Source organism: Streptomyces sp. NPDC056128, assembly GCF_042263835.1.
Taxonomy (GTDB): domain Bacteria; phylum Actinomycetota; class Actinomycetes; order Streptomycetales; family Streptomycetaceae; genus Streptomyces.
The window spans coordinates 1-56,405 of the sequence record NZ_JBHJVQ010000034.1; the positions used below are offsets into that span (position 1 = coordinate 1).

Annotated in this window: 50 protein-coding genes, 3 pseudogenes and 1 riboswitch (1 of these 54 running past the window's edge); of the genes and pseudogenes, 31 read left to right on the top strand and 22 right to left on the bottom strand. The window is 72.7% G+C overall.

The window, feature by feature from the left end; all coding sequences use genetic code 11:
- The 3 genes from ACFC1X_RS35345 to ACFC1X_RS35355 all read left to right on the top strand — a co-directional run.
- A partial coding sequence (locus ACFC1X_RS35345) for an amino acid adenylation domain-containing protein (RefSeq protein ID WP_376362124.1) occupies positions 1–3,073 on the top strand: 3,073 nt, incomplete at its 5' end.
- Positions 3,070–4,338 (top strand): crotonyl-CoA carboxylase/reductase, encoded by a 1,269-nt coding sequence (gene ccrA / locus ACFC1X_RS35350; protein ID WP_376362127.1) that lies wholly within the window; start codon positions 3,070–3,072, stop codon positions 4,336–4,338. The genes ACFC1X_RS35345 and ccrA, both read left to right, overlap by 4 nt.
- 128 nt (positions 4,339–4,466) lie before the next feature.
- Positions 4,467–5,819 (top strand): DegT/DnrJ/EryC1/StrS family aminotransferase, encoded by a 1,353-nt coding sequence (locus ACFC1X_RS35355; protein WP_376362130.1) that lies wholly within the window; start codon positions 4,467–4,469, stop codon positions 5,817–5,819.
- A gap of 23 nt (positions 5,820–5,842) precedes the next feature.
- Here the strand turns inward: ACFC1X_RS35355 and ACFC1X_RS35360 are convergent, their stop codons facing one another.
- Entirely contained in the window at positions 5,843–6,784 is a 942-nt protein-coding gene (locus ACFC1X_RS35360; protein ID WP_376362133.1) for a LuxR C-terminal-related transcriptional regulator, read from the bottom strand.
- A gap of 473 nt (positions 6,785–7,257) precedes the next feature.
- Between ACFC1X_RS35360 and ACFC1X_RS35365 the strand changes: the two genes are divergently transcribed.
- The 3 genes from ACFC1X_RS35365 (at position 7,258) to ACFC1X_RS35375 (ending at position 11,514) form a co-directional block, all read left to right on the top strand.
- Positions 7,258–8,949, top strand: coding sequence for an ABC transporter ATP-binding protein (locus tag ACFC1X_RS35365; RefSeq protein ID WP_376362136.1), 1,692 nt, complete (start codon positions 7,258–7,260; stop codon positions 8,947–8,949).
- 104 nt (positions 8,950–9,053) lie between these two features.
- Positions 9,054–10,826: an ABC transporter ATP-binding protein gene (locus ACFC1X_RS35370; protein ID WP_376362139.1), complete on the top strand. Its 1,773-nt coding sequence runs from the start codon at positions 9,054–9,056 to the stop codon at positions 10,824–10,826.
- A gap of 67 nt (positions 10,827–10,893) precedes the next feature.
- Positions 10,894–11,514 carry a DNA-binding response regulator gene (locus ACFC1X_RS35375; RefSeq protein WP_376362142.1) on the top strand — a complete coding sequence of 207 codons (621 nt, stop codon included), beginning with the start codon at positions 10,894–10,896 and terminating at the stop codon, positions 11,512–11,514.
- Positions 11,515–11,782: 268 nt separating this feature from the next.
- Here the strand turns inward: ACFC1X_RS35375 and ACFC1X_RS35380 are convergent, their stop codons facing one another.
- From ACFC1X_RS35380 to ACFC1X_RS35390, 3 genes are all read right to left on the bottom strand, one after another.
- Complete coding sequence (locus tag ACFC1X_RS35380; protein WP_376362145.1) at positions 11,783–12,712, bottom strand: endo-beta-N-acetylglucosaminidase H; 930 nt, start codon at positions 12,710–12,712, stop codon at positions 11,783–11,785.
- Positions 12,713–12,868: 156 nt separating this feature from the next.
- Positions 12,869–13,657, bottom strand: a complete 789-nt coding sequence (locus ACFC1X_RS35385; RefSeq protein ID WP_376362147.1) for a TauD/TfdA family dioxygenase — start codon at positions 13,655–13,657, stop codon at positions 12,869–12,871.
- 18 nt (positions 13,658–13,675) lie between these two features.
- Positions 13,676–14,992 (bottom strand): MFS transporter, encoded by a 1,317-nt coding sequence (locus ACFC1X_RS35390; protein WP_376362150.1) that lies wholly within the window; start codon positions 14,990–14,992, stop codon positions 13,676–13,678.
- 186 nt (positions 14,993–15,178) lie between these two features.
- Here ACFC1X_RS35390 and ACFC1X_RS35395 point away from each other — a divergent pair, with 186 nt between their 5' ends.
- From ACFC1X_RS35395 to ACFC1X_RS35410, 4 genes are read left to right on the top strand one after another with little or no spacing between them, the layout of a single operon-like run.
- On the top strand, positions 15,179–15,931 hold the full coding sequence (locus ACFC1X_RS35395; protein WP_376362153.1) for a methyltransferase: 753 nt from the start codon (positions 15,179–15,181) through the stop codon (positions 15,929–15,931).
- Positions 15,928–16,737: a Rossmann-like domain-containing protein gene (locus tag ACFC1X_RS35400; RefSeq protein WP_376362156.1), complete on the top strand. Its 810-nt coding sequence runs from the start codon at positions 15,928–15,930 to the stop codon at positions 16,735–16,737. Before ACFC1X_RS35395 ends, ACFC1X_RS35400 begins: the two co-directional genes overlap by 4 nt.
- Entirely contained in the window at positions 16,734–17,852 is a 1,119-nt protein-coding gene (locus tag ACFC1X_RS35405; RefSeq protein ID WP_376362159.1) for a GHMP kinase, read from the top strand. Before ACFC1X_RS35400 ends, ACFC1X_RS35405 begins: the two co-directional genes overlap by 4 nt.
- Positions 17,773–18,846, top strand: coding sequence for a pyridoxal-phosphate dependent enzyme (locus ACFC1X_RS35410; protein WP_376362162.1), 1,074 nt, complete (start codon positions 17,773–17,775; stop codon positions 18,844–18,846). The genes ACFC1X_RS35405 and ACFC1X_RS35410 overlap by 80 nt, the downstream gene beginning before the upstream one ends.
- Here the strand turns inward: ACFC1X_RS35410 and ACFC1X_RS35415 are convergent.
- Complete coding sequence (locus ACFC1X_RS35415; RefSeq protein ID WP_376362164.1) at positions 18,803–19,159, bottom strand: VOC family protein; 357 nt, start codon at positions 19,157–19,159, stop codon at positions 18,803–18,805. The two genes, ACFC1X_RS35410 and ACFC1X_RS35415, sit on opposite strands and share 44 nt — an antisense overlap.
- A gap of 2 nt (positions 19,160–19,161) precedes the next feature.
- Positions 19,162–19,770 (bottom strand): DUF4097 family beta strand repeat-containing protein, encoded by a 609-nt coding sequence (locus tag ACFC1X_RS35420; protein ID WP_376362312.1) that lies wholly within the window; start codon positions 19,768–19,770, stop codon positions 19,162–19,164.
- 84 nt (positions 19,771–19,854) lie between these two features.
- Between ACFC1X_RS35420 and ACFC1X_RS35425 the strand changes: the two are divergent.
- From ACFC1X_RS35425 to ACFC1X_RS35435, 3 genes and pseudogenes are all read left to right on the top strand, one after another.
- Positions 19,855–19,950 (top strand): annotated as a pseudogene (locus tag ACFC1X_RS35425) (MarR family transcriptional regulator); the annotation flags it as partial.
- 39 nt (positions 19,951–19,989) lie between these two features.
- Complete coding sequence (locus ACFC1X_RS35430) at positions 19,990–20,691, top strand: MarR family transcriptional regulator (protein WP_376362315.1); 702 nt, start codon at positions 19,990–19,992, stop codon at positions 20,689–20,691.
- A 98-nt stretch (positions 20,692–20,789) separates the two neighbouring features.
- Complete coding sequence (locus ACFC1X_RS35435; protein ID WP_376362167.1) at positions 20,790–21,449, top strand: TetR/AcrR family transcriptional regulator; 660 nt, start codon at positions 20,790–20,792, stop codon at positions 21,447–21,449.
- Positions 21,450–21,634: 185 nt separating this feature from the next.
- Here the strand turns inward: ACFC1X_RS35435 and ACFC1X_RS35440 are convergent, their stop codons facing one another.
- Positions 21,635–22,270: a TetR family transcriptional regulator gene (locus ACFC1X_RS35440; RefSeq protein ID WP_376362169.1), complete on the bottom strand. Its 636-nt coding sequence runs from the start codon at positions 22,268–22,270 to the stop codon at positions 21,635–21,637.
- A gap of 140 nt (positions 22,271–22,410) precedes the next feature.
- Here ACFC1X_RS35440 and ACFC1X_RS35445 point away from each other — a divergent pair, with 140 nt between their 5' ends.
- A complete protein-coding gene (locus ACFC1X_RS35445) occupies positions 22,411–24,033 on the top strand; it encodes an MFS transporter (RefSeq protein WP_376362172.1) in 1,623 nt (540 codons plus the stop codon).
- 28 nt (positions 24,034–24,061) lie between these two features.
- Here the strand turns inward: ACFC1X_RS35445 and ACFC1X_RS35450 are convergent.
- From ACFC1X_RS35450 to ACFC1X_RS35480, 7 genes and pseudogenes are all read right to left on the bottom strand, one after another.
- Positions 24,062–24,187: pseudogene (locus ACFC1X_RS35450) on the bottom strand (ABC transporter ATP-binding protein); the annotation flags it as partial.
- 70 nt (positions 24,188–24,257) lie between these two features.
- On the bottom strand, positions 24,258–25,106 hold the full coding sequence (locus ACFC1X_RS35455; RefSeq protein WP_376362174.1) for an ATP-binding cassette domain-containing protein: 849 nt from the start codon (positions 25,104–25,106) through the stop codon (positions 24,258–24,260).
- Positions 25,103–25,852, bottom strand: coding sequence for a cobalt ECF transporter T component CbiQ (gene cbiQ, locus ACFC1X_RS35460; RefSeq protein WP_376362177.1), 750 nt, complete (start codon positions 25,850–25,852; stop codon positions 25,103–25,105). Before cbiQ ends, ACFC1X_RS35455 begins: the two co-directional genes overlap by 4 nt.
- The gene (locus ACFC1X_RS35465; protein WP_376362180.1) at positions 25,853–26,191 is read right to left on the bottom strand and encodes an energy-coupling factor ABC transporter substrate-binding protein; all 339 of its coding nucleotides are present in this window, start codon (positions 26,189–26,191) and stop codon (positions 25,853–25,855) included.
- Entirely contained in the window at positions 26,188–26,895 is a 708-nt protein-coding gene (locus ACFC1X_RS35470; RefSeq protein WP_376362183.1) for an energy-coupling factor ABC transporter permease, read from the bottom strand. Before ACFC1X_RS35470 ends, ACFC1X_RS35465 begins: the two co-directional genes overlap by 4 nt.
- 29 nt (positions 26,896–26,924) lie before the next feature.
- Positions 26,925–27,111: riboswitch (cobalamin riboswitch) on the bottom strand.
- A 76-nt stretch (positions 27,112–27,187) separates the two neighbouring features.
- On the bottom strand, positions 27,188–27,661 hold the full coding sequence (locus ACFC1X_RS35475) for a potassium channel family protein (RefSeq protein WP_376362318.1): 474 nt from the start codon (positions 27,659–27,661) through the stop codon (positions 27,188–27,190).
- Positions 27,662–27,751: 90 nt separating this feature from the next.
- Positions 27,752–29,023 (bottom strand): annotated as a pseudogene (locus tag ACFC1X_RS35480) (chloride channel protein); the annotation flags it as partial.
- Positions 29,024–29,300: 277 nt separating this feature from the next.
- Between ACFC1X_RS35480 and ACFC1X_RS35485 the strand changes: the two are divergent.
- From ACFC1X_RS35485 to ACFC1X_RS35520, 8 genes are all read left to right on the top strand, one after another.
- Entirely contained in the window at positions 29,301–29,765 is a 465-nt protein-coding gene (locus ACFC1X_RS35485) for a hypothetical protein (protein ID WP_376362186.1), read from the top strand.
- 97 nt (positions 29,766–29,862) lie between these two features.
- A complete protein-coding gene (locus ACFC1X_RS35490; RefSeq protein ID WP_376362188.1) occupies positions 29,863–30,255 on the top strand; it encodes a cell division protein SepF in 393 nt (130 codons plus the stop codon).
- Positions 30,256–30,350: 95 nt separating this feature from the next.
- Positions 30,351–31,505, top strand: coding sequence for an ATP-binding protein (locus ACFC1X_RS35495; protein WP_376362191.1), 1,155 nt, complete (start codon positions 30,351–30,353; stop codon positions 31,503–31,505).
- Positions 31,502–31,846 (top strand): nucleotide pyrophosphohydrolase, encoded by a 345-nt coding sequence (locus ACFC1X_RS35500; protein WP_376362193.1) that lies wholly within the window; start codon positions 31,502–31,504, stop codon positions 31,844–31,846. The genes ACFC1X_RS35495 and ACFC1X_RS35500 overlap by 4 nt, the downstream gene beginning before the upstream one ends.
- Positions 31,847–32,069: 223 nt before the next feature.
- Positions 32,070–32,540 carry a DUF6099 family protein gene (locus ACFC1X_RS35505; RefSeq protein ID WP_122618403.1) on the top strand — a complete coding sequence of 157 codons (471 nt, stop codon included), beginning with the start codon at positions 32,070–32,072 and terminating at the stop codon, positions 32,538–32,540.
- A gap of 227 nt (positions 32,541–32,767) precedes the next feature.
- A complete protein-coding gene (locus ACFC1X_RS35510) occupies positions 32,768–33,691 on the top strand; it encodes an LLM class F420-dependent oxidoreductase (protein WP_376362197.1) in 924 nt (307 codons plus the stop codon).
- A gap of 158 nt (positions 33,692–33,849) precedes the next feature.
- Positions 33,850–35,319, top strand: coding sequence for a 3' terminal RNA ribose 2'-O-methyltransferase Hen1 (locus ACFC1X_RS35515; protein ID WP_376362198.1), 1,470 nt, complete (start codon positions 33,850–33,852; stop codon positions 35,317–35,319).
- A complete protein-coding gene (locus ACFC1X_RS35520) occupies positions 35,316–37,883 on the top strand; it encodes a polynucleotide kinase-phosphatase (RefSeq protein ID WP_376362201.1) in 2,568 nt (855 codons plus the stop codon). Before ACFC1X_RS35515 ends, ACFC1X_RS35520 begins: the two co-directional genes overlap by 4 nt.
- Before the next feature lie 27 nt (positions 37,884–37,910).
- Here ACFC1X_RS35520 and ACFC1X_RS35525 read toward each other — a convergent pair whose 3' ends face one another.
- A complete protein-coding gene (locus ACFC1X_RS35525; RefSeq protein WP_376362204.1) occupies positions 37,911–39,197 on the bottom strand; it encodes a cation:proton antiporter in 1,287 nt (428 codons plus the stop codon).
- A 166-nt stretch (positions 39,198–39,363) separates the two neighbouring features.
- Between ACFC1X_RS35525 and ACFC1X_RS35530 the strand changes: the two genes are divergently transcribed.
- The 3 genes from ACFC1X_RS35530 (at position 39,364) to ACFC1X_RS35540 (ending at position 43,204) form a co-directional block, all read left to right on the top strand.
- Entirely contained in the window at positions 39,364–40,587 is a 1,224-nt protein-coding gene (locus ACFC1X_RS35530; protein ID WP_376362207.1) for an arginine deiminase, read from the top strand.
- A 65-nt stretch (positions 40,588–40,652) separates the two neighbouring features.
- Entirely contained in the window at positions 40,653–41,660 is a 1,008-nt protein-coding gene (gene argF / locus ACFC1X_RS35535) for an ornithine carbamoyltransferase (RefSeq protein ID WP_376362210.1), read from the top strand.
- A gap of 101 nt (positions 41,661–41,761) precedes the next feature.
- Positions 41,762–43,204 carry an amino acid permease gene (locus ACFC1X_RS35540; protein WP_376362213.1) on the top strand — a complete coding sequence of 481 codons (1,443 nt, stop codon included), beginning with the start codon at positions 41,762–41,764 and terminating at the stop codon, positions 43,202–43,204.
- On the opposite strand, the gene ACFC1X_RS35545 is transcribed toward ACFC1X_RS35540, so the two are convergent.
- Positions 43,161–43,601 carry an ATP-binding protein gene (locus ACFC1X_RS35545; protein ID WP_376362216.1) on the bottom strand — a complete coding sequence of 147 codons (441 nt, stop codon included), beginning with the start codon at positions 43,599–43,601 and terminating at the stop codon, positions 43,161–43,163. The genes ACFC1X_RS35540 and ACFC1X_RS35545 overlap by 44 nt on opposite strands.
- 232 nt (positions 43,602–43,833) lie before the next feature.
- Here ACFC1X_RS35545 and ACFC1X_RS35550 point away from each other — a divergent pair, with 232 nt between their 5' ends.
- Both ACFC1X_RS35550 and ACFC1X_RS35555 read left to right on the top strand, forming a co-directional pair.
- The gene (locus ACFC1X_RS35550; RefSeq protein WP_376362219.1) at positions 43,834–44,661 is read left to right on the top strand and encodes an enoyl-CoA hydratase family protein; all 828 of its coding nucleotides are present in this window, start codon (positions 43,834–43,836) and stop codon (positions 44,659–44,661) included.
- Positions 44,662–44,663: 2 nt separating this feature from the next.
- The gene (locus tag ACFC1X_RS35555) at positions 44,664–47,045 is read left to right on the top strand and encodes a bifunctional salicylyl-CoA 5-hydroxylase/oxidoreductase (protein ID WP_376362222.1); all 2,382 of its coding nucleotides are present in this window, start codon (positions 44,664–44,666) and stop codon (positions 47,043–47,045) included.
- On the opposite strand, the gene ACFC1X_RS35560 is transcribed toward ACFC1X_RS35555, so the two are convergent.
- From ACFC1X_RS35560 to ACFC1X_RS35570, 3 genes are all read right to left on the bottom strand, one after another.
- Entirely contained in the window at positions 47,033–47,929 is an 897-nt protein-coding gene (locus ACFC1X_RS35560) for a sulfotransferase (protein ID WP_376362225.1), read from the bottom strand. The two genes, ACFC1X_RS35555 and ACFC1X_RS35560, sit on opposite strands and share 13 nt — an antisense overlap.
- Before the next feature lie 83 nt (positions 47,930–48,012).
- Positions 48,013–48,858, bottom strand: coding sequence for a PaaX family transcriptional regulator C-terminal domain-containing protein (locus tag ACFC1X_RS35565; RefSeq protein WP_376362228.1), 846 nt, complete (start codon positions 48,856–48,858; stop codon positions 48,013–48,015).
- Positions 48,855–50,543, bottom strand: a complete 1,689-nt coding sequence (locus ACFC1X_RS35570) for an AMP-binding protein (protein ID WP_376362321.1) — start codon at positions 50,541–50,543, stop codon at positions 48,855–48,857. The genes ACFC1X_RS35565 and ACFC1X_RS35570 overlap by 4 nt, the downstream gene beginning before the upstream one ends.
- Positions 50,544–50,608: 65 nt before the next feature.
- Here ACFC1X_RS35570 and ACFC1X_RS35575 point away from each other — a divergent pair, with 65 nt between their 5' ends.
- The 3 genes from ACFC1X_RS35575 (at position 50,609) to ACFC1X_RS35585 (ending at position 53,499) form a co-directional block, all read left to right on the top strand.
- Complete coding sequence (locus tag ACFC1X_RS35575) at positions 50,609–52,033, top strand: acyl-CoA dehydrogenase family protein (RefSeq protein ID WP_376362231.1); 1,425 nt, start codon at positions 50,609–50,611, stop codon at positions 52,031–52,033.
- A complete protein-coding gene (locus ACFC1X_RS35580) occupies positions 52,030–52,428 on the top strand; it encodes a RidA family protein (RefSeq protein WP_376362234.1) in 399 nt (132 codons plus the stop codon). The genes ACFC1X_RS35575 and ACFC1X_RS35580 overlap by 4 nt, the downstream gene beginning before the upstream one ends.
- Positions 52,429–52,671: 243 nt before the next feature.
- Positions 52,672–53,499 (top strand): alpha/beta fold hydrolase, encoded by an 828-nt coding sequence (locus tag ACFC1X_RS35585; protein ID WP_376362237.1) that lies wholly within the window; start codon positions 52,672–52,674, stop codon positions 53,497–53,499.
- 54 nt (positions 53,500–53,553) lie between these two features.
- On the opposite strand, the gene ACFC1X_RS35590 is transcribed toward ACFC1X_RS35585, so the two are convergent.
- Positions 53,554–53,760, bottom strand: coding sequence for a DUF5999 family protein (locus ACFC1X_RS35590; protein ID WP_376362239.1), 207 nt, complete (start codon positions 53,758–53,760; stop codon positions 53,554–53,556).
- 244 nt (positions 53,761–54,004) lie between these two features.
- Here ACFC1X_RS35590 and ACFC1X_RS35595 point away from each other — a divergent pair, with 244 nt between their 5' ends.
- Complete coding sequence (locus tag ACFC1X_RS35595) at positions 54,005–54,448, top strand: DUF6299 family protein (protein WP_376362242.1); 444 nt, start codon at positions 54,005–54,007, stop codon at positions 54,446–54,448.
- 139 nt (positions 54,449–54,587) lie between these two features.
- Here the strand turns inward: ACFC1X_RS35595 and ACFC1X_RS35600 are convergent, their stop codons facing one another.
- Both ACFC1X_RS35600 and ACFC1X_RS35605 read right to left on the bottom strand, forming a co-directional pair.
- A complete protein-coding gene (locus ACFC1X_RS35600; protein ID WP_376362324.1) occupies positions 54,588–55,430 on the bottom strand; it encodes a hypothetical protein in 843 nt (280 codons plus the stop codon).
- Between the two features lie 355 nt (positions 55,431–55,785).
- Positions 55,786–56,405 carry the 3' portion of a TetR/AcrR family transcriptional regulator gene (locus ACFC1X_RS35605; RefSeq protein WP_376362245.1) on the bottom strand. Its footprint extends 70 nt past the window's final position, so only the last 620 of its 690 coding nucleotides appear in the window; its start codon lies off the right edge, out of view; it ends in the stop codon at positions 55,786–55,788.

Here is a 56,405-nt window from a genome sequence, read left to right on the forward strand (position 1 = left end):
CACCCTCCTCGACCACCACCACACCAGCCTCACCACCATCCACAACCTCACCCCCCACCCCCAACTCTTCGACACCACCCTCGTCTTCGAAAACTATCCGGTGCAGTCAGACACGCTCGCGCAGGTGCAGAGTGGCGGACTCACGATCACCGGCGGCGGCGGAAACGATGGTGTGCACTACCCGCTCAACCTCGTCGCCGCCCACAACCCCACCGACGACACCCTCCAACTCCGCCTCATCCACAACCCCCACGCCTACGACGACACCACCGCACACCGCATCACCGACCACCTCACCCACCTCCTCACCACCATCGCCAACCACCCCGAACAGCCCCTCACCCACACCACCCCCCTCACCCCCGAAGAACAGCTGACCCTCATCACGACCTGGAACTCGCGGCAGGACCGCGAGCCCGGTCCGGACGTCACCATCCACCGGCGCTTCGCCGAGATCGCCGATCGGCGGACGGATGAGCCGGCCTACCTCTCCACCCGCGGTGATCTCACCTTCGGGGAGATCGACAGGCGCGCGAACCGCCTCGCCCACCTGTTGCTCAAGCTCAGGCCCGTCGCAACCGGGCCGGTCGCCGAGCATCCCGTCGCGATCCTCATGGACCGCTCGGCCGAGCTGCTCGTGTGCATGCTCGCCGTCCTCAAGACGGGCGCTCCGTACCTGCTGCTCGACGCCCGCTCGCCCGTCGCCCGCCTGTCCGCCGTGCTCGCGGAGAGCGGCGCCGAGCTGCTCCTCACCGCCCCGCTCGTGGAGGACATCGGCTGGCGCGCGGACCTCGCCCCGGCGGTCCGGCAGCTGGAGTTCGCCGAGCTCGACCTCGACGCCCAGCCCGATACCGCGCCCGACGTCGAGGTACATCTGGACCAGTTGGCCTGCGTGATGTACACGTCGGGTTCCACAGGAGTCCCCAAGGGGGCTTCCCTGACGCATCGCAACGTGCTGCGCCTGGTCGAAGCGGACCCGTACGAGCCCACCCCCGGTCGCGGCGACCGAATGCTGTTCCACTCGCCACACGCCTGGGACGCCTCCATCTGGGAGTTGTGGATGGCGCTGTTGCGCGACCACCAGGTGGTCGAGGCTCCGCCCGGCCGACTCGGTGTCCAGGACATCGCCCGCCTGCTCACCGACAACGGCATCACCCGCATGTGGCTGACCGCCGGCCTGTTCAGGCTCATGGCGGACGAGCACCCCCGCGCCTTCACCCGGATGCGCGAGGTCTGCACGGGCGGGGACGTGGTACCCGCCACGGCCGTCCGCAAGGTCCTCGAAGCCTGCCCTGACCTGGTCGTTGTCGACGGCTACGGGCCGACCGAGGCCACCGTCTTCGCCACGCACCACCGGATGCGGGCCACGGACACCGTTCCGGACAACGTGCCCATCGGTGGCCCGATATCCAACATGCGCACCTATGTGCTGGACACCGCGCTGCGCCCGGCCCCGATCGGCGTGACCGGCGAGCTGTACATCGGCGGCGAGCAGGTCGGCCGCGGCTACGTCAACAGGCCGGGCCTGACCGCCGAGCGTTTCGTGGCCGACCCGTTCGGGCCGGCCGGCAGCCGTGTGTACCGCACCGGCGACTTGGTGCGGTGGCGGGCGGACGGCACACTGGAGTTCGTGGCCCGGGCAGACGCCCAGGTCAAGCTACGCGGCTTCCGCATCGAGCCGGCCGAGATCGAGGCGGCGCTCGCCGCACACCCCGCGGTCGGCCACCACGCGGTCGTGATCAGAGAGGACCGCCCCGGGGACAAGCAGCTCGTCGCCTATGTGACCCGGTCCTCCACGGGCGGTACCGGCAGCGCCGTGGATGAGGCGCTCGGCGAGGAATTGCGCTCCCACCTTCAGCAGAGCCTGCCGGAATACATGGTGCCCTCGGCCTACGTGGTGCTCGACGCGCTGCCGCTCACCACCAACGGCAAGCTCGCCCGGCACGCGCTCCCCGCCCCCGTCCGGCCCAAGGTGGAGCGGACCGCCCCACGGAACGCGCAGGAGGAGACGCTCTGCCAGGTGTTCGCGGACGTGCTCGGCGTGGACGGGATCGGCGTCCACGACAACTTCTTTGAGCTCGGCGGGCACTCGCTACGGGCGGCGCGGCTGGCCGGCCACGTGCGCACCGACTTCGGCGTCGACCTGCCGCTGCGCACCCTGTACGCGGCCCCGACCCCCGCCGCGCTCAGCGCAGCGCTGGGCGAGGGCGCCGTAGCCCGGGAGTTCGCCTTCCGCACCGTTCTTCCCCTGCGGGAGACCGGCAGCCGCACTCCGCTGTTCTGCGTGCACGCGGCCGGCGGACTGGCCTGGCGGTACGCCGAGTTCCTGCGACACATCCCGAAGGAGTACCCGGTCTACGGGATCCAGGCCGCCGGCTTCCTGGAGGACGGCCTGCCCGGGGGGCTGGAGGAGATGGCCGCCGCGTACGTGGGGGCGATCCGTGAGGTCCAGCCGAAGGGCCCGTACCGGCTGCTCGGCTGGTCCTTCGGAGGGCTCGTGGTGCAGGAGATGGCCGTTCAGCTGGCGGAGCAGGGCGAGAAGACCGAATTGCTTGCGATCCTCGACTCGTTCCCCGCGGCCGGCGAGGAGTGTGCCGAGTTGCCGGACCGGCAGGACGTCGTCCGCAGCCTGTTCGAGGTGATCGGCATCTACCGGGAGGAGCAGCAGTCGCAGGACGCCACCGCGCAGGACCGCGGGGACAGAACTGGTGAAGCCGTCGCGCGGGACGTCCTGCGCGAGGCCGACAGTGCCTTCGGCCGGTTGCTCGGCGACCGGCTGGACGCCTTCGTGGAGATCACCCGGAACAACATCGGCCTCAGGCAGCGCTTTCAACCCCGCCGCCATGAAGGCCCCATGACTTTGGTGGTGGCCGAGCACCAGGACGCGCGGGCCGAGGATCTGGTCCGCCTCTGGGACCCGTATTGCACAGGCCCGGTCGAAGTCGTGCACGTCGCCTGCTCCCACGCGCGGATGATGGACCCCGGTCCCGTCTCCGACATCGCCGGCCCTCTCGCCAAGACCCTCGAAACCCTCGACGAGACGCATGCGGCGTCGGAAAGCACGGAACGATGAAGGACCTCTACGACATCGGTGAGCTGCCGCCACTGGGCGAGGTGCCCACCCACATGCACGCGGCGTTGATCAGGCCCGAACGTTACGGGGAGCCCTCACGGGCCATCGCGACGGAGGTCGTCCCCGTGCCCGAGGTGGCACCCGGCAAGGTGCTCGTCCTGGTGATGGCCGCGGGCGTGAACTACAACAACGTGTGGGCATCGCTCGGCAGCCCCCTGGACGTGGTCGCGGCCCGTCGGAAGGCCGGTCACCCGGAGGACTTCCACATCGGCGGGTCCGACGGTTCCGGCGTCGTCTGGGCCGTCGGCGAGGGCGTCGAGCAGGTCAAGGTGGGCGACCAGGTGGTCATCGCGCCCGTCGTATGGGACGAGACGGCCGTGGACATCCGGCTCGGCGCCGACCCGATGACCTCGACCAGCGCCCTTGCGATGGGCTACGAGTCCAACTACGGATCCTTCGCCCAGTTCACGGTGGTGGACGAGTACCAGTGCCATCCCAAGCCCGCCCGGCTGACCTGGGAGGAGGCGGGCTGCTTCATGCTCACCGCGGCGACCGTCTACCGCCAGCTGCGGGGCTGGCCGCCGCACACCGTGGAACCGGGCGACCCCGTACTCATCTGGGGCGGGGCCGGCGGACTTGGTTCCATGGCCATCCAGATCGTCCGGCAGTTCGGCGGCATACCGGTGGCGGTGGTGTCCGACGACGAGAAGGCCGAGCACTGCCTGCGCCTCGGCGCCCGCGGCGTGATCAACAGGAAGGAGTTCGGCCACTGGGGACGGATCCCCCCCGCCGACGACCCCCTCGCGTACGCGGAGTGGCTGAACGGCATGCGTGCGTTCGGCCGCGCATTCTGGGACGTGCTGGGCGAACGCCGGTCGCCGCGCATCGTCCTGGAGCACCCCGGCCAGGACACCATCCCCACCTCGATCTACCTCTGCGACAACGCGGGCATGGTCGTCACCTGCGGCGGCACCAGCGGCTACCAGGGCGATGTGGATCTGCGCTTCCTGTGGATGCGGCAGAAGCGGTTCCAGGGCTCCCACGGTGCGAACACCACCCAGTTCCGAGCCGTGGCCGAACTCGCCGCCCAGGGCACGCTGGATCCCTGCATGTCGCTCACCGTGCCCTTCTCCGAGATCCCAGGCGTCCACCAGCTCATGTACGAGAACCGGCACCCGTCCGGGAACATCGCGATTCTCGTCGGCACCCCGGAGCCGGGCCGGCGGGACGTGCCGACACCGGTATGTGCGCGGACGTCCGGCTGATCCCCTCCGTGTACACGCGGCCCCGTCCACTGCGGAATGACCGAAAGAGTGACCAGAAAGTGCCCACAACCACCACGTCCACATCCCCCACGACTCCGCTCTCGACACCGGCGGGCGGGAAGCTGGCCATGTTCGGCGGATCCCGCGCCGTCCCGCGCACCGCACGCATCGCGCAGTGGCCGGTGGTGACCGAGGAGGACCAGGAGGCGGTGCGCCGCGTCCTCGCCTCCGGCCGGTTCACGCTCGCCGCCCACGGCGAGGAGGAGATACCCGCCCTGGAACAGGAGTGGGCCGCCGAGGCCGGCACCCGGCACTGCGTGGCAGTAGCGAACGGCACTGCCGCCCTGAGCCTGGCCCTGGCCGCCGTCGGCATTGAGCCCGGTGACGAGGTGATAGTCCCGGCGCTCAGCTTCGTGGCGACCGCGGCGGCGCCCATGCACCTGCTGGCGGTGCCCGTGTTCGCCGACGTTGACCCGGACACGTTCAACATGACCGCTGCCGCCGTGGAGGCCGCGGTGACCCCGCGCACCCGCGCCGTCGTCGTCGTCCACCTGCATGGGCTGCCGGCGGACATGGACGAGATCAACGCCGTCGCCCGCCGGCACGGCCTCGCCGTCGTGGAGGACGCGGCTCAGGCCCACGGCTCCCACTACAGGGGCCGACCGGCCGGCGCGCTCGGCACGATCGGCGCCTTCAGCCTCAACGTGAGCAAGAACCTGGCCACGTGCGGCGAGGGCGGCCTGGTCACCACCGACGACGAGGACCTGGCCAGGAGGGTCGCGGCGCTGCGCCAGTTCGGCGAGCTGTCGGGTACGGGCGCCTCCCGCACGTACATCTCCCACATGCTCGGCTGGAACAACAAGCCCAACGCGATCCAGGCCGCGTTCACCCGCAGCCAGCTGCGCCGGTTCCCCGCGGACCGCGGAAGGCGTGAGCGGAACGTCCGCCCCTTCCTGGACAGGGTGGCCGCCCTGCCCGGATTCCATGCACCGCACCACCCCGAGGACCGCACTCACGCCTGGCACATCCTGCGCTTCCGTGTGGTTCCCGCCGCCTTCGGTCTGGACGACCGGTACGCCGGGCCGCTGCGGGCAGCCGTACAGAGGGCCCTGCGCGCCGAAGGGGTGCCTGCCGCCCCCTACCAGTCCCTGCCACTGCCCGCCCAGCACATGTTCCGGGCGGAGGGAGGACTCGGTGCCTGGCCCTGGCGACTGGCCGGCACCCGCCCGCAGCCGGGCGGCCCCGCCGCCTTCCCTGCGGCGTCCCGGGTGATCGAGGACTCCTTCGCCGTCCAGAAGGCCCACCTGCACCCGGACGCCGGCCCGTTGCTGGCCCACTACGCGGAGGCATTCGAGAAGGTCTGGCAGAACCATGACGGCCTCGCGCGGCTCGCCAAGACCCTGCCTTACAACCCTCCGTGGGAGGAGGCGTCCGCCGCGGGCAGGGCCGAGTGGGAAGGCGCCTTCCCCACCCGGCCCTGACGGGATGGCAGACCCTGTGTCCGCTAGTGCACCCAGCCGCGCCCGGTGGCAAGGACCCCGGCCTGGAACCGGCTCTTCGCGCCGAGCTGGGCCGTCAGCTTCGCCGTGATCCGTCGACTGGTGCGCACCGACACACCGAGCTTGCGCGCGATGGCGTCGTCGGTGTGCCCGTCGGCCAACAACTGGAGGATCGCCGCCTCCTGAGCCGTGAGCTCCTCGTCCCGCTCCGAGTCCGCGGCCGCGGACTCGAGCGGAGCCGAAGCCTTCCAGACCTGTTCGAACAGATCGCACAGGGCATGGACCACGCCGGAGCTGTGAAGGAGCATCGCACCGGCCCGGGTTGTCTCCGGGTCCAGTGGCACGATGGCCGTCTTGCGGTCGTATACCACCATGCGGGGCGGCAGGACGGCGGCGGTGCGGACCTCGGCGCCGGACTCCACCAGCCAGCGTGCGTAGTCCAGGGTCGGGCGGTCGTTGACGATGCTCTCAAGGTAGATCGTGCGGACCCGCACCCTGCGGCGGAGCACCGAGCTGTCGAGGGGGCGGCTCGCCGCCATGTTTCCCGCCGACTGGGCACCGGCCGGTACGAAGCCCATGATCTCCGAGGAGCACTTGGCGGCGAGGGCCTCGATCTTCAGGCGGATGCTGTCGATGTTGGTGAGCTGTTCGACGCCGGGGTCGTGCCGGCCCTGCTTGGTGCGCTGGAACTCGGCGATCACCTGCTGCAGTGCGGCGCGGCTTGCGGAGATGCGTTCCTGCTCCCGCAGCACGTCCGCTTCCTGACGGGCCAGCAGCGACGCGAGTCCGACCTCGGGGTCGACCGCCCGCACCTCGCCCGGGGCCTCCCAGGAAGGCCGGATCAGCAGCAGCCGACCCAGTTCGTCCAGGCAGTCGCGGATCTCTTGCGAGTCGAGGCCGAGCCGGTCCGCGAGTTGCGCGACGTCGGCCTCAGGGTCCTTGATCATTTCCCAATATACGGCTTCCGCTTTTCCTTCCAAGCCCAGCCCCGTGAACACCTTGAATCCCCCTTGCAATTGCTCCCCGCAATCCGGCAGTTGATCAAGTTCAACCCGACAGACCCGTCACCGTCAACCGAGCCTGATGTCAAGAAATGTCTCACCCGTAGGGATTGGCAGCTTGCTGTCCAGGCGAAGTCCTGACACCGCCGCTCGTGGTCATCGCGGACTGCAGCGACAAGACTTCCCCGTGTCGCGGGGCTCACGAGCGGCCGAGGACCCGGTCCCGGAGCACCGTCACCCCTGAATCGAACTCTGGGCCTTCTGACCACGGTGGGGAGCATGGGCACGACTGGGAACCTTCGGCCTTCGTCCGTCGCACAATCCGAGAACGGGCCGGTGCCGACCAGGCGTCCAGGCACCGGTGGAGCGGGGTTGCCCCGGTGATCCGCTTTCTGTGGCGCATCGTGCGTCCGTTTCCCATGGCACTGGCGGTGCTGGTCGTCCTGCAGATCGCGGCGGCCGCCGCCGGCTTGCTCCTGCCCGACCTCAACGCACAGATCATCGACCGCGGGGTGATGACCGGATCCACCGGGCACGTCCTTGGCCTGGCGCTGAGCATGCTGGGGCTGACCGTCCTCCAGGTCGTGCTCGCCATGGGGGCCGTCTATGCGGGTGCGAGGGTCGCTCTGGCGGCGGCCCGCGACCTGCGTGCCGCCGTGTTCGGGCGCGTCCAGGAGCTGTCCTGCCAGGAGTTCGCCGCGTTGGGCGCGCCGTCGCTGCTGGCGCGGACCACGAACGATGTCCAGCAGGTGCAGCGCGTGCTGATGATGGCACTCGCGGTGTTGGCGATGGCTCCGGCCACCTGGATCGGCGGCGTGATCATGGCGCTCCGCCACGACGCGCAGCTCTCCATGGTCGTGCTGGCGGTGGCCCCCGTGCTCGGCGCGCTGACGACGGTGGTGGTCCACCGCATGCGCCCTCATTCCCACGCCGCGCAGCGGGGCGTGGACGCGGTAAACCGCGTGGTGCGGGAGCAGCTCGGCGGCCTGCGCGTGATCCGCGCCTTCGCCAAGGACGCCCACGAGCAGGAACGATTCGCACGGTCGAACGCCGTTCTCACCGAGGCCGCCCGAGGGCTTGCGCGCCACACGGCGCTGCTGCTCCCGCTGACCGCCCTGGTGGCGAACTTCGCCGGCGTCGCCGTGCTGTGGCTCGGCAGCGGCAGGCTCGCCGACGGAACGATCCAGGTGGGCACCCTGATGGCGCTGATGTCATGGCTGACGCAGGTCTTCGGGGCCTCGCTCCTCCTTGTCGCCCTGTTCGTCGTCGCCCCCCGGGCCGAGGTCTGCGTCCGGCGGATCAGCGCCGTACTCGCACTCCGCCCCGGGCCGGCCCTTCCGACGCGGCCGGTCCAGATCCTGACCCGGCCGGGCCGCCTGGAGGTCAACGCGGCGGAGTTCCGCTACGGCGAGGCCGAGGAGCCGGTGCTGCGCGGGGTGGACCTGACCGCTTCCCCTGGCGAGACGATCGCGGTGATCGGACCCACCGGCAGCGGCAAGTCGACGCTGCTGGGGCTCATACCGCGGCTCTTCGACGTGACGGGAGGGACTGTCCGCGTCGGCGGCGTCGATGTGCGTGAACTCGACCCCGGGGTGATTTCCCGGACCGTCGGACTGGTCCCGCAGAAGGCCCACCTTTTGTCCGGGACCATCGCGACCAACCTGCGGTACGGCACGGCCGACGCCACCGAAGCGGAGCTGTGGCACGCCCTCGAGGTCGCGCAGGCCCGCGAGTTCGTAGAGCGTCTGGAGGGCGGGCTCGACGCGCCGGTCTCCCAGAGCGGAACCAATGTCTCCGGGGGGCAGCGCCAGCGCCTGGCCATCGCCCGCGCACTGGTGCGGCGCCCGGACATCTACCTCTTCGACGACGCATTCTCGGCCTTGGACCAGACGACCGAGGCGGCACTGTGCGCGGCCCTGGCCGACGAGACCCGCGACGCGACCGTGGTCATCGTCTCGCAGCGTGCCTCCGCGGTGCGGCATGCCGACCGCGTCGTGGTCCTGGACGCAGGGCGCGTCGTGGGCGAAGGCCGGCACGAGGAGCTCATGACAACAAACATGACATACAGGGACATCATGGCCTCGCGGCTGACGGAAGCGGGGACGGCGTGAGGACGGGGCGACGCATCAGCCGCGGTCGGGCGGCCCGGCTGCCGGGGACGGGCGCGGTCACGGCCACGGCCTTCGACAAGGGCAGGCGGCCGGGAGACTGGTCCATGGACCTCCGCAGGGCCGTGCGCAGGCTGCTGAGCATGATGCACCGCGAACCGAGGCTCTTCTACGGCGTGGCGACCCTCGGTACGATCGCGGTGGCCATGGCCACGACGGGCCCGTGGCTGCTGGGCAGGGCCACGGACTCCGTCGTCGCGGGCGGCGGGCCGGAAGCGGTGGGCACTCTGCTGGCACTGGCTGCCCTGGTGTACGCGACCGAGGGGCTGTGCCGCGTCCTCCAGGGCCGGTGGACGGCGCGGCTGGCGAGCGGCGTCGGATACCGTCTGCGCGCGGACAGCCAGGCCAAACTCTCCCGGCTGCCGCTGTCGTACTTCGACCGGGTCAGGCGCGGCGACGTGCTGAGCCGAGTCACCAACGACATCGACAATGTGAGCCAGACGATCCAGCAGGCCATCGGCACGTTCGTCAACACGTTGCTGACCGTCGCGGGCGTGCTGGCTGTGATGGTCTGGCTTTCTCCGCTCCTGGCGCTCGTCGGGCTGGCCTCCGTGCCGCTCGCCCTCTTCGTCTCCGGGCGCGTCGGCGCGCGGTCCCAACCGCACTTCGTCCGGCAGTGGGCAGCCACGGGTGCCCTCACCGCGCACGTCGAGGAGACGTACAGCGGCCATCAGCTCGTCAAGATTCTGGGCCGGCAGCGGCAGTCGGTGCGGGAGTTCGCCGAATGCAACGACGCCCTCTACCGGGCTGGTCTGCGGGCACAGTTCATCAGCGGCATCCTGCAGCCGCTGATGATGCTCGTGTCCCACCTCAACTACGTACTGGTCGCGGTCGCGGGGGCGGTACAGGTGGCCTCCGGCTCGCTGTCGATCGGCCAAGTGCAGGCGTTCGTCCAGTACTCCGGCCAGTTCTCCGCGCCGCTGGCGCATTTGGCGGGGATGGCCAACATGGTGCAGTCCGGCGTCGCGTCCGCCGAGCGGGTCTTCGAACTCCTGGACGCGGAGGAACAGGCTCCCGACGCCCGGCCGGCGGCCGCACTGCCGCGGCCGGCACGGGGCCGTCTCACGATGGAGAAGGTCTCCTTCCGGTATTCGGCGGACCGGCCGCTGATCGAGGACCTCTCACTGACGGCCGAGCCCGGCCACACGGTGGCGATCGTCGGACCGACCGGTGCCGGCAAGACCACACTCGTCAGCCTGTTCATGAGGTTCTACGAGGTGACGGGGGGCCGGATCACCCTGGACGGTGTGGACATCACCGAAGTGCCCCGGGAAGAGCTGCGCTCCGCGATTGGCATGGTCCTGCAGGACACCTGGCTCTTCGGAGGCACCATCGCCGAGAACATCGCCTACGGCAGCTCGCGCCGCGAGGTGACCCGCGCCGAGATCGAACGGGCCGCGCGTGCTGCCCACGCGGACCGGTTCATCCGCACCCTGCCCCGCGGCTACGACACTGTGATCGACGAGGAGGGCAGCGGGGTGAGTGCCGGCGAGCGGCAGTTGATCACCATCGCCCGGGCGTTCCTGTCCGACCCCGTGATCCTCGTCATGGACGAGGCCACCAGCTCGGTCGACGGTCGCACCGAGCGTCTCGTCCAGGAGGCCATGAGCCGCCTGGCGGCCGGCCGCACCTGCTTCGTCGTCGCCCATCGGCTGTCGACCATCCGCCACGCCGACACGATTCTCGTCATGCGGGACGGCTCGATCGCCGAACAGGGCTCACACGACGAACTGGTCGCCGCCGGAGGCGCGTACGCCGGACTCCACCGAGCGGGATTCACCCCGAACCGGTCCCATTCCGCCACATACCGAAACGTCTGACGAAAAGAACGCCGCCATGCTGAGTCGAATTCTTGTCTGCGAAGAACTGCCGCTGATGAGAGAGGGGTTGCACACGCTCTTGGACGCGCTGTCGGACATCGACGTGCTTGCCTCCACGGAGAGCCAGATGGAGACGCTGCAGCTGACGCGGACGCGGAGACCCGACGTGGTGCTCATCGGAATGTCCGAGGTGGCGGACGCCGTGCGCCTCGTGCGCCGCCTCGGCGACGAAGCCCGCCCGCCGGACACCGCGCCCGGGTCGGTGGTCTTCCACGTCAGGGGCGACGACGAGGGAGTGGCCGAGCTGCTGCGGGCCGGCACCAGAGGCCTGTTGAACCGGGACGCCACCAGCGCCGAGGTGATCGCCGCCACGCGCGCCGTGGCCCGCGGACGGACCGCCGTGGGTCCGGACATCGTCGACAGCCTCGTCGAGTGGTTCCGGGACGGCGGCGCCGCGCCCCGGCTGGACCCTGGCATCGAGGCCGGGTCACTGACCGGGCGGGAGCGGCAGGTCCTCTGTCTCGTCGGCCAGGGCCTCTCAGTCGACGACATCGCCGAGGACCTGTACATCGGCGTGAGCACGGTGCGCACCCATTTGCACCGGATCCGCCACAAGGTCGGTCTGCGGGACCGGGCCCAGCTCGTCGCCTTCGCCTATCGCACGGGCCTGGTGCACCGCGCGGCCTGACGGATCCGGCCCGCCACCGCCCGCCGGGACAACCGGGACGAGAGCGCGTCGGCACGTCGAGGCCGCGACGCGGATCCGAAGTCCGGGGCTCGAGTTGCCTTCGCCGTGCTCGATCTCACCCGGGTGGCGGTGCTGGCGGCGACCGATACCGATACCGAGGCCGGATGAATGGGGCGACGGCGAGGCCTGCCCGCCGGCCCTTGACAGGTTTCATAGGGCAGCGGGCAGGCTGTTGCTGACATCGTTGTCGCAGAGTTGGCGGGATTACCTACGGCGTGTAGACCGTGTCACTGCCGTACAGCTCCCTCGTGAACGCCGAGACGTCGGCGCTGCGGTCGGTGGCGTCGAGGTTGTACGTCAAGTAGACGCCGTATCCCTCGCTGACGGTGCGGCGGGCGAGGTTGGTGACCGTGCTCTGTGGCGTGCGGCCGATCTCGACGGCCGCCGGTGACAGCTTCGACTTGGGCAGGGCGATGCCGGGGACCTGCCAGGTGCCGTAGTACGGGTTCCAGGCGTAGTCGAACTTCGAGGAGATGTCGACGCCGCCGTAGGACAGGCGTGATGCGGCCGGGCCGATGTTGTAGAGGCTGATGATCTTGTCCGGCATGTTCGCGCGCAGTGCCGTCACCAGGTGCACGAACGAGCTGTCGTTGGGCTGGGCGGTGCCGTTCTTGCCGTACTCGGCGTACTCGTCGTCGAAGTCGATGCCGTCGAGGCCGTACTTGGCCACGGCGTCCGACATCTCCTTCGCGAACGCCGAAGCCGTCTGCTGGGACGTGAAGTTGGCGAACCCCGCGCCCTGGTGGTTGCCCAGCACCGAGAGGACGACCTTGATGCCCTTCTGCTGCAACGGCCGTATCTCCGTGGCGGCGTTGTCGAGGACGCGCTGCACGTTCTCGTTGAAGTGCAGGTACGCCTTCTTGGTGCTGGTGTCGTAGTTGATGTTCGCCGCGAAGATCACGGCGACGTCGAAGGCGTTGCCGCCGCCGTCGGCGAGTGTGTACTTGCCGGCGTTGAGCATGCTGTTGTTGTTCACCTCGATGTAGGCCACCGAGGTCGGTCCCTGCTTCGCGGCGGCGGGCGAGGGGGCGGGTGACGCCGCCGCGCCGGTCGTGGTGGTCGTGCCGAGGGTGAGGGCCGCGACGGCCGAGAGTGCGAGCGCGGCTGTCCGGACTCTGCTCCGTACCGGAGTCAACATCGTGGGTCGGTCTCCCATCGCGTGGCGGCGCCCGACGTGTTCGGAAGCGCCGAGTGAGCCTCCGAGTGTTCCGGTGCCGTGACCGACTCCCGAGAGCCGTGCGTGAACTCTTCACGATTTCCACGCACGGACCCCCTGCTGGTACCCGGCCCTCCTTCAGCGCGCGTCCGCGCTGCGCAGCGTCAGGATGCGTACGGTGCGCTCGCCCCGCTGGGCCTCCCGGCCGTGCCAGCAGCGGTAGTTGTCGAGGATCAGGATGTCCCCCTCGTCCAGCCGGAAGCGTGGCAGGGAGGCCTCGGCGTCCAGGACGGCCTCGCGGAAGCGGGTCAGTTGGTCGTGGATGTGGTCGGTGGCCGGGTCGCGGTGGAGGGGGACCGCGCCGTCGGTGCGGCGGACGATGCGTCGGCCGGTGCGGGTGTACTCGACGTGCCGTCCCGCGCGCGGAACGGCGGGCAGGCCGCGCACTCCCGCCCAGGCCCCGTACAGGTCCACGTCGGTGTCGGTGAGGAAGTCGTGCAGGGCGGGGTCGGCCGAGGCCAGGCCGTCGACGAAGCGGTAGGCGTCCAGCGCGAAGGAGTCGCCGCCCTCGGGGGCCGGGCGGGCGCACTGGATGAGGACGTAGTCCTCGTCGGGGTCGCGCCGGCGCTGGGGCACCCCGCCGATGTTGACCACCACGTCGAAGCTGTCGGCGTGCAGATGGACGGGGTCGCCGTCGCGCGAGGTGCGTACCCGGTGCGGATACAGCTCGCGCAGACGGTCGCCGACGACCTGGGCCGCGGCGACCATCAGGGCGTCGGACGTGTTCTCGTGGCCGGTGAGGATCACCGCCCCGTCGCGGTCCAGCAGGGCGCGTGCCTCCTCGGATGCGTGGCCCAGGGGTACGCGGGCGGGGGCGACTTGAGAGGAATCCTCTAGCGATCGGTTGACGTGAGCGGCTGCGTGCATGGCTTCAGGCTGGCGCATTCAGCGACCGGCGCCGGTCATGTGCGGTTCGGCGTGCCCCGATTCCGGGCGGTGGGAGAAGCCGCGGGAGGACGGGACCAGGGCGGCCGCTGCGGGTGCCGCGAAGCAGGTGACCGCGCAGACGACCAGGACCGGCCTGGCGCCGAAGGCGTCGATGGCGGGGGCGATCAGGGCGAGTCCGAGCGGGGCCAGGCCGTACGAGAGCAGGAAGTCCAGGGAGGAGACCCGGGCCAGCTTGTCCGGCGCCACCTCGCGTTGGGCGGCGGTGAACCAGGGCACGTTGAACAGCTCGATGCCGACGCCCGCGATGGCGTAGGCGGCCATCACGACGGTGGGGTGCACGGGGAACACGAGGCTGAGAGGCGCGAAGCCGTAGGCGGCGAGGCCGGCCAGGGCGGCCCGGCCGGGGGAGCGGGGACGCCAGCGGGCGATGAGCAGCGCACCGGCCAGGGCTCCGGCGGTGTAGGCGGTCATCGCGCCCGCGAGGACGACCTCGGTGCCGTACTCGTCCCTGCTGACCAGGGGTAGCGCCACACCGGTCGCCGAGTAGCCGGTGGCTATGACGGCCGTCAGCGCGCCGAGGCCCGCGACGAACCAGGGGTGCCTGCGGGCCTCCCGGACGCCGTCCGCGAACTCCGAGAGGAACGACGTGGCCTGTGCGCTGCCCGAGGTGGCCGGCTCTTCCCGCTTCACGTCAGTGGGGTCGGGCAGCGCGCCGCGGCCGGGTACGCACGCGGCGACCAGCCACAGCAGTCCTATGCCCATCAGGAGCGCCCCGGTGTCGAGGAACACGGCGAGCAGGGCGGCCAGCGAGGGGCCCACGAGCGTGGTGACGCGTACCGCGAGGGTCATGGCGGCGTTCGCCTGCTGCCTGCGGTCGGCGTCCACCACCTCGGCGGTCAGGGCCTGGTAGGCGGGCCGGCAGGCACCCTGTCCGGCTCCGGCGACCGCGGCCGCGGTCGCCATCAGCAGCACCGAGCGGTCCAGCCCGGCGGCCAGCACCGGGGCCGCCGCTCCGGAGGCGAGCCCCGCCCACAGGACGACGCTCCGGCGGGAGTGCCGGTCGGCCAGTACCCCGGCCACGGGCACCGCGGCGAGGAACCCCACGGTGCGGGCCGCGAGCAGCAGACCGAGGTCGGTGGCGCCGAGGGTGCGGTCGAGTACCGCGAGTCCGAGCACGAACGGCAGGGCCCAGGTGGCCAGGCCCGATGCGGTGGCGCCCGTCCAGAGGCGGAGGAACGCGACGTCGAGCAGGATGGGCCGTTGCCCTCCGGACCCGGCCCCGGCGGACGTGGTCGGTGCGGGTGAGGTCGGCACGATGGAGCGCTCCAGTCCTGGTGGGGTGAACGTACGGGCGGTGCGGGGGAGTTGGGCGGTGGGGCCGAGGCGTGACAGCGGTCGGCCGGGGTGCCGCTCAGGCAGACTATCGTAATGACAATCATTTCCGTTAGTGTTCCTGTCGGCACCCTGCCACCCCCCTTCCCGCGAGCCCGAGGAGCCCACGTGGACCTGACCGCAACCGGACCCGCCCTCCTGGACCACCTGCCCCCGCCCTTGGCCGGCGACCGGATCATCGCCCTCAACCAGCCGAAGGGCGACCTGCACACCACCCGTGCCTACGAGTGGAACGGCTGGACGTTCGACGTCCCGCCCGGCGTCTTCATACCCGGCTGGACCAGCCGCCTGATCCACGAGCGGCTGCTCGACGGCCGCATCGAGACACGTCACCGCCGCTACGCCGCCATGGGCGTGGGCCTCGGGGTCGAGGCGGTGGCCGCCGCCCACCGCGGTGCCCGGGAGATCCACGCCATCGACGTCCATCCCGAGAGCGTCGCCGCCGCCGCCCGCCACTACGCGCGCATCGTCGGCGATCGCCCGGACACCGCCTTCCTGCCGGTGGTCGGCGACCTCTTCGATGCCGTACCGGACGGCCGGAGACTGGACGTCATCACCTTCAATCCGCCCGCCGTCAGCCGGACCGTCAGCGACGACCCCGACGTCGTACGCAACGTCTGCGTGGGCGCGCCGCTGCTGGCGAAGTTCTTCGCCCAGGTCGCGGAGAAGGACCTGCTCGCCCCCGGCGGCGAGATCTTCGTCATCGCCTCCAACACCGCGAATCTGCGCGGCATCGTCCAGCACGCCCTGGACCACGGGTTCCACCCGGAGACGGAGTACTTCCACGACTGGGGGGACGGCGTACTGACCTTCCTGTTCCGCATCACCCGTGACATCCCCGGCGCCGGAGGGCAGGCATGAAGAACACCGAGGAACTGCTGACCGCCGTCCTGGCGGGCGAACTCGGTCCGCGTCCCGCGGGGCTCGTGGCCACCAGCGTGTTCTGGATCCACCACGGCACGCGGCTGGCCGGCGGCGACACCACGTACCTCAACCAGTACGTCCTCGTCCGGCTGGGCGGCTCCTTCGGGGGCTGTGCCTTCGAGGCCGGCGACGTCGATCCGTCCCTGTGTCGTGACGCCTCCGGCGCACCCCTCGACTCCCTGCTGCGCGAGGCGCCCCGCCCGCTGCGGATCGCCGCACTCGACGCCTACCTCTCCGAAGTCGACCCGCACCGCGAGACCGCCGGTGCCGAACCGGTCGTCCTGCCCGCCGGGACGCCCGAGGTCCGGGCGCGGGCCCGGGACGCGGCCATCGCCGGACTGCTGGACACCGGACCCGGTGCGCGGGTCGGGCTGATAGGCGTCGTCAACCCGCTCGTCGCCGCCATCCGCGAGCGCGGCGGCACCCCCCTGCTCTGCGACTTCAACCTCCGCACCACCCAATGGGGCGACCGGGTCACCGACGACATGCACGAGGTCCTCGACACCGCCGAGGCCGTGATCGCCACCGGCATGACCCTGAGCAACGGCACCTTTGACACCGTCCTGGCGCGCTGCCGCGAACGGGACGTGCCGCTGGTGGTCTACGCGCAGACCGGCAGCGCCGTGGCCCGCGCGTTCCTCGGCGCGGGGGTGACCGGCCTGTCCGCGGAGCCCTTCCCCTTCTCCCAGTTCAGCGCGGAGCCCACGACGCTGTACCGCTACCGGGCGGCGGACGGCGCATGACGGCGACCGCCCCGCGGACCACCACCCGACGCGCCACCACCGACGCGGGCCCCGGCGACGCCGTCGGCACCGGACAGGCCGCCTGCCACCACGGCGAGATCCTCCAGGGCGTCTTCCTGGACGAGCGCGACCGCCCCTGCCAGGCGCTGGTCACCCTGCCGATGAACGGGCCCGGCAGCACTGCCCACTTCACGCCCCGGCCCGGCACCCCGCCCGACGACGTGCGCGTGACGCCCGCCGGACGCACCAAGGCGCGGGCGGCGGCCGTCCTCGCGCTCCGTGAGTGCGCCGCACGCCTGTCCGCCGCGCCCTGCGGCGGAGTACTGACGTTGACCGGCGACATCCCCGTGGGACTGGGCATGGGCTCCTCCACGAGCGACGTCATCGCCACCGTGCGCGCGGTCGCCGACGCCTGGGGCGTGCGGCTGCCGCCCCGGACCATCGCCGGGCTGGCGGTCCGGGCCGAGGGCGCCAGCGATCCGCTGATGCTCGCCCCCGGCCCGCCGCTGCTCTTCGCCCAGCGCGAGGGCCGCACCCTCGAAGCCCTGGGCCCCGCCCTTCCGCCCGCCGTCGTGCTGGGCTGCGCCCTGGGCGGCGGCGCCCCCGTGGACACCCTCGCCCTGCCCGTCCTCACGTACGACGCCCGCGACCTCGACACCTACGAGCACCTGCGCCGGATGCTGCGCCGAGCGGTGTCCGACGGCGACTCCGCCCTCCTGGGACGGGTCAGCACCGCCAGCGCCCGCCTCGGTCAACGCCGCCTCACACACGCGGAGTTCCCGGTCCTCACCCGCATCGCGGACCGGGTGGGCGCCGTCGGCGTGCAGATCGCCCACAGCGGCAACGTGGCCGGCGTCCTCTTCGACCCCCGGGCCCCCGGCCTGAACGCCCGGCTGCACCGCTGCGCGCGGGATCTGGAACGCGAGGGCATCACACCCACCCGCGTCTTCACCACTCACCCGAGCCCCAACAGCCCCAGCAGCAGCCCCAAAAGCCCCACCAGCCACCACCCGACCCCGAGCGAGGACTCCTCCCGTGGACGCGCACATCTCGGAAGCCATCGGCCGGCCGGACCTGATACGTCTCGACGACGGACTCGTCTGCCTGCGGTTTGAGACGATGAAGGTGGTCTCCGCCCTGGCCGCCGTACGCCATCTGCTCGACACCGGAGCGGTACGGCGCGGCGACACCCTCGTGGACAGCTCCAGCGGGATCTACGCCTACGCCCTCGCGCTCGCCTGCCACCGATACGGCATGCGCTGCCACATCGTCGGCTCCACCACCGTCGACCACACCCTGCGGACCCAACTCGCCGTGCTGGGCGCGCGCCTGGAGCAGATGGCGCCCAGCGCGAACCTGAAGCTCGACCAGAGCCGCCGGGTCGCGCGGGTCCGGGAGATCCTGCGCGACCACCCGGACTACCACTGGATGCGCCAGTACCACGACGACATCCACTACCTCGGCTACGAGGCCGTCGCCGAACGGATCCACGCCGAGACCGGCACGCGGGCGCTGACCCTCGTGGGCGGCGTGGGTTCCGGGGCCTCCACCGGCGCGCTCGCCCAGTACCTGCGCAAACGTTCGTCCGGTGTGCGGCTCGTCGGCGTCCAGCCCTACGGAAGCGTCACCTTCGGCAGCGAGCACGTCCAGGACCCGGAGATCATCATCGCCGGGATCGGCAGCTCCATCCCGTTCGGCAACGTGCGCCACGACCTGTACGACACCGTCCACTGGCTCGCCTTCGACGCCGCCCGCGCGGGGAGCGTCGACCTGCTGCACCGGCACGCCGTCTTCGCCGGCCTGTCCACCGGCGCCGCCTACCTCGCCGCCCGCTGGGAGAGTCGCGCCGAGCCTGCCGGAACGACCGTGTTCATCGCCGCCGACACCGGTCACCGGTACGTCGACACGGTGTTCGCCCGCCACCACGAGGTCGCCGCCGTCGAGGAGTTGGCGCCCCGTCCGGTGAACTCCCCGGACGACCTCGCCATGCCGTGGTCGCGCATGGAGTGGAAGGGCTCGCCCGCGCCCCGGAACGGATTGTTCAGGGAGGACCCCGGGGCCGGGGTCAGCCCTTCACGATGCAGAACGGATGCCCGGCGGGATCGGTGAGGACCCGCCACCTCTCCTCGTTCGGCTGGTGATCCGGCCTGCCCGCCCCCAGCCCCAGCAACCTGGCCTCCGCCTCGTCCAGGTCGTCGACCGCGAAGTCGAGGTGGAGCTGCTGGGGGACGGTCTGGTCCGGCCAGCGCGGCGCCCGGTGGCCGTCGACGCGCTGGAAGCCGATGAAGAGACCGTCCGCGCAGATGAGTCCGGCGAACTGGGCGTTGGACTCCGGGTGGGGTGCGAGCCCGGCGGCCTCCTGGTAGAAGGCCGCCAGGGCCGGCGGATCAGGGCAGTCCAGGGTGATCGCGCGCAACCTCATCGTCACAGGCTACGCGCGCTGATGTCCCCGTAGGACGTGGTCGCCCGGATGTGCAGGGCGGCGGTGTCGGCGGCGTTCTTCAGGGAGTTGTGGACCCGGCCGTAGGAGGTGCCGGCGTCCAGTGACGCGGAGACCCCGCGGGCGGCGCCGATCGACACGTCACCGGCCTCGGTGCTCAGCTCGACCGTGCCGCTGAGCGCCTCGGTGACGCGGATGTCGCCCTTCTGCGTGCCGAGCCGCGCGTCGCCGCCCAGCCTGCCCACCGTGACGTCGCCGGCGAGGAGGATGAGGCGGGCGCTCGCGGCCTCGTCGAGCTTCACCGAGCCCTTGGCCCCCTCGAAGTCGACGTCTCCGAGCCGCCCGACGCCGCGGAACTCGGCGTCGGCCGTCCTCGCCTCGACGCGGGAGCCGGCGGGCAGCTGGACCGTCACCTCTATGGCGCCGGAGTTGCCGAGGACCCGGTTCTTCGCCGGTGCGGCCGCGATCCGCAGCACGCCGTCGCCGTACGCCACCGTGGTCTGCTCCGCCGCCTTCACGTCGGTGCCCTTCTTGGCGTCCGCGGGGAGGACCTCGACCGCGGTGTCGACCCGGTCGGCGGCGATGAGGCGGATGCGGCCCGCGGGGACGTCAGCAGATCGCGCTGGGGGTGGCCGACGCCTCGCCTACGCGGAGATCGCCAGACGTCTCGACCGCCCACCTCGACCGTCACCCGCGAGGTCATGCGCAACGGCGGTCCCACCGCCTACCGCGCCGACCTCGCCCACCGGGCCACCGAACGCCGCGCCCACCGCCGCCGGCAGCCCGCGCCCCGGGCGGTCAAGGGGCCGTCGGTGGCCGACGGCCTCGCCTACGCGGAGATCGCCAGACGTCTCGACCGCCCGACCTCGACCGTCACCCGCGAGGTCATGCGCAACGGCGGCCCCACCGCCTACCGCGCCGACCTCGCCCACCGGGCCACCGAACGCCGCGCCCACCGCCGCCGGCAGCCCGCGCCCCGGGCGGTCGAGGTGCCGTCGGTGGCCGACGGGCGGGACGCCGAGGCCGTGCGGGAGTTCGAGGAGGTCTTCACCACCGTCCTCATGCAGTCCGGTATGGCCAAGATGATGTCCCGGGTGATGGCCTGCCTCACCATCACCGACTCGGGCAGTCTCACCGCCGCCGAACTCGTCGAGCGCCTCCAGGTCAGCCCGGCGTCCGTGTCCAAGGCCGTGGCGTTCCTCGAGGGCCAGGGCCTCGTCCGGCGGGAGCGCGACGAACGCCGCCGCGAGCGCTACGTCGTCGACGACGACATCTGGTACCAGTCGATGATGGCCAGCGCCCGCACCACCCTCCAGATCGTCGAGACCGCGCGGGAGGGCGCCGGCGTCCTCGGCTCCGGCACTCCCGCCGGGGTCCGCCTGGAGAACGTCGCCCGGTTCCTCGACTTCGTCTCCGAGGGCATCGCCCGCGCCGCCGAGCAGGCCCGCGACATCCTCTACGTGAAGGCCGAGACGCGCTCCGGTGACCGCGCCGAGCCGGCCGAGGAGCGCTGACGATCGGCGGCCACGCTCCCGCGTACGCCACGTGCCAGAATGGAATCTTCGCCACCCCCACCGTCCCGCCGCCCCCGCAACGCCGCCCCGAGGTCGCCGTGTCCAAGCCCGTCGCCCGTGAGCCGCAGCGACGCAACGCGCGGTCCAACCGGGCGCGCATCCTGGCCACGGCCCGCCGGGAGCTGGGGCGGAATCCGGACACCACCCTGGAGGAGCTGGCCCGCGCCGCCGGTGTCGTACGGCGTACCCTCTTCGGCCACTTCCCGGGACGCGCGGCGCTCCTGGAGGCGCTCGCCGAGGAGGCGTCCGAGGTGCTGCGCGGCGCGATGGCCGCCGGGGCGGAGCGGGTCGGGCCCGGCGAACCGGCCGACCGGGCGCTCGCGCACTTCGTGCTGCTGATGTGGCCCGTGGGCGACCGCTACCGGATGCTCCTCGCGCTGGCCCGGCACGACCTGGGCGTGGAGCGAGTCGCCGAGATCCTGGCCCCGGCCCGTGCGGAGGTCACCGCCATCCTGGAGCGCGGTCAGCGGGACGGCGTCTTCCCCGCGCATCTGCCGCCGGCCGTGCTGAGCGCCGGACTGGAGGCCATGACCGTCGCCCTCCTGGAGCAGGTCAACACCGGGGCCCTGGAGGACGACGGCACCCGGGCCGCCGTCGCCACGCTCATCGCGGCGGGCGTGCCCCAGCGCCGCGCACACACGGTGGTCACGGAGGCCGACCCGGCACCGGTACCCGAGGAGTCCGTTCCCGGCGTGTAGGTCCCCGGCCGGGTCCGTCGAGTCCGCCTCCGGCGTGTGGGTCACCGGCCGTGCCCGCCGAGTCCGCCTACGGCGTGTGCGTCACCGGCCGCGTCCGCCGTGCCCGCCTCCGGCGTATAGGTCACCGCCCGCGCTCGCCGAGTCCGCCCCGGCGTGTAGGCCACCGCCCGCGCCCGCCGATCACGTCACCGTTCGCGCCCGGGCCTCGTCCCCACGGAGAACCGTCCGCCTCCCGCCACCTCCGCCGCGGTCCCGCTCCCCACCCCCGCCACCACCAGCGCCGCCACCGCCGCGCCCGTGCCGTCGTCCTCCCAGGTTCCGGACCGGGCGCAGCCCAGCAGTGCCAGCAGGTGTGCCTCCAGGGCCGCCCCGAGCACCCCCGCCGGAACGCCGGTGTGGAAGACGCCCGCCCGCTGCCCGCGGACGATGATCGCGGCGACCGTGTCACGGGCGGGGCCGAGGACGGCGCGCACCGGATCGGGGTCGAGCCTCCGGCGGCGGGCGAGTGCGATGAGCGTGCCGTAGCGGTCGCCGACCGGCCAGAGGGCGCGGACGAAACGGGCCAGCGCGGTCGCGGGGTCGTCGTCCGGGGCGGGTGCGTCCGGTCCGGCGAGGGCGCGCCGTACCGCCCGCGCGGCCTCCTCGATCAGCCCTTCGACCAGCGCGTCGCGGCCGGTGAAGTGGCCGTAGACGGTGCGGCGCGCCACGCCGGCCGCCGCGGCGACCTCCGCGAGGCTGCTGTCGGGATCGCGGCCCAGCAGCCGCTCGGCCGCGCACAGGATGCGGGCACGAGTGGTCGTCGTGCCGCCTCCGCTCCGCATGCCGCCCGCCTCCCTCCTCCTCGACCTCTTCGAGCGTCATATTTGCACACCACTGTGCAACAAACTACTCTGGCGTTTGTCTGCACATCGATGGGCAATTAAATCGCCCGCGTTCCGCCCGCGTTTTCCCGGAGCCCCCCATGCCCCTACTGGCCACCACACCCGTCGAGAAGATGAACGGGCCCTACCCGCGGCGCTGGTGGGCCCTCCTCGTGCTGTGTCTGAGCCTGCTGATCGTCGTGATGGCCAACACGTCCCTGATCGTGGCCGCGCCGGACATGACCGCCGACCTGGGCCTGAGCAGCAGCGACCTGCAGTGGGTCATCGACGGCTACACCGTCCCGTACGCCGCGCTGATGCTGGTGCTCGGCGCGATCGGCGACAAGTACAGCCGCCGCGGCGCCCTGATCGCCGGACTGGTGATCTTCGCGGGCGGCTCGGTGATGGGCAGCCTGGTCGAGGAGACGGGGCTGGTCATCGCGGCCCGCGCGGTCATGGGCGTGGGCGCCGCCGTCGTCATGCCGGCCACCCTGTCCCTGCTGGTCGCGGTCTTCCCCAAGGGTGAGCGGGCCCGCGCCATCACCGCCTGGACCGCCACCTCCGGACTCGCCATCGCGGTCGGCCCGCTGGTCGCCGGCTGGCTCCTGGAGGACCACGCCTGGGGTTCGACCTTCCTGGTCAACGTCCCCATCGCGGTCCTCGCGGTGGTCGGCGCGCTGCTCCTCGTACCGCCGTCCAAGGCGGCCGGCATGGGCCGGATCGACTACGTGGGCGGTCTGCTCTCCATCGTCTCCGTCGGCTCCCTGGTCTACGCGAGCATCGAGGGCCCGCACTTCGGCTGGGGAGCCGGTCCGGTCACCGCCGCCGTCGTGGCGGGCGTCGGCCTGGTGGCCTTCGTCGCCTGGGAGTTGCGCCACCCGCACCCCATGCTGGACGTGCGCCGGTTCCTGCTGCGGCCCTTCAGCGGCTCGATGCTGGCCGTGCTGTTCTTCTTCTTCGGCACCTACGGCGCCATCTACTACGCCACGCAGTTCCTCCAGTTCGTGCTCGGCTACGGCGCGCTGGAGACGGGCGTACGGCTGCTGCCGCTGGCCGGGGCCGTGTTCGTCGGCGCCGCGGTGACCGGGCGGCTCACCCCGAAGCTGGGTGTGAAGGCCATGGTCGGGTCGGGCATGGCGATCGGCACGGCCGGTGTCTTCCTGCTGGTCCTGATCGACCAGGGCTCCACCTACGCCGACTTCCTCGCCCCGATGCTGCTGCTCGGCCTCGCGATCGGCCTCAGCGTCTCCCCGGCCACCGACACCATCATGGGCAGCTTCCCGGAGAACGAACTGGGCGTCGGCGGCGGCGCCAACGACACCGCGCTGGAACTCGGCGGCTCGCTCGGCATCGCCGTCCTCGGCTCCCTCCTCGGCACCGCCTACCGCGACGAACTGGCGAGCCTGGTGGGCGACCGCCTCCCGGCCGCCGCGCTGGACACCGCCCAGGACTCCGTGGGCGGCGGACTGGCCGTCGCCCAGCGGCTCGCCACCGACCCGGCCGCCGGGCCCGAGCAGGCGCAGGCCCTCACCGACGCCGTCGACCGGGCCTTCGCCCACGGCGTCTCGACGACCAGCCTCGTCGGCGGCATCATCATGGCCGCCGGCACCCTGATCGTCCTCGCCGTCCTCCCGGGCCGCCGCCGCGGCGGCGCCGAGGACCGTCCCGAGGGCGAGCCGACGGCGGCCACCCCCGAACCGGAGCACAGCGACTCCACGCGCTGACCCCGGGCCGCCCCGGCCGGCGCACGCGTCAGTCGGCCAGGGCGGCCAGCTCCTCCGGAGTGCGCGGTCCGGTCGCCGACTCCGGCAGCAGGCCCCGCGCCCGCAGCAGTCCGGCCGCCGCGACGCCCCAGGGCAGCCGCAGCCCGGCCTGCCGCGGCAGCTCCGTGCGGGCCGGCGTCGGGGGCGTGGGGCTGGTGCGCACGCCGTCCGGGCCGGCGCGCGCGTCAGTCGGTCAGGGCGGCCAGTTCCTCCGGGGTGCGCGGTCCGGTCGCCGACTCCGGCAGCAGGCCCCGCGCCCGCAGCAGTCCGGCCGCCGCGACGCCCCAGGGCAGCCGCAGCCCCGCCTGCCGCAGCAGATCCGTGCGGGCCAGCGTCGCGGCCGTCGGGCCGGTGCGCACGCCGTCCGGGGTGAGCAGCGCTGCGTCGTCCGACCAGCGCAGGGCGAGGTCGACGTCATGCGTGGCCATCACCACCGTGGTGCCGCCCGCGCGGAGCCGGTCCAGCGTGGCGAGCAGCCGCTCCTGGCCGTCCGGATCGAGCCCGGCGGTCGGCTCGTCCAGGATCAGCACCCGGGGCCGCATCGCGACCGCCCCCGCGATCGCCGTCCGCTTGCGCTGCCCGTACGACAGCAGATGGGTCGGCCGGTCGGCCAGCGCCCCGATGTCCAGCGCGGCGAGCGCCTCGTCGACCCGGGACCTGACCTCCGCGTCCGGCAGGCCCAGGTTCAACGGCCCGAAGGACACGTCCTGCCCCACCGAGGCCGCGAAGAGCTGGTCGTCCGGATCCTGCACCACCAACTGCACCGTGGTCCGCAGCCGGGTCAGCCCCTTGCGGTCGTACGCCACCGGCTCCCCGTCGAGCGTCAACGTCCCCGCACGCGGCCGGAGTCCGCCGCTCAGCAGCCGCATCAGGGTGGTCTTGCCGCTGCCGTTGCGGCCGAGGAGCGCCAGCGCCCGCCCCTCGCGCACCGAGAAGTCCAGCCCGGCCAGCACGTCCGGCCCCTCCTCGTAGGCGAAGGCCGCACCCCGCAGGGCGACCAGCGCCTCCGCCGTCGCCTCGCTCGTCCCAGTCACGACAACGGCCCTTCCAGTACGAGGGTGAGGGCGGCCAGCGCCGCAAGGAGCGCGCCGCTCGCCGCCGTGAAGGCCACCGAGACGCGGGCCTCGGGCACCAGGACCCGCAGGGTGCCGTCGTAACCGCGGCCCGCCAGCCCGGACTGGAGCCGCGCCGCCCGGTCGAAGGCCCGTACGAACGCCGTGGCGCCGAGCCCGCCCAGCGAACGCCAGGTCGCGGCCCGGGTGGTGTGCCCCAGCCGCGCGGCCTGCGCCTCCCGGATGCGGCGCACCGAGTCCAGCAGCAGGAAACTCATCCGGTACGTCACCAGCGCCACGTCCACGACCGGCGCGGGCACCCCCGCCCGCACCAGCCGGGGCAGCAGGTCCGACATCGGCGTGGTGAACGCGAACAGCAGCACCCCGAGCGAGGCCGCCGAGGTCCGCAGCAGCAGCTCACCGGCGCGCACCGGCCCGCCCTGCGCCACCGTCAGGAACCCGCCGGGGCCCCCGACCTGGACCAGCAGCGGCAGCGCCCCCGTCACGCAGAAGCCCAACGGCACCCGGTACGCCCGCCACAGCCGCCGTCCGGGCACCCCCGCCGGGCCGAGCAGCACCGCCAGCGCCGTCACCAGCACCAGCGCCGCGCCCGGCCAGGGCGGCAGCGAGATCGCGAGCACGGTCAGACCCAGCCCGAGCACGGCCTTGTCCACGGGATGGCGGCGGCGCCACCGACTGCTGTGGGCCGCCGCGTCGATCGGCAGCACTCAGTCCCCTTCGGGAGCGTCCCGCAGTGCCGTCGCCGCCCGCTCCTCGCCCTGCCGCCGGCCCCGGCGCACACCGAAGTAGTACGCCAGCACGCCCGCGCCGAGCGCGGCCTGCACCGCGAACAGCGCCGACTCGATCTCGCCGGACGGCGGTTCGTACAGCGGCGAGAACCACGGCTCGTAGTCCGGCTCGATCTCCGTGATCGCCGTCTCCGCCTCCGCGTCCGCGCCGGCGAACGGCTCCTCCTTGTGGTCGCCGAGCCCCAGCACCAGCGGCAGCACCGCGAGCGCGGCCACGGCGAGCAGCAGCAGGGCGTTGATCTTCGCGTTGCGGGTCATCGGGCCACCGCCTCCTGCTCGTCGGACGTGGTCTTGCCCGACCGGGTGAGCAGCACGCCCAGCCGGGTCAGTTCACCCTTGCTGGACTGCACCAGCAGCCGCATCACGATCACCGTGAGCAGGCCCTCGCTGACCGCGAGCGGGATCTGCGTGACGGCGAAGATGGACCCGAACTTGCCGAGCGCCCCGGCGAATCCGCTGCTCGGGTCCGGGAAGGCCAGCGCCAGCTGCACGCTGGTCACGCAGTAGGTGGACAGGTCGGCGACGAACGCGCCGAAGAACACGGCGACCATCAGCGGCACGTCGTAGCGGCGCAGCAGCCGGTAGACGCCGTACCCGGCCCAGGGACCGACGATCGCCATCGAGAAGACGTTGGCGCCCAGCGTGGTCAGCCCGCCGTGGGCGAGCAGCAGCGCCTGGAAGAGCAGGGTGATGGTGCCCAGGACCGCCATGATCGGCGGCCGGAAGAGGATGGCGCCCAGACCGGTGCCGGTCGGATGGGAGCAGCTTCCGGTGACGGAGGGCAGTTTCAGGGCCGACAGGACGAACGTGAAGGCACCGGAGGCGCCGAGGAGCAGCGTGCTCTCCGGGTGCTCCCTGACCTCACGGGTGAGTGACCGGACTCCGTGGACGACGAACGGCGCGGACGCGACACCCCAGGCGATCGCGTGCGCCGGTGGCAGAAAGCCCTCGGCTATGTGCATGGCTCAGCAGACCCTCTCCAGCACCTCGTGGATGGACGACGCGCCCTGGCCGGTCTCCTGGCTGACGGGTACCGCAGTCCGGGCAACGCCTTCCCGGGTCACGAGGACCCAGTGGCTGCCCACGAGGGGCCGGAGCCGGACTTCCCGATTCACAGTGGCGAGGGCCGCACCGGCATCACACCGGATTTCCCGTTCACCAAGGCGTGGCGACAGTAGTGCTCCCACGGGGGTGGTGACAAGCGGGCCTCCTGTCGCGCGGACCCGGCGGACAGGGCTCGGGGCTGCGGAAACGTCAGCCGGACCGGTCCCGTTCGGTGCGCCGGACCACCATGGCGCGCGCCCGCGTGCTGAGCGCGGTCGCGGCGGCGGTGAGGAAGACGAAGCTGTAGGCGATCTGGAGCAGGGTCACGATCCGGGCGGACTGCCCGCTCGGCGTGATGTCCCCGTACCCGACCGTGGCGAGCGTGACCACCGTGAAGTAGAGCGCGTCGACGCGGGTGTGCAGGCCGGTGAACTCGCCCGGCTGCTTGGCGAGGGCGTAGTACGTGGCCGAGAAGATGTGCACGGACAGGATGATCAGCAGGGTGATGACCACACCGGGCTTGGTCTCGGGGCGGTCCACGAGGACGTGGTGGATCTGCCGGAGCAGCAGCGCGGCCACGACGGCCAGCAGCAGGGAGCACAGCACCCAGCTCAGCACGGGCCGGTGCGGCCCCAGATGGTCGAGGGGGAGCAGGAAGTAGGCCACGACCACCGCCACCGCCACGCAGACGCGTACGACCCAGGGCCGGGCGGTGTGCCAGGCGGTACGGGTCGGTACGGTCCGGCGCTCCGTCACCCGGTCGTTCCCGTCGTCGGGGGGGTGGGCCGCTTCCGGTTCCGTCCGGCGCACCACCTGGGAGACGACGAAGGAGACCACCGACGCGGTGACGATCAGCGGCATCTGGTCGTACGCGTCCCCGCCCATCAGCAGCACCGCCAGGACCGCGCTGGACAGCGGCAGCCCCGTCACCGCGGCCGCCGCGGCGGAGATGCCGAGGGCGAGCGCCGGGGTCGCGCCGAAGCCGGGCAGCCCGGAGCAGGCCATGGCGGTGGCCGTGCCCAGCAGCACCGCCGGGAAGATCGGGCCGCCGCGCAGACTGCCCAGCGCGATGCCCCAGGCCAGCCCCTTGCACGCGACCAGGGCGATCAGCGCGCCCACCGGCCAGGCGTGCGGGTGGGCGGCGAGCTGGGCGAGGGTGGCCTGGCCGGACAGCGCGGCCTCGGCCGGAGAGCGGCCGGTGATCAGCGCGTACGCGGCGACGCAGACACCGACGGCCGTGGCGCAGACGACGGTGCGGACGGCCGTGTGCCGCCGGGTCCAGGAGACGGTGCGGTGCCCCAGCTCGCGGGCCAGCGTGATCAGCACGGCGATCAGCGCCGCCGTGGGGATGCCCCAGAGGAAGTCACCGGCGTCCGGGTTGGCGGCCGGTGGCACGTCGTGCAGGGCGAGCGCGCCGATCTTCAGCCCGGTCCACTGCCCGAAACCGGTGAAGACCAGGGCGCCGGTGGCGCTGGCCAGCAGACAGGGCAGCAGCAGGACGACCAACTGCGCCCCGGCCAGCCCCGCGCCCTCGATGAGCAGCACGGCCGCGGCCACCGGACCGCCGAGGATCGTGGAGATCGCGGCGGTGGAACCGGCCGTGGCGAGGATCGCGCCGGCCCGCTGGTCGCCGCCCGCGCCCGCCCGCCGCACCGCGAGCAGCGCGAGCCCGCTGCCGACGGCCATGAGCGGGGCCTCGGGACCCAGCACCACACCGAGCGGCAGGGTGGCCAGCGCGGCCAGGACCGCGCCGGGCAGCGCCCGGGGACCGACGGGCGGCCCGCCCAGACCGTTCACCGGCAGATGGCCGCCGCCGCCGGGCATCCGGGTCACGATCGGCGCCAGGACCAGCCCGGCCAGCACCAGCGCGGGCAGCGGCCACCACCAGGGCGGGGTGTCGTACCCGGCCGCCTCGGGCAGCGAGGTCCACACCCAGTGCTGCAACTGGTGCTGGAGGCCGACGAAGAAGAAGCAGGCCAGCGCGATCGGCACGCCCAGCAGCACGCACAGCAGCAACAGCCGCCGGTAGCCGGGGCTGAGCAGCATGTGCCGCAGCGACTGCTCGGCCCGGCCCGGGGCGGAGTTCGCCGGCGCCGGCCGACTCGTCACGTGCCCTCCTTCGTCCGCTCCGGCGGGTGCCGCTCAGTTAACGCGAGGGCGCGGGCGGTCGCATGCGCACGCAGGGCCGCCGTTCACCCGTCCGGCGGACCCGCGTGGCCGGGCGGTCCCGGGCCCCGCAGGCTCGGAAAGGACCTGCCGGCGCCGGCCCCGCCGCTCGCGGGCCGAGGCCCCGTACGGGGGCCGTGCAGAAAGGAGCGCGCACATGACCCAGCACGCCGAACCCACTCCCGGACGCCCGTCCCACGGCGGCGAAGGCACCTGGTCCCAGCGCTCGGCCGACCGCTCGGGCGGCTGGGTCACCGGAGGCGTCGTCTTCGCCGGCGTACTGCTGCTGCTGAGCGGCGCCCTCGCCGTCCTCCAGGGCATCGCGGCCATCGCCGAGGACGACGTGTACGCCCGGATCGGCACGTACGTCTACGAGATGAGCCTCACCGGGTGGGGCATCGTCCACGTCGTCCTCGGCGCCCTCGTCGCCGTCACCGGTTACGGCCTGCTGAAGGACATGGCCTGGGCGCGGGTCGCGGGCATCGTCCTCGCCTCGCTGAGCCTGGTCGCGCAGTTCCTGTTCCTGCCGTACGCACCCGTCTGGGCCGTGATCGTGATGGCGATCGACGTGTTCGTCATCTGGGCCCTGGCCAGCCGCCAGGACAGCGAGGCACGGGTCTGAGCGCCGGGGGGACCGTGTCGCAGTTGGGCCGAACGGGTGACTTGCCGTAAGAATTGGCTGGTGCAGGCAATAACGGCGAGTGGAATCGGGGGAGCCGGTGAACAGCCACGACGTCACCGATGAGCAGTGGGAGGGCCTCGCCCAGGTCGTTCCGTTGCGCGGACGCGACGCCTGGCCGTCGGCGGTCGGTCACCGCGCGATGCCCGAGGCGGAGACCGAGCGGCGCCGCCGGTTCGTGGTGCTGCGGGTCAACGTGTTCGCGGACGCGCGCGAGGTCGCCGAGACGCTGATGGCGGGCATCCCCGTCCTGCTGGACCTGACCAGCGCCGAGGGCGATGTCGCCAAGCGGGTCCTGGACTTCAGCACCGGCGTCGTCTTCGGACTGGCCAGCGGGATGCATCGGGTCGACCGCAACGTCTTCCTGCTGAGCCCGGCGGGGACCGAGGTGAACGGGCTGATGGAGGGCGCCCTCGGGGTCCCCGGGGTGTGACGGCGCCGCCCGGCCCTGACGGAGCCGTCCCCCGATCGTAGGAACGCCGTCCGGGCGGAACGGTTCGCCGTACGGCGGAGTCCTACGGTCCGCATATGGCAGCGTCATCCGCGTCGACGGCGTCCGACGCACCGCTCCCCGGCCGGCCCCGCGTCACGGAGCTGCGGCTGTCCGCCTTCGCGGGGCACCGGCGCGCGGTGCTGCGGCTCGGGCCGCTCACCCTGCTCGCCGGGCCCAGCGGCTGCGGCAAGACCACCGCGCTCAGGGCCTACGACGCCCTGGCCCGGCTCGGCGGCGGCGCGGAACTCGGCGTCGTGTTCCCCGACCCCGTCGCCTGCGTGCCCGAACGGGCCCGGCCCGACGCCCAGCGGCGCCGGGGCTTCCGCATCGGCTGCACGGCAGACGGCGCCGAGGGCCCGGTCCACCTGGACGTCGCCGTGCAGGCGGAGCCCGAACTGCGCGTCGTGGGGGAGCGGCTGTCGGCGGACGGCGTCGTGCTGCTGGAGACGGCCCTGCGCGACCCCGGCCGGCGCACCGTGCAGGCCGCCTGGCACACGGCCGGTTCGGCGCCGGTGACCCGCGCCCCGCTGCCCGACGACCGGCTCGGCACCCCGCTGCTGCCGCTGCGGGTGGCCGGCAAGACGGACGGACAGCGCAGGGTGCTGGCCGCCGCCGAGCAGATGGTGGTCGCCCTGCGTTCCGTCTTCGCCTGCGACCCCCGGCCCGGCCGGATGCGGGAGCCCGTACCGACCGGCTCCGGACGCCTGCTGGGAGGCTGCGACAACCTCGCCGACGTGCTGTGGCGCACCCGTACCGAATGCGGCCGGCGGCACGCGCAGTTCGTCGCGGCGGTCCGCACCGGCTGCGCGGGCCCCGTCACGGACGTACTGGCCGAACCCGCCGTCGGCGGCGTGGTCCGCGCCCTGCTGGACCGCGGCGACGGCGTGCGCACGGGCCTGGCCCGGCTCGGCTACGGCGAACTCCGCTACCTCGCCCTCGCGCTGGTGCTGTTCACCGGACCCGGGGTGCTGGAGGTCGACCCGGCCGGCGAGGTCCCCGCCGCGCTGCAGACGCTCACCGTCCTCGCCGACGGCTTCGACCGCGGCCTGGACGTGCGCCAGCGCGCCGAACTCCTGCGGCTGGCGGCGCGGATGTGCGACCGCGGCCACATCCGCCTCGTCGGAGCGGTCGCCGACGCCTCGTGGGCGGCGGGGGCGGACGGCGTCACGGTGGTACACCTGGACCCGTGACCGATCACCCCCAGGACCTCGCCGTACTCCAGCGCAGGCTCGCCGAGTTCGCCGCCGCCCGGCACTGGCAGCCGTACCACACGCCCAAGAACCTGGTCGCGGCGCTCAGTGTGGAGGCCGGCGAACTCGTCGAGATCTTCCAGTGGCTGACGCCCGAGCAGTCGGCCGGGGTCATGGCCGACCCGGACACCGCGCACCGCGTCCGGGACGAGGTCGCCGACGTCCTGGCCTATCTGCTCCAGTTCTGCGAGGTGCTGGGCGTCGATCCGCTGGCCGCGCTGGAGGCGAAGATCGAGCGGAACGAGTCGCGGTTCCCCGTGCCGGACCCGCGGGACGACTGAGCGGCAGGACGGCGGCAGGACGGCGGCAGGACGGCCGAGTACGGAGGAGTCGACCACTCCGTTATCACTCTCCGCAGTCAAAATCCGGCCAGTTATCGAGATGTTGTCCGAAGATTTCCGCCTTCCTCTGGCTTTTCGTCCCACACGCCTTCACTCTGGGTAGTGAGTAACGGAGTTCGGGCGGACGCGCCGCGCGCGCGTCGGAAACAGACGGGGGCAGCGCATGGACGCTGTGCGGCTCATCGTGACCAGTGGGCGTGCCCTGGCCGCCGGCGGAGAGGTGCCGGACGTCCTGACCGAGGTGTGGCAGGTGCAGGCCCTCGCCCAGGCGATCGGCAGCCGGCTGGCCGTCCACGGCCCACCGGAACTGCGCGGCGAGGCCATCGGCCTGACCGAACTGGCGGGCCGCGGCTGCGGAGTCCTGCACACCCCGGACCTGGCCCCGGGCGAACTGCGCGCCGCCCAGCTCACCGAGCTGGGCGACGCCCGCCAGGCCCTGATGCGCCTGGGCACCCTGCTCGGCGAGACCGGCATAGCCCTGGTGGGCATCGCCTGCGCCGCCGACGACGAGGCCACCTACTGGCAGTGCGTGGAGGCGATCGACGCGGCGGACGAATCACGCGACCGGGTCCTGGAGATGCTGCGCAAACTCACCGACCGCGACGCCGGGTTACCGGAGCGGGAGGCCGGCTAGGGCCTGTCCGGCGGATCATGCCGCAGACGCGGGGTCTGGCACGCCCATCTGCGGCGTTGTCGTCGGTTGCCGACTCCCCCACGCTCGGCTCCGCTCGCGCGGGGGGACCCCCATCGCGTCGACGCCCTCCTCCGCCTTGCAGCTGCTGCGACCTGATCCGCCGGACAGGCCCCAGCGCCGGGAGAGCCTGTCCGGCGCCCCCGCGCCGAGCAGGCAGGATGGAACGCATGGATCTCCGTATCTTCACCGAGCCCCAGCAGGGGGCCACCTACGACACCTTGCTCGCCGTGGCCAAGGCCACCGAGGATCTCGGCTTCGACGCCTTCTTCCGCTCGGACCACTATCTCCGCATGGGCTCCTCGGACGGCCTGCCCGGCCCGACCGACGCCTGGATCACCCTGGCGGGTCTCGCCCGGGAGACGAAGCGCATCCGCCTCGGCACCCTCATGACCGCCGGCACCTTCCGGCTGCCCGGCGTCCTCGCCATCCAGGTCGCGCAGGTGGATCAGATGTCGGGCGGCCGGGTCGAGCTGGGCCTGGGCGCCGGCTGGTTCGAGGAGGAGCACAAGGCGTACGGCATCCCCTTCCCGAAGGAGAAGCTCGGCCGCCTGGAGGAGCAACTGGCCATCGTCACCGGTCTGTGGGCCACCGAGGCCGGCAAGACCTTCGACTTCCACGGCAAGTTCTACGACCTCACCGACTCGCCCGCGCTGCCCAAGCCCGCGCAGCCGAAGGTGCCCGTGCTCATCGGCGGACACGGGGCCACCCGCACCCCGCGCCTGGCCGGCCAGTACGCCGACGAGTTCAACATGCCGTTCGCCTCCGTCGAGGACACCGAGCGGCAGTTCGGCCGGGTGCGGGCCGCCGCCGAGGAGGCCGGCCGGGGGGCCGACGCCCTCACCTACTCCAACGCCCTCGTCGCCTGCGTCGGCAAGGACGACGCCGAGGTCGCCCGCCGCGCCGCCGTGATCGGCCGCGAGGTCGACGAGCTGAAGGCCAACGGCCTCGCGGGCTCCCCGGCCGAGGTCGTCGACAAGATCGGCCGGTACGCCGCCGTCGGCGCCCGGCGGATCTACCTCCAGATCCTCGACCTCGACGACCTGGACCACCTGGAGCTGATCTCCTCCCAGGTCCAGGCGCAGCTGTCCTGACGCCCTGACACCCCCGCCCGATATCCGAAGGCGCCGGTCACCGGCCCTGTGCGATGGTGTGACCGTCGTCCTGCCGGAGCCCCCCGGGATCACTCACCCCGGGGGCTCCCGTGCGTACGGCGCCTCGTAAGCATCCACCGGCCGGAGAGGCCCCCAGCATGTTCCTGACCATCACCACCACCGGCACCCCCGGGCACCCCGCGACCGACCTCGGCTTCCTGCTGCACAAGCATCCCGACAACGCGCAGGCGTTCTCCACCTCCTTCGGCACGGCCCACGTGTTCTACCCGGAGGCGGAGGAGCAGCGCTGCACGGCGGCGCTGCTGCTGGAGGTCGACGCGGTGGCGCTGGTCAGGCGCGGCAAGGGCAAGGGCCGCGGCGGCGCCCCCGACGCGGCCCTCGCGCAGTACGTCAACGACCGCCCCTACGCGGCCTCCTCCCTCCTCGCCGTCGCCCTGAGCAACGTCTTCTCCAGCGCGATGCGCGGCGTGTGCAAGGCCCGCCCGGAGCGTGCCGCCGAGCCGCTGCCGCTGCGCGTCGAGATCCCGGCGCTGCCCGCCCGCGGCGGCCCCGGCCTCGTCCGCCGCCTCTTCGAGCCGCTCGGCTGGGCCGTCACCGTCGAGGCCGTGCCGCTGGACACCGAGTTCCCCGAGTGGGGCGACTCGCGCTACGTCCGCCTGGTCCTGGAGTCCGGCACCCGCACCCTCTCCGACGCCCTGCGCCACCTGTACGTCCTGCTGCCGGTGCTCGACGACGCCAAGCACTACTGGGTCTCGCCGGACGAGGTCGACAAGCTGCTGCGGGCCGGCGAGGGCTGGCTGCCGGGCCACCCCGAGCAGAAGCTGATCACCAGCCGCTACCTGTCCCGCCGCTGGTCGCTGACGCGCGAGGCGATGGAGCGACTGGAACTGCTCCGGCTGGCGGAGACCGACGACAGCGACGTCGAGGAGATCGACAACGCCGTCGCGGCCGAGACCGAGCAGGAGGACCGGCCGACCCCGCTCGCCGTGCACCGCCGCGAGGCCATCCTCACCGCGCTCCGCGACCACGCCGCCGCCCGCGTCCTCGACCTCGGCTGCGGCGAGGGCCACCTGGTGCGCGAACTGCTCAAGGAGCCGCGGTTCACCGAGATCACCGGCGTGGACGTGTCGGTGCGCGCGCTCACCATCGCCTCCCGGCGGCTCAAGCTGGACCGCATGGGTGAGCGGCAGGCCGCGCGCGTGAACCTCTTCCAGGGCTCCCTCGCCTACACCGACAAGAGGCTGGGGGGCTACGACGCCGCCGTGCTCAGCGAGGTGATCGAACACCTCGACCTGCCGAGGCTGCCCGCCCTGGAGTACGCGGTCTTCGGCGCCGCCCGCCCCCGCACCGTCGTCGTCACCACGCCGAACGTCGAGTACAACGTGCGCTGGGAGACCCTCCCGGCCGGCCACGTCCGCCACCGCGACCACCGCTTCGAGTGGACCCGCGAGGAGTTCCGGACCTGGGCGGAGACGGTCGCCGAACGGCACGGATACGACGTCGGGTTCCGCCCCGTCGGCCCCGACGACCCCGAGGTGGGACCGCCCACCCAGATGGCCGTGTTCACCACCAGGACCCCGACCGAGAAGGAGGCGAAGGCCGCATGACCACCAAGGACACCCCCGGGACCACCGACACCACCGCGAGGACCCGGACCCTCCCCGTCACCGACCTCTCCCTCGTCGTGCTGATCGGCGCCTCCGGCTCCGGCAAGTCCACCTTCGCCCGGCGCCAGTTCAAGCCCACCGAGGTCATCTCCTCCGACTTCTGCCGGGGCCTGGTCGCCGACGACGAGAACGACCAGAGCGCCAGCCGGGACGCCTTCGACGTCCTGCACTACATCGCCGGCAAGCGGCTCGCGGCCGGCCGCCGCACCGTCGTCGACGCGACCAACGTGCAGCAGGACGCCCGCCGTCAGCTGATCGAGCTGGCCAAGCGGCACGACGTGCTGCCCATCGCGATCGTCCTGGACGTGCCCGAGGAAGTCTGCGCCGAGCGCAACGCGACCCGCACCGACCGGGCCGACATGCCCCACCGGGTCATCCAGCGCCACACCCGCGAACTCCGCCGCTCCCTGCGCCACCTGGAGCGCGAGGGCTTCCGCAAGGTGCACATCCTGCGCGGCGCGGCGGAGGCCGAGCACGCCACCGTCGTCACCGAGAAGCGGTTCAACGACCTCACCCACCTCACCGGACCCTTCGACATCGTCGGCGACATCCACGGCTGCGCCGCCGAACTGGACGCCCTGCTGGGCAAGCTGGGCTACGCCGACGGCGTCCACCCCGAGGGCCGCACCGCCGTCTTCGTCGGCGACCTGGTCGACCGGGGCCCGGACAGCCCCGGCGTCCTGCGCCGCGTGATGTCCATGGTGAAGTCGGGCAACGCGCTGTGCGTGCCCGGCAACCACGAGAACAAGTACGGCCGCCACCTCAAGGGCCGCAAGGTCCAGCACACCCACGGACTCGCCGAGACCATCGAGCAGATGGACGGCGAGAGCGAGGAGTTCCGCGCCGAGGTACGGGAGTTCATCGACGGCCTGGTCAGCCACTACGTCCTCGACGGCGGCCGGCTCGTGGTCTGCCACGCCGGTCTGCCGGAGAAGTACCACGGCCGCACCTCCGGCCGGGTCCGCTCGCACGCCCTGTACGGCGAGACCACCGGCGAGACCGACGAGTTCGGGCTGCCGGTGCGCTACCCGTGGGCCGAGGACTACCGGGGCCGCGCGGCCGTCGTCTACGGCCACACCCCGGTCCCGGAGGCCACCTGGCTCAACAACACCATCTGCCTGGACACCGGCGCCGTCTTCGGCGGCAAGCTCACCGCGCTGCGCTGGCCGGAGCGCGAACTGGTCGACGTACCGGCCGAGCGGGTCTGGTACGAGCCGGTGAAGCCCCTGCGCACCGAGGCCCCCGGCGGACACGACGGACGCCCGCTGGACCTGGCGGACGTGCAGGGCCGCCGGGTGGTGGAGACCCGGCACGCGGGCCGCATCACCGTGCGCGAGGAGAACGGCGCGGCGGCCCTGGAGGTCATGAGCCGCTTCGCCACCGACCCCCGGCTGCTGCCGTACCTCCCGCCGACCATGGCACCGACCGCCACCTCGTCCGTGGAGGGCTACCTGGAGCACCCGGAGGAGGCGTTCGCGCAGTACGCGGCGGACGGCGTGGCGCGGGTCGTGTGCGAGGAGAAGCACATGGGTTCGCGGGCGGTGGCGCTGGTGTGCCGCGACGCGGACGCGGCTCGCGCCCGCTTCGGCGCGGACGGTCCCACGGGCTCCCTCTACACCCGTACCGGCCGCCCGTTCTTCGACGACGCGACCGTGGCCGAGGCGGTCCTGGACCGGCTGCGCGTGGCGATCGGCGAGGCCGGACTGTGGGACGAACTGTCCACCGACTGGCTGCTCCTTGACGCCGAGCTGATGCCCTGGTCCCTGAAGGCGTCCGGGCTGCTGCGCTCCCAGTACGCCGCCGTGGGCGCCGCCTCCGGCGCGGTCTTCCCGGGCGCACTCGCCGCGCTGGAGGGTGCCGCCGCGCGCGGCGTCGAGGTCGCCGGCCTCCTGGCCCGCCAGCGCGAGCGGTCCGCCGACGCCGCCGCCTTCACGGACGCCTACCGCCGCTACTGCTGGACCACCGACGGCCTGGACGGCGTCCGCCTCGCCCCGTTCCAGATCCTCGCCGCCCAGGGCCGCAGCCTCGCGTCCCTGCCGCATGACGAGCAGCTCGCCCTCATCGACCGCCTCGTCGAGCACGACACCACCGGCCTGCTGCACACCACACGGCGGCTGTACGTCGACACCGGCGACCCCGAGTCGGTCGGCGCCGGCGTCGACTGGTGGCTGGAGATGACCGGCCGCGGCGGCGAGGGCATGGTGGTCAAGCCGGTCGGCGCCCTGGTGCGGGACCCGCGGGGGCGCCTGGTCCAGCCCGGCATCAAGTGCCGCGGCCGCGAGTACCTGCGGATCATCTACGGCCCCGAGTACACCCGCCCCGACAACCTCACCCGCCTGCGCGGGCGGTTCCTGAACCACAAGCGGTCCCTGGCGATCCGCGAGTACGCCCTCGGCCTGGAGGCCCTGGACCGCCTCGCGGACGGCGAGCCGCTGTGGCGGGTGCACGAGGCGGTGTTCGGGGTGCTGGCGCTGGAGTCGGAGCCGGTGGACCCGCGGCTGTGAACCGGGTGACGCGGCGACACCGCCGCGTCACCCCGCGGACGGCTTCACGGCGGTGTCCGGGACCGGGGCCGCGCGGCGGTCCCGGTCGGCCAGGCGGCGGGTCAGCAGCAGGAACGGCTGGGTCAGCAGCGTGGTGGTCAGCGCCATGAACACCAGGACCGTGTAGAGCGGGCCGCTCAGCAGCCCCGCCTCCAGACCCGCGTTGAGGGCGATCAGCTCGGTCAGGCCCCGGGCGCTGAGCAGAACCCCGACCGTGCGCGCCTCGTGCCGGTCAAGGCCGCCCAGCCGGGCCGCCACCGTCCCGCTGCCGACCTTCGTCACGACCGCCAGCACCGTCACCACCAGCAGGGCCGCCCAGCCCGTGCCGGTCATGCTGTTCAGGGCCACGGACTGCCCCGAGAGCACGAAGAAGAACGGCAGCAGCAGGGAACCGACCTCGTGCAGCGGCCGCAGCAGATCGGGGTCGAGCGTGCCGCCCTCCTCCCGCGGGACCACCACCCCGGCGAGCAGCGCCCCGAAGATCACGTGCAGTCCCAGGGAGTGCGTCACCCAGGCCGACCCGAGCGCGAACCCGATGAGCAGCGCCAGCCGCAGCGACGGCTCCAGGCGGGTGCGCCACAGCAGCCCGCGCAGGACCGGCCGGGCGGCGAGCGCCATCACGGTGACGAAGCCGACCGCGAGCGCCGCCCGCCAGGGCCAGCCGAGCGCCGCGTCCCCCGCACCGCTGTCCAGCAGCGCGGCCGCCAGCACCGTCCAGCACACCGCGTCCAGCACCCCGGCCGCCGAGACCGCCACCACCCCCGGCACCGAACGCGACAGCCCGTTCTCCCGCACGATCGCGGTCAGCACCGGCACCGCCGTTATCGACAGGGCGATCCCCGCGAAGAGCACCGTGGCGACCGACGGGTCCCGCTCCATGCCCAGCTCGTGCAGCGCGTCCCGGAACAGCAGCGCACAGCCGCACCCCACGGCCATCGGCACCACGAACGAGGCCAGTGCCACGGTCAACGACGTGCGCGCCCGGTCGCCGAGGACCTTCAGATCCAGCTCGTAGCCCACCGCGAACAGGAACACCACCAGGGAGAACTGCGCGAACCCGGTCAGCGCCGGGCCGATCGCCGCCGGGAACAGCGCGGCGTACGCGTCGGGGGCCAGACCGCCGAGCAGGGACGGGCCGAGCGCGATCCCCGCCGCCAGCTGTCCCACGATGCAGGGCTGGCGCAGCCGCCGGGCCAGCCAGCCGCCGGCGTGCGCGGCCACCAGGATCAGCGCCGAGGCACCCACGAAATGGGCGATCATCGTATCGGGACTCAACCGGACTCCCCCCTGACCGTGGCCGGGCGCTCCGGCCCTCGCTCTGGTCTACGCGAGGACCCCGGGGCACACCGACGTCGCACAGGGGCACCGGGAGGGCGCACTTGTGGCCACGGGCACGGGAAAGCAGGGGGTGAACGCGCGCCCGAATGGTCAGGATGGAGACATGGGATTCCACGTCGCATCCGAAGCCGGGCGGCTCAGCCGCGTCATCCTGCACCGGCCGGATCTCGAGCTCAAAAGGCTCACCCCCAGCAACAAGGACGCCCTTCTCTTCGACGACGTGCTCTGGGTGCGCCGGGCGCGCGCCGAGCACGACGGGTTCGCGGACGTGCTCCGCGACCGCGGGGTCGCCGTCCACCTCTTCGGCGACCTGCTCACGGAGACCCTCGACGTCCCGGCGGCCCGCCGGCTCGTCCTGGACCGGGTCTTCGACGAGAAGGAGTACGGAGTGCTGGCCACGGACCATCTCCGGGCCGCCTTCGAGAACCTGCCCGCCCACGAACTCGCCGAGGTCCTGGTCGGCGGCATGACCAAACGGGAGTTCCTGGAGGCGCACCCGGAGCCGACCTCCGTGCGCTTCCACGCCATGGAGCTGGACGACTTCCTGCTCGGCCCGCTGCCCAACCACCTCTTCACCCGGGACACCTCCGCCTGGATCTACGACGGCGTCTCCATCAACGCCATGCGCTGGCCCGCCCGGCAGCGCGAGACGGTCCACTTCGAGGCGATCTACCGGCACCACCCGCTGTTCCGGGACGAGACCTTCCACCTGTGGTCCGAGGGGCAGGCCGACTACCCCTCCACCATCGAGGGCGGCGACGTCCTCGTGATCGGCGACGGCGCCGTGCTCATCGGCATGAGCGAGCGGACCACGCCCCAGGCCGTCGAGATGCTCGCCCACAAGCTGTTCGCCGCGGGCTCGGCCCGCACCATCGTGGCCCTCGACATGCCCAAGCGGCGTGCCTTCATGCACCTGGACACCGTGATGACGATGGTCGACGGCGACACCTTCACCCAGTACGCCGGGCTCGGCATGCTCCGCTCCTACACCATCGAGCCGGGCGCGGGGGAGAAGGACCTGAAGGTCACCGACCATCCGCCGGAGCACATGCACCGCGCGATCGCCGCCGCGCTCGGGCTGGGCGAGATCCGGGTCCTGACCGCGACCCAGGACGTCCACGCCGCCGAACGCGAGCAGTGGGACGACGGCTGCAACGTCCTGGCCGTCGAGCCGGGGGTCGTGGTCGCCTACGAACGGAACGCCACCACCAACACCCACCTGCGCAAGCAGGGCATCGAGGTGATCGAGATCCCCGGCAGCGAGCTGGGCCGGGGCAGAGGCGGCCCGCGCTGCATGAGCTGCCCGGTGGAGCGGGCGCCTGTATAGAAATTCAGAAGGTCGTATAGACTTCCAGGAGTCAGTCCCCCGACCCTGTATCTCTGGAGCGCCCCATGGCGACAGTCCCGACCGCCCTCGCCGGCCGCCACTTCCTCAAGGAGCTGGATTTCACCGAGGAGGAGTTCCGCGGCCTGGTCGAACTGGCCGCGGAGCTGAAGGCGGCGAAGAAGGCCGGGACCGAGACACGGTATCTCCAGGGCAGGAACATCGCGCTGATCTTCGAGAAGACCTCGACGCGCACCCGCTGCGCGTTCGAGGTCGCCGCCGCCGACCAGGGCGCCTCGACCACCTACCTCGACCCGGCCGGCTCGCAGATCGGGCACAAGGAGTCCGTGAAGGACACCGCCCGCGTCCTGGGCCGCATGTACGACGCGATCCAGTACCGGGGCGACAGCCAGGCCAAGGTCGAGGAGCTGGCCGCCTTCGCCGGCGTCCCCGTCTACAACGGCCTGACCGACGACTGGCACCCCACCCAGATGCTCGCCGACGTGCTCACCATGACCGAGCACACCGCCCGCCCGCTGTCGGAGACCGCCTTCGCCTACCTCGGTGACGCCCGCTTCAACATGGGCAACTCCTACCTGGTCACCGGCGCCCTGCTCGGCATGGACGTGCGCATTGTGGCCCCGCGCGCCTACTGGCCCGCCCAGGAGGTCGTCGACCGGGCGAGGGGGCTGGCCGAGTCCAGCGGGGCGCGCATCACCCTCACCGAGGACGTGGACGAGGGGGTGCGCGGCGTCGGGTTCGTCGTCACCGACGTCTGGGTCTCCATGGGCGAGCCCAAGGAGGTCTGGGCCGAGCGGATCAAGGCCCTCGCCCCCTACGCGGTGACCATGGACGTCCTGCGCGCCACCGGCAACCCGGACGTCAAGTTCCTCCACTGCCTGCCCGCCTTCCACGACCTGGGCACCAAGGTCGGCCAGGAGATCTTCGAGGCCCACGGCCTGGAGTCCCTGGAGGTCACGGACGAGGTCTTCGAGTCCGCGCACTCCGTCGTCTTCGACGAGGCGGAGAACCGGCTGCACACGATCAAGGCCGTACTCGTGGCCACCCTCGCCTGAACAGGCCCTATGCTGTCCGGCGGCCCCGGAGCCACCCCTTCCGGAGCCGCCGCCGCGACCACCGTCGCGCCCCGCACCACCAGAAACGAGCACCACCCGCAATGCCCGCTTCCCGTATCAAGTCCCCCCAGGTCCTCATCGCCGAATCCGGCGCCGACCGCGAAGGCCACGGCCTGAAGCGCACGATGGGCCTCTTCCAGCTCGTCTGCTTCGGCGTCGGCGCGATCGTCGGCACCGGCATCTTCGTCGGTCTGTCCGACTCCGTCGCCGAGGCCGGCCCGGCCGTCGTCGTCTCCTTCATCCTGGCCGCGATCACCTGCGTCTTCACCGCGTTCGCCTTCGCCGAGCTGGGCGGCGCGATCCCGGTCTCCGGCTCCTCGTACTCCTTCGCCTACGCCGGGCTCGGCGAGCGCACCGCCTTCCTCGTCGGCTGGTGCCTGCTCCTGGAGTACGGCGTCTCGGTCTCCGCGGTCGCGGTCGGCTGGAGCCAGTACGTCAACGAACTGCTCGACAGCGTCCTCGGCATCCAGCTGCCGCACGCCCTGTCCGCGGGCCCCGGCGACGGCGGCGCGGTCAACCTGCCCGCGGTGATCGTCATCGCCCTGGCCTGCGTCCTGCTGGTGCGCGGCGTGCGGGAGAGCGCCCGGGCCACGGCCGCGATGGCCGTCCTCAAGCTGGCCGTCCTGATCGCCTTCTGCGCCATCGGCTTCGTCGCCTTCAAGGACGGCAACCTCAGCCCGTTCTCACCGGCCGGCCTCGGCGGCATCGGCGCCGGCACCACGGCCGCCTTCTTCTCGTACATCGGCTTCGACGCGATCACCACGGCCGGCGAGGAGGCCAAGAACCCGCGCCGGGACATCCCCGTCGCGATCCTGGTCTGCATCGGCCTGGTCACCCTGCTCTACTGCGCGGTCGCCGTCGCCGCGATCGGCGCCGTCGGCGGCGACGCGGTCGGCGACCGGCCCGCCGCCCTCTCGTACGTCGTGAACGAGGTCACCGGCTCCACGGTCGGCGGCGGCGTGGTCGCCTTCGGCGCGGTGGTCGCCATCGCCTCGGTGGTGCTCGCCGTCATGTACGGCCAGACCCGCATCCTGATGTCGATGTCCCGGGACGGACTGATCCCGCGGGTCTTCGAGAAGGTCTCGCCGCGCACCGCCACCCCGGTCGCCGGGACGCTGATCGTCGGCGCGGTCTTCGCCCTCCCCGCCGCCTTCGCGCCGCTGGACGCGGTGGTCAACCTGTGCACCATCGGCACCCTCGCCACCATGGCCGCCGTGAACGTCTCCGTCATCGCGCTGCGCCGCCGCGAGCCGGGCCTCGCCCGCACCTTCCGGGTGCCGCTGTACCCGGTGACCCCGCTCCTTGGCGTCGGTTTCTGCCTCTACCTGATGTACGAGACGGGCGGCGCCACCTGGCTCCAGTTCGCGGTGTTCCTGGCGGTGGGGCTGCTGGTGTACACGGCCTACGGCCGCCGGCACTCCCGCCTCGCCAAGGCGGAGGTCACTCCGGAGAGCGACGCGGAGCGGGTACCGCAGGAAGCCTGAACCAGACCGCCTTGCCCGAGCCGGTGGGCCGGTGACCGCAGGACGAGCTGAGGGCGCGGATCAGCAGCAGACCGCGCCCGTGTTCCTGCCACGGGTCGGGCGGCTCCAGTCCGGGGCGGGTGAGGTCGGCGGGCGGTGCCGGGTCCGGATCGTGCACCTCGACCTGGCAGCCGGTCGGCATCAGCTCCACCACCAGCTCGATCGGCGTCCCGCCCGAGGTGTGCTCCACGGCGTTGGCGACCAGCTCCGCCGTCAGCAGCTCCGCGGTGTCGCCGTCCGTCGTGTGCTCCAGCTCGGCCAGGGCCGTGCGCACCAGGGCACGGGCCACCGGCACGGCCGCGGCGGAGTGCGGCAGCGCGATGCGCCAGGAGGCGGGAGCTTTGGAGTGATCTTGCACGGCGGGTCCGTTTCGTGGAGCAGGGCGTCCTGTCCTGCTTTCAACCGTATGAATGGTACGGCGCCACCCGGCAGAGCCGTTCGACGGGCACCCCTCGGGACCTTCGGCCCCCTGGTACGGGACCGAAGTATCGCGCCCTCGTGACGACAGTCACGGAAGGGTGATAACTTCGAAGGGCCGCGAGACACCACGCTCAGTGAGGCCGTGCCCGCCCTAGGAGGCCCCGCCCGTCATGAGTCCCTTCACCGGCTCCGCCGCCCCCACCTCAGACTGGCGGCACCTGCGCGTCGAGCGCGCCGACGGCGTCGCCACCGTCACCCTCGCCCGCCCCGACAAGCTCAACGCCCTCACCTTCGAGGCCTACGCCGACCTGCGCGACCTGCTCGCGGAGCTGTCCCGGGAGCGGTCCGTACGCGCCCTGGTCCTGGCCGGCGAGGGCCGCGGCTTCTGCTCCGGCGGCGACGTCGACGAGATCATCGGCGCGACCCTGTCCATGGACACCGCCCAGCTCCTGGACTTCAACCGCATGACCGGCCAGGTCGTCCGGGCGATCCGGGAGTGCCCCTTCCCGGTGATCGCCGCGCTGCACGGCGTCGCCGCGGGCGCGGGCGCGGTCCTCGCGCTGGCCGCCGACTTCCGCGTCGCCGACCCGTCCGCCCGCTTCGCCTTCCTCTTCACCCGCGTCGGCCTCTCCGGCGGCGACATGGGCGCCGCGTACCTGCTGCCCCGCGTCGTCGGCCTCGGCCACGCCACGCGGCTGCTGATGCTCGGCGACACGGTGCGGGCGCCCGAGGCCGAGCGCATCGGCCTGATCAGCGAGCTGACCGACGAGGGCCGCGCCGACGAGGCCGCCCACGCCCTCGCCCACCGCCTCGCAGACGGCCCCGCCCTCGCCCACGCCCAGACCAAGGCCCTCCTCACCACCGAACTGGACATGCCCCTCGCAGCAGCCATCGAACTGGACGCCTCCACCCAGGCCCTCCTGATGACGGGCGAGGACTACGCAGAATTCCACGCGTCCTTCACAGAGAAACGCCCCCCGAAGTGGCGAGGGAGGTAGAGATGTTCTCGGCGCAGGGGAGTATGCCAACCCAAGGGGCGCGGGGAACTGCGCGACCAGCCACGACGCACCCGCAGTTGCCGACGACGACAAGCCACCCCCTCCGGATAGCGATCGTCGGCGGAGGCCCCGGCGGCCTCTACACCGCCGCCCTCCTCAAACGCCTCGCCCCCCACCGCCAGGTCACCGTCTACGAACGCAACGCCCCCGACGACACCTTCGGCTTCGGAGTCGTCCTCTCCGACGAAACCCTCGGCGGCATCGAACACGCCGACGCGGTCGTCTACGCGGCCCTGAAGACCCACTTCGTCCGCTGGGACGACATCGACATCGTCCACCGAGCCACCCGCCACACCTCCGGAGGACACCGGTTCGCCGCCCTCGGCCGCCGCCGCCTCCTGGAGATCCTGCACGACCGCTGCCACGCCCTCGGCGTCGACCTCCGCTTCCAGGCCGAGGCCCCGGACCCCGCCGAGCTGGCGCGGACGTACGACCTCGTCGTCGCCGCCGACGGCGTGCACAGCGCCACCCGCGAGGCCTTCCGAGACGTCTTCCGCCCCCACCTCACGAGCCACCGCTGCCGCTACATCTGGCTGGCCGCCGACTTCGCCTTCGACGCCTTCCGCTTCGAGATCGCCGAGACCGAGCACGGCGTGATGCAACTGCACGGCTACCCCTACGCGGCCGACGCCTCGACGGTCATCGTGGAGATGCGCGAGGAGGTCTGGCGGGCGGCCGGCTTCGACGAACTCGACGAGGCGGAGTCCACCGCCCGCTGCGCCAAGATCTTCGCCGACGCCCTCGGGGGCAACCCGCTGCGCTCCAACAACTCCGCGTGGACCACCTTCCGCACCGTCGTCAACGAACGCTGGTCGCACGGCAACACCGTCCTGCTCGGCGACGCCGCCCACACCGCGCACTTCTCCATCGGCTCCGGCACGAAGCTCGCCGTGGAGGACGCCCTCGCGCTGGCCGCCTGCCTGGAGGAGCAGCCCTCCCTCGCCGAGGCCCTGGCCGCCTACGAGGAGGAGCGGCGCCCCGTCGTCGCCTCGACCCAGCGCGCGGCCAAGGCCAGCCTGGAGTGGTTCGAGGACCTGGCCCGCTACGTCGACCAGCCGCCCCGCCAGTTCGCCTTCAACCTGCTCACCCGCAGCCGCCGGGTCACCCACGACAACCTGCGGCTGCGCGACGCGGGGTTCACCGGTTCCGTGGAGCGCGAGTTCGGCTGCCCGCCCGGCACGCCCCCGATGTTCACCCCGTTCCGGCTGCGCGACCTGACCCTGCGCAACCGCGTCGTGGTCTCCCCGATGGACATGTACTCCGCCGTCGACGGCGTCCCCGGCGACTTCCACCTGGTCCACCTGGGCGCCCGCGCCCTCGGCGGCGCCGGCCTGGTGATGACGGAGATGGTGTGCGTCAGCGCCGAGGGCCGCATCACCCCCGGCTGCGCGGGCCTCTACACCGGCCGGCAGGGCGAGGCGTGGCGGCGGATCACCGACTTCGTGCACGCGAGCGCGCCGGGCACCGCGATCGGCGTGCAGCTCGGCCACAGCGGACGCAAGGGCTCGACCCGGCTGATGTGGGAGGGCATGGACGAACCGCTGCCCGAGGGCAACTGGCCCCTGGTGGCGCCCTCCGCGCTGCCGTACAGGCCGGGCGGCCAGACGCCCCGCGAGCTGTCCCGGGCACAACTGACGGACATCCGCGAGCAGTTCACCTCCGCCGCGACACGCGCCGCCCGGGCCGGCTTCGACCTGCTCGAACTGCACTGCGCCCACGGCTACCTGCTCTCCGGCTTCCTCTCCCCGCTCACCAACCGGCGCACCGACGCCTACGGCGGCTCACTGGAGAAGCGGCTCCGCTTCCCGCTGGAGGTGTTCGACGCCGTACGCGAGGCGTGGCCCGGGGAGCGGCCCATGACCGTGCGCGTCTCCGCCACCGACTGGGCCGAGGGCGGCACCGGTGCCGAGGAGGCCGTGGCGATCGCCCGCGCCTTCGCGGCGCACGGCGTGGACGCCGTCGACGTGTCCACGGGGCAGGTCGTGTCCGACGAACGGCCCGAGTTCGGGCGGTCGTACCAGACGCCGTACGCCGACCGCATCCGCCACGAGGCGGGCGTCCCGGTGATCGCGGTCGGCGCGATCTCCTCCTGGGACGACGTCAACTCACTGATCCTGGCCGGGCGCACCGACCTGTGCGCCCTCGCCCGCCCGCACCTCTACGACCCGCACTGGACGCTGCACGCCGCGGCCGAGCAGGGGTACGAGGGCCCGGGGGCGGTCTGGCCGGCGCCGTACCGGGCGGGCAGCCGTCCGCCGCGCACCGGACGCACCGACGCCCCGAGGCCCCGGCTCACGCTGCACGGCGGGCCTCAGGAGGTGTAGCCCCAGGCCTCGCAGACCGGGCGCAGCGGCTCCGGGATCTCGTCCGCGGCGGGCAGCGCGCGGCCCGGCTGCACGGTGCCGGTGCGGATGTTGTCCCGCCAGTCGCCGAGCCCCCTGACCAGCTCGCCGCCGCTCTTCCTGCCGTAGTCCAGCATGGCCGGGGCGTAGTCGACGCCGAGGAACGCGCACAGGCGGCGCATCTCGCGCCCCGGGTCGTCGGTGATGTCCTCGTAGCGCACGGTGAAGCCCTCGGCGTCCGCCACGCGGGCCTCCTCGACGGCCGTCAGATACTTGAGCACGTCGGTGACGGCCGTGTCGTACGGCCGCTTGACGGGGTCGGTCTCGTGCCAGGAGCGGGCGACCGACACGGGGTGGCGCAGCAGGAAGACGAAGCGCGCGTCGGGCCAGCAGTCCTTGAGGCGCCGGTACATGTAGACGTTGGCCGGGGTCTTCTCGACCACGAAGTCCTTGCCGGACCTGGCCAGTTCGCGGTGCAGGACACGGTCCCAGAGCAGGTGCTCCAGGTCGCCGCGCTTCAGGTCGAGGGCGCCCATCGCGCGTTCGGAGAACCAGTTGGTGCAGACGACCTCAAGCCTGCCTATGTGCAGTTCGTGCGGGGCGTGCAGCCGCGGGTGGGCGCCCAGCATCATGCGCAGCAGGGTGGAGCCGGAACGGATGGACGAGATGATGAAGACGGGCCGCCGCAGCAGCCGCTCGGTGGGAAGTTCCTCGGAGGACGGACATCGGTAGGCGGCCGCGGGGCGTGCCGCCGCCGGTTTCGGCGCGGCGGATTTCTCCTTCCCCTTCACGGCCTGGGGTGCTCTCCGCACCTGGAGGCCGGTGGTGACGGTGAGGGCCCGGTTCAAGTTGCGCGCGAGACTCATGCGTCCGCACGGTAGGTGAGAAACCTGAGAAGAGGGTCTGAGGAGGCTGAGGGTTCCCTGATCCCGGAAAAGTGTGACGCGGGTCACTCCTCGGGGCTGGTTGATGCTCCGAGTGCCGCGAAGCGGGCGCCCGCGTCGCGCAGCCGTTCGTGCAGGGCGCGGAAGACGGCGGCCGACTGCGTGCCGGGCCAGTCCGCGGGCAGCAGCCGGGCAGGCAGCCCCGGGTCCGTGTAGGGGAGGTGGCGCCAGGAGTCCAGGGCGAGGAGGTAGTCGCGGTAGGCATCCTCCGGCGGAGTGTCCGCCCGGCCCTCCCAGTGGCGCAGTACGCGCGCGTGGCGGTCGAGGAACGCCTCGTGCTCCTTGGCGATCGCGGCCAGGTCCCACCAGCGCGCCACGGCCTCCGCGGTCGGCGTGAAACCCAGGTGCTCGCCGCGGAAGAAGTCCACGTAGGAGTCCAGGTCCAGCCGGCCCAGCGTGTGCCGCGTCTCCTCGTACAGCCGGGCCGGGGCGATCCACACGCCGGGGGCCGCGCTGCCGAAGCCGAGACCGGCCAGCCGGGAGCGCAGGACGTGCCGCTTCTGCCGCTCCGACTCCGGCACGGAGAACACGGCGAGCACCCAGCCCTCGTCGTCGTGCGGGGTCGTGGCGTAGATGCGCCGGTCGCCGTCGTCCAGCAACTGGCGTGCCTGGGGGGACAGTTCGTAGCCCGCCGCGCCCTCGGCGGTCCGGGCGGGCAGCAGCAGCCCGCGCCGTTTCAGCCGGGACACCGACGAGCGCACGGAGGGGGCGTCCACCGCGACCGCACCCAGCAGCCGGATCAGCTCCGCGACGGGCACCGGACCCGGCGCGAAACGGCCGTAGGCGCCGTAGAGCGTGACGATGAGGGACCTCGGGGCGTGCTGCGCGTGCTGGTCGTACACGTTGATCATCTTATGTCGTCGGACAGGAGGCGGTACCGCTGGAGCTTGCCGGTCGCCGTGCGCGGCAGCGCGTCCAGGAAGACGATCTCCCGCGGGCACTTGTACGGCGCCAGCTCCTCCCGCAGGAAGGTGCGCAGCGCCTCGGCGTCCCGAACGGCGCCCTCCTTGAGTACGGCGTGGGCCACCACGATCTGCCCGCGACGGCTGTCGGGGCGGCCCACCACGGCCGCCTCCACGACGTCCGGATGCCGCAGCAGCGCGTCCTCGACCTCCGGTCCCGCGATGTTGTACCCGGCGGAGATGATCATGTCGTCGGCCCGGGCCACGTACCGGAAGTAGCCGTCGGGCTCGCGCACATACGTGTCCCCGGTGATGTTCCAGCCGTCGCGCACGTACTCCCGCTGCCGCGGGTCGGCGAGATACCGGCAGCCCACCGGCCCGCGCACGGCCAGCAGTCCCGGCTCCCCGTCGGGCACCGGCGCGCCGGAGGCGTCCTGCACGCGCGCGTGCCAGCCCGGCACCGGGACGCCCGTCGTGCCCGGTCTGATGGCGCCGTCGGCGGCGGAGACGAAGATGTGCAGCAGCTCGGTGGCGCCGATGCCGTTGATGACGCGCAGGCCGGTGTGCTCGTACCAGGCCTGCCAGGTGGCCGCGGGCAGGTTCTCGCCCGCCGAGACGCACCGCCTGAGACTCGACACGTCGTACCCGTCCAGCTCGTCGAGCATCGCGCGGTACGCCGTCGGCGCGGTGAACAGCACCGACACCCGGTGCTCGGCGACGGCCGGCAACAGCTGCCTGGGGCCCGCCTGTTCGAGCAGCAGCGCGCTCGCGCCCGCCCGCATCGGGAAGATCACCAGCCCGCCGAGCCCGAAGGTGAAGCCGAGCGGCGGGCTGCCCGCGAACACGTCGTCCGGGTCCGGCTTGAGCACGTGCCGGGAGAAGGTGTCGGCGATCGCCAGCACGTCACGGTGGAAGTGCATGCAGCCCTTGGGGCGGCCGGTGGTGCCCGAGGTGAAGGCGATCAGCGCCACGTCGTCCGCCGCGGTGTCCACGGCCGGGTACGGCGTGTCGGGCGCCGTGTCCGCCGCCGTGCGGGCCAGCAGGTCGTCGGGGGCGTCCCCGCCGTACGTCGTGATCCGCAGTCCGGGGATCTCCGCCTTGGCGAGGTCGTCGACGGACCGCACGTCGCACAGGGCGTGCCGCACCCGGGCGATCTCGCAGATCGCGCCCAGCTCGTGCGGGCGCTGCTGGGCCAGCACGGTGACCGCCACCGCGCCCGCCTTCAGCACCGCCAGCCAGCAGGCGGCCAGCCAGGGCGTGGTGGGGCCGCGCAGCAGCACCCGGTTGCCCGGTACGACGCCCAGCTCGCCGGTGAGCGCGTGGGCGATCCGGTCGACGCGGTCCCGCAGCAGGCCGTAGCTCCAGGTGTCCCCGGTGGCGGTGCGGAAGACCGGGCGGTCGCCGGGCGGGCCGGCGAGCAGCTCGGCGGCGCAGTTCAGCCGCGCGGGATAGCGCAGCTCCGGCAGGTCGAAGCGGAGCTGCGGCCACTGGTCGGGGGGTGGCAGGTGCTCGCGCGCGAAGGTGTCGACGTGGGCGGAGCGGCTCGGTTCCGCGTGGTGCGGAGCTGCCATGGCGGTTCGCCCCCTTTGTCGTGGTGGGCACGCGCATCGAGCGTATCGCGTTGGTGACGACAGTCAACGGGGCGCGATAACCTCGGGTGGGACCCAGCGGCCGCAGCGGAGCAGCGGAAGGACCGGCGATGACCGCATTCTCGCTCGAACCGGCACAGCTCACCTGGTGCGAGGAACTGCGCGCCCTGGCCGCCGAACGGCTGCGTCCGTTGGCGGACAAGGGGGAGCCCGGCCACGTCAACCGCGCCCTCGTCGCCGAACTCGGCGCGCTCGGCCTGATCTCCCGCCTGTTCACCTCGGGCGCGCTCGACCTGTGCCTGATGCGCGAGTCCCTCGCCCACGCCTGCACGGAGGCCGAGACCGCCCTCGCCCTCCAGGGCCTCGGCGCCCACCCGGTGCACGCCCACGGCACCGAGGCCCAACGCGCCCGCTGGCTCCCCGGCGTCGTCTCCGGCACGGCGGTCGCCGCCTTCGCCCTCAGCGAGCCCGACGCGGGCTCGGACGCGGCGGCCCTGTCCCTCACGGCGGCCCCGGCCGCGTCGCGGCCCGCCGCGGGGGAGCGCGGGGCCCCGGCGGGGGAGGCCACGGGGAGCGGCACGAGCACGGCCCCGTCGGCCGAGTCCGCCTGGGCCACCGAGGGCACCGGCACCGTCCGGGCCCGGTCCGACGCCGGACACGGCACGGGGGCGACTCCGCCCGGCCGGGACGCGGTGACACCGGCCGCCGAGGACGACGCGATGCTGCCCGCCCCCGGCGACCGCGCGGGAGCGGCCGGCGCCCCGTCGGACCCCGTCGCTCTGGGCGCCGATCCCGACGGTGGCTCCGGCTGGCGGCTCACCGGCGAGAAGTGCTGGATCTCCAACGCGCCCGAGGCCGACTTCTACACCGTCTTCGCCCGCACCACGCCCGGCGCCGGCGCCCGCGGCGTGACCGCCTTCCTCGTGCCCGCCGACCGGCCCGGCCTCTCCGGCAGCCCGCTCGACATGCTCTCGCCGCACCCCATCGGCGCCCTCGTCTTCGACGCCGTGCCCGTCACCGCGGACGACGTGCTCGGCGAGCCGGACCGTGGCTTCCGGGTCGCGATGGACACCCTCAACCTGTTCCGGCCCAGCGTCGGTGCCTTCGCCGTCGGCATGGCGCAGGCCGCCCTCGACGCCACCGTCGCGCACACCACCGCCCGCGACGCCTTCGGCGGCAAGCTGCGCGACCTCCAGACCGTCGCCCACCAGGTCGCCGAGATGTCCCTGCGCACCGAGGCCGCCCGCCTGATGGTGTACGCGGCGGCGACGGCGTACGACCAGGGCGCCCCGGACGTCCCGCGGCGCGCGGCGATGGCGAAGCTCCTCGCCACCGAGACCGCCCAGTACGTCGTCGACCGGGCCGTCCAGCTGCACGGCGCCCGCGCCCTGCGCCGCGGCCACCTCCTCGAACACCTCTACCGCGAGGTGCGCGCCCCCCGCGTCTACGAGGGCGCGAGCGAGGTGCAGCGCGGCATCATCGCCAAGGAGCTGTACCGCACGCACGACACGACGACCGAGGAGGCCGGTACATGACCGCCGAACGGGTGAACCCGCCCGAACTCTCCCCGCCCACCGGCTTCTCCCACGCCGTCGTCGCCACCGGCACCCGCGTCGTGTTCCTGGCCGGCCAGACCGCCCTGGACACCGACGGCAAGGTCACCGGCGACACCCTCCCCGCCCAGTTCGAACAGGCCCTCAGCAACCTCCTGACCGCCCTGCGAGCCGCCGGCGGCACCCCCGCCGACCTCGCCCGCGTCACCGTCTACGCCACCGACGTCGCCGCCTACCGCACCCACGCCGCCGACCTCGGCCGCACCTGGCGCCGACTGGCCGGCCGCGACTACCCGGCGATGGCGGTCGTGGAGGTCGTACGCCTCTGGGACGAACGAGCGATGGTGGAACTCGACGGCTTCGCCGTACTGCCGTAAAACCCAGTGCCCCAGTGCCCTCTGCCGCGAAGGGCGCGTCCGTCCCTAGGGCCTGTCGGCGGACCATGCCGCAGACGTGGGGTCTGGCACGCACATCTGCGGCGTTGTCGTCGGTTGCCAGGGCTCCGCCCTGTCGCCCTCCTCCGCCTTGCAGCTGCACGCACCAGACCCCACTCACCGGCGTCGATGAGGCGCTGCGGCTTTCCTGCGACCTGATCCGCCGACAGGCCCTAGAGTTCCGGCATGCCGGACATCGAACTGAGCGCGGGGACCATCGAGTACGAGGACACCGGCGGGGACGGCCCGGTCGTCGTGCTCCTCCACGGTCTCGTCCACGACGCGACCGTCTGGCGCGGGGTCCTCGCCGACCTGCGCGCCGACCACCGGGTGATCGCGCCGACCCTGCCCTACGGCTCCCACCGGCGGCCGCTGACCCGGCCGCCCACGCCGGACCTCGTCAACGAACTGATCGCGGAGTTCCTCGGCCGCCTCGACCTGACCGACGTGACCCTGGTCGAGAACGACTGCGGACGCGCCCAGACGGTGGCGGCCCGGCACCCGGAGCGGCTGGCACGGCTGGCGCTCGTCGCGTGCGAGGCGTTCGACAACTACCCGCCGGGACTGCCGGGAAAGCTGATCGGCGTCGCCTGCCGGCTGCCAGGCGGCGTGCCCCTGCTGGTCCGCACCCTGGGCCTGAAGCCGCTGCGCCGCCTCCCCGTCGGTATCGGCGCCCTCACCAAGCGGCCCGTGCCGGACGCGGTCGTCGACGGCTGGCTGCGCCCCCTGCGCACCGATCCGGCGATCCGCCGCGACTTCCGGCACTACAACACCCACGTCCGCGGCGACGAACTGCTGGAAGCCGCCCAGGGGTTGCGGAGGTTCGACCGGCCCGCGCTCGTCGTCTGGGCGACCGAGGACCTGATGATGCCCCGCGCCCACGGCCGGCGCCTGGCCGAACTCCTCCCGCAGGGGCGGCTGGTGGAGGTGGAGGACGCCCGGACGCTGATCCCCGAGGACCAGCCGGAGCTGCTCGCCTCCCTGCTGCGGGAGTTCATCGCCGAGAAACGCTGAGCCGAGAAACGCTGAGCCGGGAAACGCTGAGCGGCACCCGGCGGACGGTCGGGCTCAGGCCGCCATCGCCAGGCGCCCGGCGGGCATCCGGCGCGGCGCGACCACCCGGCCGTCGGGCCGCAGCTCACCGGTGTCGTCGAAGACGATCGTGCCGTCGCACAGCAGGTTCCACCCCTGCTCCGGGTGGGCGGCGACGATGTGCGCGGCGACGGAGTCGGCAGGGGAGCCGGCCGCGAGGCAGGAAGACCGGTGGGTACACATGGCGCACCTCCACGTCGGGAGACCGTCCCGTCGTCGGGACCGTCGCATGAACAGACCGTGCGCCCGCCGGGAACTCATCGCCAAGACCCGGGCGACAAGCGTGACAACACCCGGACAACCCGGCGACGGTTCACGGACGGCGGCCGACGCGGACTCGCCACCGAAGGGGTGACGGTCACCGGCACCGGCCCGTCCGCCCGGTACCAGTGGAACACCCCATTCCGACCGATCGGGAGGTCCCCCCATGCCCGTACGATCCGCGGTCCTCGCCGCGGCCGCCGGCGCCGCCCTGTTCCTGCAGGCCGCCCCCGCCGCGACGGCGGCACCCGCCGACACCCAGCTCGTCACGGAGTCCGTGACGGTCGACCGGACCGGCCGCGTCGCCGCCGACGGCACCGTCACCCTCTCCGGCACCTACCGCTGCACCGACGCCACCGGCGCCGTCTTCGTCAGCTCCTCGCTGCGTCAGGGCGACTCGTCCGTCCGCCACGGCATCGGCGGCACCCGCGCGGTCTGCGACGGCGAGGAGCACCGCTGGGTCAACACGGGCACGCCCTCCGCCGACGCGTTCAAGCCCGGCAAGGCCCACGTCGAGGCGACGCTGATGGAGCTGCGGACCACGAGCGGCCTGCCGCTGCCGAGCTTCCACGCGCGGAAGGACCAGGACGTGAAGCTGGTGGCGGGCTGAGCGGACGGCGCCCAATTCCTCCACCACTTCCCGGAGAAAGAATTACGCATTCGTTCTCCGGCAGGCGGCGGGGAGAAATTGGGCGCCTTTCGCGCCTTTCGGAAGCGCTGTTTCAGTCCCCGTGATCAGTCACACAGCGTCATGTTCGCTTCTTGGGGCCCGTGCCGGGCCGCGGTGCGCGCTGGGTGCTCTGCCGCTGCTGCGGAAGGGACACCGGGTCCTGACCCGCCGTGTCCGCCGCCTCGTCGCCCGGCGCGGCCGCCGCCCGCTGCCGGTGGCGCGGCACCGCCCGCCGGGGCGGCCGGGTGAGCGTGATCTGCCGGACGATCTGCTGGAAGCAGACCAGCGAGGCGAGACCCGGCAGCGCCGCGGCGGCCCCGTCGTTGACCGTGCGCGGCGCCTCCGCGACGCACAGCAGCATCGCGATGGCCGAGAACAGCAGGACGACGGCCCAGGAGTGGACCGCGCGGCGCTGGTGCAGGGCCGACCGCAGCACCGCCAGCGACGCCACCAGCCAGGGCCCGTAGACCAGCAGCGGCCACCAGGACACGACGCTGCCGCGCGTACGCGTGACGGCGGCCAGCCGCAGCGGCTCGTAGGCCACCATGCCGCCGAACAGGCTGACGGAGGCCGCGATCACCGCGGCCAGCGCCGCCACGAACAGGCTCGCGGCGCGCAGCCGGCTCACCTTCGGGCGGCGGACGCGGCGGTGACTGGTGGGCGCGTCTCTCAACGGGGGCAGTTCCGCGGTGATTTCCTGCAGATTGCTCAGCGGCGTGCCCGGCACCGGAGAGATCGCCGAGGTGTCCGTGGCGTACGGGACGGCGGGTTGCTGCTCCACCGCGTCCTGGAGCAGGAACGCGAGTTCCTCGGCCGGGTCCCAGCCGGGTTCGGGCGGGACGAGGGTTTCCCGGAAGGCTTCCTCGGGCGCCCGGTGCCGCCCGGTGCCCATGGTGCCGAACGAGCCTTCGCCGTACGGCATGTGCGGGTAGGTGTGTTCTTCGTGCACGACGCGCCGGTCACTCCGCCCGGGGGCACGTCAGGGAGGACTGCGCCCTGCCCCAGCGCTCGGCGAGGCCGGTCTCCAGTTCCGTCATGACGTCCAGGAAGCGTTGCAGGACCGGTTCGGTCACCCGGAGAGGAACGGGGTGCCCGCCTCTGGTCAGGGTTCCGTCACTCGGTGACGGAAAGTGATCTTTGCCGGGCCTGTAGGTGTACGGGCCGAGCGCCGTCAATTCCCCGTGTTCCTCGGTCATATCCGAAGTAACGTCTGCCTACTCCGTCGGATGCGCGGCAGTCGAGTGAACGATTTCTGCGATACTTACCCAATCCCGAATTCACACCGGCTCGGTCCCCGCGCGCTTGTCGGCGGTCGCGGCGGGTGAGGCTGCCTCCCCGGTGAGGTGCGCCAGTGAGCCGATGAGGCGCTCGGCGATGTCCGGGGGCCAGGGGAACGACGGGGCCGCGGCCCGCTGGTGGGCGAGGCCGTGCAGGCCGAGCCAGAGCGCGACCGCGTCGGCGGCCACGTCGGTGCTGGTTGCGGAGCCCTCGTCGGCACAGTCCCCCAGGGCCTCGGCGAGCAGTCGCATGCTCGCCCGGCCGAGCGCCGCGAGATCCTCCGCGCCGACCGAGCCCTGCTCGGGGTCCGGCATCCAGATCCCCCCGAACATCGTCCGGTAGCGCCCCGGGCGGACCGCGGCGAAGTCCAGATAGCCCCGGCACAGGGCGGTCAGCCGCTCCCGGGGCGAGCCGCCCGCGGCGTTCACCGCGTGGCGCAGGTCTGCCTCCAGGGCCGCGAAGTCGTTGCGCACCACGGCCAGCATGATGGCCGGCTGGTCCGGGAAGTGCCGGTAGATCGAAGGGGCGGCGATCCCGACCCGACGGGCCACCGAGCGCAGGGTGACGGCCCTCTCGTCGCCGGTCTCGTCGAGCAGGTCCACCGCGGCCCGCACGATGT

Excerpts from the sequence above, each read along its gene's own strand:
- ccrA (WP_376362127.1), top strand. The coding sequence starts at position 3,070 with ATGAAGGACCTCTACGACATCGGTGAGCTGCCGCCACTGGGCGAGGTG.
- ACFC1X_RS35355 (WP_376362130.1), top strand. The coding sequence starts at position 4,467 with ATGTTCGGCGGATCCCGCGCCGTCCCGCGCACCGCACGCATCGCGCAG.
- ACFC1X_RS35360 (WP_376362133.1), bottom strand. The coding sequence starts at position 6,784 with ATGATCAAGGACCCTGAGGCCGACGTCGCGCAACTCGCGGACCGGCTC.
- ACFC1X_RS35365 (WP_376362136.1), top strand. The coding sequence starts at position 7,258 with ATGGCACTGGCGGTGCTGGTCGTCCTGCAGATCGCGGCGGCCGCCGCC.
- ACFC1X_RS35370 (WP_376362139.1), top strand. The coding sequence starts at position 9,054 with ATGGACCTCCGCAGGGCCGTGCGCAGGCTGCTGAGCATGATGCACCGC.
- ACFC1X_RS35380 (WP_376362145.1), bottom strand. The coding sequence starts at position 12,712 with ATGTTGACTCCGGTACGGAGCAGAGTCCGGACAGCCGCGCTCGCACTC.
- ACFC1X_RS35385 (WP_376362147.1), bottom strand. The coding sequence starts at position 13,657 with ATGCACGCAGCCGCTCACGTCAACCGATCGCTAGAGGATTCCTCTCAA.
- ACFC1X_RS35400 (WP_376362156.1), top strand. The coding sequence starts at position 15,928 with ATGAAGAACACCGAGGAACTGCTGACCGCCGTCCTGGCGGGCGAACTC.
- ACFC1X_RS35405 (WP_376362159.1), top strand. The coding sequence starts at position 16,734 with ATGACGGCGACCGCCCCGCGGACCACCACCCGACGCGCCACCACCGAC.
- ACFC1X_RS35415 (WP_376362164.1), bottom strand. The coding sequence starts at position 19,159 with ATGAGGTTGCGCGCGATCACCCTGGACTGCCCTGATCCGCCGGCCCTG.
- ACFC1X_RS35440 (WP_376362169.1), bottom strand. The coding sequence starts at position 22,270 with ATGCGGAGCGGAGGCGGCACGACGACCACTCGTGCCCGCATCCTGTGC.
- ACFC1X_RS35445 (WP_376362172.1), top strand. The coding sequence starts at position 22,411 with ATGCCCCTACTGGCCACCACACCCGTCGAGAAGATGAACGGGCCCTAC.
- ACFC1X_RS35465 (WP_376362180.1), bottom strand. The coding sequence starts at position 26,191 with ATGACCCGCAACGCGAAGATCAACGCCCTGCTGCTGCTCGCCGTGGCC.
- ACFC1X_RS35470 (WP_376362183.1), bottom strand. The coding sequence starts at position 26,895 with ATGCACATAGCCGAGGGCTTTCTGCCACCGGCGCACGCGATCGCCTGG.
- ACFC1X_RS35485 (WP_376362186.1), top strand. The coding sequence starts at position 29,301 with ATGACCCAGCACGCCGAACCCACTCCCGGACGCCCGTCCCACGGCGGC.
- ACFC1X_RS35495 (WP_376362191.1), top strand. The coding sequence starts at position 30,351 with ATGGCAGCGTCATCCGCGTCGACGGCGTCCGACGCACCGCTCCCCGGC.
- ACFC1X_RS35505 (WP_122618403.1), top strand. The coding sequence starts at position 32,070 with ATGGACGCTGTGCGGCTCATCGTGACCAGTGGGCGTGCCCTGGCCGCC.
- ACFC1X_RS35510 (WP_376362197.1), top strand. The coding sequence starts at position 32,768 with ATGGATCTCCGTATCTTCACCGAGCCCCAGCAGGGGGCCACCTACGAC.
- ACFC1X_RS35515 (WP_376362198.1), top strand. The coding sequence starts at position 33,850 with ATGTTCCTGACCATCACCACCACCGGCACCCCCGGGCACCCCGCGACC.
- ACFC1X_RS35520 (WP_376362201.1), top strand. The coding sequence starts at position 35,316 with ATGACCACCAAGGACACCCCCGGGACCACCGACACCACCGCGAGGACC.
- ACFC1X_RS35530 (WP_376362207.1), top strand. The coding sequence starts at position 39,364 with ATGGGATTCCACGTCGCATCCGAAGCCGGGCGGCTCAGCCGCGTCATC.
- argF (WP_376362210.1), top strand. The coding sequence starts at position 40,653 with ATGGCGACAGTCCCGACCGCCCTCGCCGGCCGCCACTTCCTCAAGGAG.
- ACFC1X_RS35540 (WP_376362213.1), top strand. The coding sequence starts at position 41,762 with ATGCCCGCTTCCCGTATCAAGTCCCCCCAGGTCCTCATCGCCGAATCC.
- ACFC1X_RS35550 (WP_376362219.1), top strand. The coding sequence starts at position 43,834 with ATGAGTCCCTTCACCGGCTCCGCCGCCCCCACCTCAGACTGGCGGCAC.
- ACFC1X_RS35555 (WP_376362222.1), top strand. The coding sequence starts at position 44,664 with ATGTTCTCGGCGCAGGGGAGTATGCCAACCCAAGGGGCGCGGGGAACT.
- ACFC1X_RS35560 (WP_376362225.1), bottom strand. The coding sequence starts at position 47,929 with ATGAGTCTCGCGCGCAACTTGAACCGGGCCCTCACCGTCACCACCGGC.
- ACFC1X_RS35565 (WP_376362228.1), bottom strand. The coding sequence starts at position 48,858 with ATGATCAACGTGTACGACCAGCACGCGCAGCACGCCCCGAGGTCCCTC.
- ACFC1X_RS35575 (WP_376362231.1), top strand. The coding sequence starts at position 50,609 with ATGACCGCATTCTCGCTCGAACCGGCACAGCTCACCTGGTGCGAGGAA.
- ACFC1X_RS35580 (WP_376362234.1), top strand. The coding sequence starts at position 52,030 with ATGACCGCCGAACGGGTGAACCCGCCCGAACTCTCCCCGCCCACCGGC.
- ACFC1X_RS35585 (WP_376362237.1), top strand. The coding sequence starts at position 52,672 with ATGCCGGACATCGAACTGAGCGCGGGGACCATCGAGTACGAGGACACC.
- ACFC1X_RS35590 (WP_376362239.1), bottom strand. The coding sequence starts at position 53,760 with ATGTGTACCCACCGGTCTTCCTGCCTCGCGGCCGGCTCCCCTGCCGAC.
- ACFC1X_RS35595 (WP_376362242.1), top strand. The coding sequence starts at position 54,005 with ATGCCCGTACGATCCGCGGTCCTCGCCGCGGCCGCCGGCGCCGCCCTG.
- ACFC1X_RS35600 (WP_376362324.1), bottom strand. The coding sequence starts at position 55,430 with ATGCCGTACGGCGAAGGCTCGTTCGGCACCATGGGCACCGGGCGGCAC.